45 protein-coding genes and 1 tRNA gene (2 of these 46 cut by a window edge) are annotated in these 57671 nt (G+C 70.6%); 34 read left to right on the top strand and 12 right to left on the bottom strand.

Going from position 1 to position 57671, the window contains the following annotated elements; all coding sequences use genetic code 11:
- Together ACFZBD_RS12075 and ACFZBD_RS12070 are read left to right on the top strand one after the other, a co-directional pair.
- Positions 1–263, top strand: the end of a protein-coding gene (locus ACFZBD_RS12075) for a diiron oxygenase (RefSeq protein WP_391139242.1). 847 nt of this gene lie to the left of the window's left edge; only the last 263 of its 1110 coding nucleotides appear in the window; its start codon lies beyond the left edge, outside the window; it ends in the stop codon at positions 261–263.
- 56 nt (positions 264–319) lie between these two features.
- Positions 320–1198, top strand: a complete 879-nt coding sequence (locus tag ACFZBD_RS12070; RefSeq protein ID WP_391139241.1) for a hypothetical protein — start codon at positions 320–322, stop codon at positions 1196–1198.
- Positions 1199–1313: 115 nt separating this feature from the next.
- Here ACFZBD_RS12070 and ACFZBD_RS12065 read toward each other — a convergent pair whose 3' ends face one another.
- A complete protein-coding gene (locus tag ACFZBD_RS12065; RefSeq protein ID WP_391139240.1) occupies positions 1314–4466 on the bottom strand; it encodes an FG-GAP-like repeat-containing protein in 3153 nt (1050 codons plus the stop codon).
- Positions 4467–5075: 609 nt separating this feature from the next.
- On the opposite strand from ACFZBD_RS12065, the gene ACFZBD_RS12060 reads away from it, so the two are divergent.
- Positions 5076–12638: a ricin-type beta-trefoil lectin domain protein gene (locus tag ACFZBD_RS12060; RefSeq protein WP_391139669.1), complete on the top strand. Its 7563-nt coding sequence runs from the start codon at positions 5076–5078 to the stop codon at positions 12636–12638.
- Positions 12639–12647: 9 nt separating this feature from the next.
- Positions 12648–13166, top strand: a complete 519-nt coding sequence (locus ACFZBD_RS12055; protein ID WP_391139239.1) for a hypothetical protein — start codon at positions 12648–12650, stop codon at positions 13164–13166.
- 79 nt (positions 13167–13245) lie between these two features.
- On the opposite strand, the gene ACFZBD_RS12050 is transcribed toward ACFZBD_RS12055, so the two are convergent.
- The 5 genes from ACFZBD_RS12050 to ACFZBD_RS12030 all read right to left on the bottom strand — a co-directional run bounded on the left by ACFZBD_RS12050 (position 13246) and on the right by ACFZBD_RS12030 (position 20936).
- The gene (locus ACFZBD_RS12050) at positions 13246–14748 is read right to left on the bottom strand and encodes a penicillin-binding transpeptidase domain-containing protein (protein ID WP_391139238.1); all 1503 of its coding nucleotides are present in this window, start codon (positions 14746–14748) and stop codon (positions 13246–13248) included.
- Complete coding sequence (locus tag ACFZBD_RS12045; RefSeq protein WP_391139237.1) at positions 14745–16124, bottom strand: FtsW/RodA/SpoVE family cell cycle protein; 1380 nt, start codon at positions 16122–16124, stop codon at positions 14745–14747. The genes ACFZBD_RS12050 and ACFZBD_RS12045 overlap by 4 nt, the downstream gene beginning before the upstream one ends.
- Before the next feature lie 94 nt (positions 16125–16218).
- Entirely contained in the window at positions 16219–17583 is a 1365-nt protein-coding gene (locus tag ACFZBD_RS12040; protein WP_391139236.1) for an ATP-binding protein, read from the bottom strand.
- Complete coding sequence (locus ACFZBD_RS12035) at positions 17580–18383, bottom strand: hypothetical protein (RefSeq protein ID WP_391139235.1); 804 nt, start codon at positions 18381–18383, stop codon at positions 17580–17582. Before ACFZBD_RS12035 ends, ACFZBD_RS12040 begins: the two co-directional genes overlap by 4 nt.
- 192 nt (positions 18384–18575) lie before the next feature.
- A complete protein-coding gene (locus ACFZBD_RS12030; protein WP_391139234.1) occupies positions 18576–20936 on the bottom strand; it encodes a PBS lyase in 2361 nt (786 codons plus the stop codon).
- Between the two features lie 528 nt (positions 20937–21464).
- Here ACFZBD_RS12030 and ACFZBD_RS12025 point away from each other — a divergent pair.
- Positions 21465–22436 (top strand): ATP-dependent DNA ligase, encoded by a 972-nt coding sequence (locus ACFZBD_RS12025; protein WP_391139233.1) that lies wholly within the window; start codon positions 21465–21467, stop codon positions 22434–22436.
- Between the two features lie 40 nt (positions 22437–22476).
- Here the strand turns inward: ACFZBD_RS12025 and ligD are convergent, their stop codons facing one another.
- A complete protein-coding gene (gene ligD, locus ACFZBD_RS12020; protein ID WP_391139232.1) occupies positions 22477–23361 on the bottom strand; it encodes a non-homologous end-joining DNA ligase in 885 nt (294 codons plus the stop codon).
- A gap of 59 nt (positions 23362–23420) precedes the next feature.
- Here ligD and ACFZBD_RS12015 point away from each other — a divergent pair, with 59 nt between their 5' ends.
- Positions 23421–24506, top strand: coding sequence for a Ku protein (locus tag ACFZBD_RS12015; protein ID WP_391139231.1), 1086 nt, complete (start codon positions 23421–23423; stop codon positions 24504–24506).
- A gap of 176 nt (positions 24507–24682) precedes the next feature.
- Here the strand turns inward: ACFZBD_RS12015 and ACFZBD_RS12010 are convergent, their stop codons facing one another.
- Entirely contained in the window at positions 24683–25519 is an 837-nt protein-coding gene (locus tag ACFZBD_RS12010; protein WP_391139230.1) for a hypothetical protein, read from the bottom strand.
- A gap of 157 nt (positions 25520–25676) precedes the next feature.
- Entirely contained in the window at positions 25677–26690 is a 1014-nt protein-coding gene (locus ACFZBD_RS12005) for a DUF5954 family protein (RefSeq protein WP_391139229.1), read from the bottom strand.
- A gap of 155 nt (positions 26691–26845) precedes the next feature.
- Between ACFZBD_RS12005 and ACFZBD_RS12000 the strand changes: the two genes are divergently transcribed.
- The 3 genes from ACFZBD_RS12000 (at position 26846) to ACFZBD_RS11990 (ending at position 29809) form a co-directional block, all read left to right on the top strand.
- The gene (locus ACFZBD_RS12000; RefSeq protein WP_391139228.1) at positions 26846–27835 is read left to right on the top strand and encodes an NERD domain-containing protein; all 990 of its coding nucleotides are present in this window, start codon (positions 26846–26848) and stop codon (positions 27833–27835) included.
- Positions 27836–28020: 185 nt separating this feature from the next.
- Positions 28021–28404: a DUF6083 domain-containing protein gene (locus ACFZBD_RS11995; protein WP_391139227.1), complete on the top strand. Its 384-nt coding sequence runs from the start codon at positions 28021–28023 to the stop codon at positions 28402–28404.
- Positions 28405–28900: 496 nt separating this feature from the next.
- Entirely contained in the window at positions 28901–29809 is a 909-nt protein-coding gene (locus ACFZBD_RS11990) for a hypothetical protein (RefSeq protein WP_391139226.1), read from the top strand.
- Positions 29810–29821: 12 nt separating this feature from the next.
- On the opposite strand, the gene ACFZBD_RS11985 is transcribed toward ACFZBD_RS11990, so the two are convergent.
- The 3 genes from ACFZBD_RS11985 to ACFZBD_RS11975 all read right to left on the bottom strand — a co-directional run bounded on the left by ACFZBD_RS11985 (position 29822) and on the right by ACFZBD_RS11975 (position 31761).
- Positions 29822–30073, bottom strand: coding sequence for a hypothetical protein (locus ACFZBD_RS11985; RefSeq protein ID WP_391139225.1), 252 nt, complete (start codon positions 30071–30073; stop codon positions 29822–29824).
- Positions 30074–30216: 143 nt separating this feature from the next.
- Positions 30217–31128, bottom strand: coding sequence for a hypothetical protein (locus ACFZBD_RS11980; protein ID WP_391139224.1), 912 nt, complete (start codon positions 31126–31128; stop codon positions 30217–30219).
- A gap of 561 nt (positions 31129–31689) precedes the next feature.
- Positions 31690–31761 (bottom strand) — tRNA-Arg (locus ACFZBD_RS11975).
- Positions 31762–31872: 111 nt separating this feature from the next.
- Here ACFZBD_RS11975 and ACFZBD_RS11970 point away from each other — a divergent pair.
- The 25 genes from ACFZBD_RS11970 to ACFZBD_RS11850 all read left to right on the top strand — a co-directional run.
- Positions 31873–32427, top strand: a complete 555-nt coding sequence (locus ACFZBD_RS11970; RefSeq protein WP_391139223.1) for a response regulator — start codon at positions 31873–31875, stop codon at positions 32425–32427.
- Between the two features lie 195 nt (positions 32428–32622).
- Entirely contained in the window at positions 32623–33756 is a 1134-nt protein-coding gene (nrtL, locus tag ACFZBD_RS11965) for an ArgS-related anticodon-binding protein NrtL (protein WP_391139222.1), read from the top strand.
- An 11-nt stretch (positions 33757–33767) separates the two neighbouring features.
- Positions 33768–35159 carry a diaminopimelate decarboxylase gene (gene lysA, locus ACFZBD_RS11960; protein WP_391139221.1) on the top strand — a complete coding sequence of 464 codons (1392 nt, stop codon included), beginning with the start codon at positions 33768–33770 and terminating at the stop codon, positions 35157–35159.
- A gap of 107 nt (positions 35160–35266) precedes the next feature.
- Positions 35267–36565 carry a homoserine dehydrogenase gene (locus tag ACFZBD_RS11955; protein ID WP_391139668.1) on the top strand — a complete coding sequence of 433 codons (1299 nt, stop codon included), beginning with the start codon at positions 35267–35269 and terminating at the stop codon, positions 36563–36565.
- A 6-nt stretch (positions 36566–36571) separates the two neighbouring features.
- Positions 36572–37642, top strand: coding sequence for a threonine synthase (gene thrC / locus ACFZBD_RS11950; RefSeq protein WP_391139220.1), 1071 nt, complete (start codon positions 36572–36574; stop codon positions 37640–37642).
- Between the two features lie 315 nt (positions 37643–37957).
- Complete coding sequence (gene thrB / locus ACFZBD_RS11945; RefSeq protein WP_391139219.1) at positions 37958–38875, top strand: homoserine kinase; 918 nt, start codon at positions 37958–37960, stop codon at positions 38873–38875.
- Between the two features lie 419 nt (positions 38876–39294).
- Positions 39295–41382 carry a transcription termination factor Rho gene (gene rho, locus ACFZBD_RS11940; protein WP_391139218.1) on the top strand — a complete coding sequence of 696 codons (2088 nt, stop codon included), beginning with the start codon at positions 39295–39297 and terminating at the stop codon, positions 41380–41382.
- A 264-nt stretch (positions 41383–41646) separates the two neighbouring features.
- Positions 41647–42768, top strand: a complete 1122-nt coding sequence (locus ACFZBD_RS11935) for an LCP family protein (RefSeq protein WP_391139217.1) — start codon at positions 41647–41649, stop codon at positions 42766–42768.
- Positions 42769–42934: 166 nt separating this feature from the next.
- Positions 42935–43153 (top strand): 50S ribosomal protein L31, encoded by a 219-nt coding sequence (gene rpmE, locus ACFZBD_RS11930; RefSeq protein ID WP_137993330.1) that lies wholly within the window; start codon positions 42935–42937, stop codon positions 43151–43153.
- Positions 43154–43259: 106 nt separating this feature from the next.
- The gene (gene prfA / locus ACFZBD_RS11925) at positions 43260–44336 is read left to right on the top strand and encodes a peptide chain release factor 1 (RefSeq protein ID WP_391139216.1); all 1077 of its coding nucleotides are present in this window, start codon (positions 43260–43262) and stop codon (positions 44334–44336) included.
- 50 nt (positions 44337–44386) lie between these two features.
- Complete coding sequence (gene prmC, locus ACFZBD_RS11920) at positions 44387–45232, top strand: peptide chain release factor N(5)-glutamine methyltransferase (RefSeq protein ID WP_391139215.1); 846 nt, start codon at positions 44387–44389, stop codon at positions 45230–45232.
- A gap of 73 nt (positions 45233–45305) precedes the next feature.
- A complete protein-coding gene (locus tag ACFZBD_RS11915) occupies positions 45306–45953 on the top strand; it encodes an L-threonylcarbamoyladenylate synthase (RefSeq protein ID WP_391139214.1) in 648 nt (215 codons plus the stop codon).
- On the top strand, positions 45950–46594 hold the full coding sequence (locus tag ACFZBD_RS11910) for a protein-tyrosine-phosphatase (protein WP_391139213.1): 645 nt from the start codon (positions 45950–45952) through the stop codon (positions 46592–46594). Before ACFZBD_RS11915 ends, ACFZBD_RS11910 begins: the two co-directional genes overlap by 4 nt.
- Before the next feature lie 121 nt (positions 46595–46715).
- A complete protein-coding gene (glyA, locus tag ACFZBD_RS11905) occupies positions 46716–47963 on the top strand; it encodes a serine hydroxymethyltransferase (RefSeq protein WP_391139212.1) in 1248 nt (415 codons plus the stop codon).
- A gap of 107 nt (positions 47964–48070) precedes the next feature.
- Positions 48071–49429 (top strand): MraY family glycosyltransferase, encoded by a 1359-nt coding sequence (locus ACFZBD_RS11900; protein ID WP_391139211.1) that lies wholly within the window; start codon positions 48071–48073, stop codon positions 49427–49429.
- A 263-nt stretch (positions 49430–49692) separates the two neighbouring features.
- Positions 49693–50130: a hypothetical protein gene (locus ACFZBD_RS11895; protein WP_391139210.1), complete on the top strand. Its 438-nt coding sequence runs from the start codon at positions 49693–49695 to the stop codon at positions 50128–50130.
- A gap of 228 nt (positions 50131–50358) precedes the next feature.
- Positions 50359–51168 (top strand): F0F1 ATP synthase subunit A, encoded by an 810-nt coding sequence (atpB, locus tag ACFZBD_RS11890; RefSeq protein ID WP_355107930.1) that lies wholly within the window; start codon positions 50359–50361, stop codon positions 51166–51168.
- Between the two features lie 91 nt (positions 51169–51259).
- Positions 51260–51517: an ATP synthase F0 subunit C gene (atpE, locus tag ACFZBD_RS11885; RefSeq protein WP_158990502.1), complete on the top strand. Its 258-nt coding sequence runs from the start codon at positions 51260–51262 to the stop codon at positions 51515–51517.
- A gap of 41 nt (positions 51518–51558) precedes the next feature.
- A complete protein-coding gene (locus tag ACFZBD_RS11880; RefSeq protein WP_355107928.1) occupies positions 51559–52101 on the top strand; it encodes a F0F1 ATP synthase subunit B in 543 nt (180 codons plus the stop codon).
- Complete coding sequence (locus tag ACFZBD_RS11875) at positions 52098–52913, top strand: F0F1 ATP synthase subunit delta (RefSeq protein ID WP_391139209.1); 816 nt, start codon at positions 52098–52100, stop codon at positions 52911–52913. The genes ACFZBD_RS11880 and ACFZBD_RS11875 overlap by 4 nt, the downstream gene beginning before the upstream one ends.
- A 132-nt stretch (positions 52914–53045) precedes the next feature.
- Positions 53046–54644: a F0F1 ATP synthase subunit alpha gene (atpA, locus tag ACFZBD_RS11870; RefSeq protein WP_391139208.1), complete on the top strand. Its 1599-nt coding sequence runs from the start codon at positions 53046–53048 to the stop codon at positions 54642–54644.
- Positions 54645–54664: 20 nt separating this feature from the next.
- On the top strand, positions 54665–55582 hold the full coding sequence (locus tag ACFZBD_RS11865; protein ID WP_391139207.1) for a F0F1 ATP synthase subunit gamma: 918 nt from the start codon (positions 54665–54667) through the stop codon (positions 55580–55582).
- Positions 55582–57024, top strand: coding sequence for a F0F1 ATP synthase subunit beta (atpD, locus tag ACFZBD_RS11860; RefSeq protein ID WP_391139206.1), 1443 nt, complete (start codon positions 55582–55584; stop codon positions 57022–57024). The genes ACFZBD_RS11865 and atpD overlap by 1 nt, the downstream gene beginning before the upstream one ends.
- Before the next feature lie 109 nt (positions 57025–57133).
- Positions 57134–57508: a F0F1 ATP synthase subunit epsilon gene (locus tag ACFZBD_RS11855; protein ID WP_391139205.1), complete on the top strand. Its 375-nt coding sequence runs from the start codon at positions 57134–57136 to the stop codon at positions 57506–57508.
- A gap of 127 nt (positions 57509–57635) precedes the next feature.
- A protein-coding gene (locus ACFZBD_RS11850) for a DUF2550 family protein (RefSeq protein WP_391139204.1) crosses the window boundary here: on the top strand, positions 57636–57671 show its 5' end (the start). Its footprint extends 411 nt past the window's final position; only the first 36 of its 447 coding nucleotides appear in the window; it begins with the start codon at positions 57636–57638; its stop codon lies off the right edge, out of view.

Here is a 57671-nt window from a genome sequence, read left to right as displayed (position 1 = left end):
GCGAGTCGCTGCGCTTCTTCCGCAAGCTCCTCTTCAGCCGGATCGTCCCGTGCGTGAAGGACATCGGCCTGTGGGGCGAACGCCTCCAGAAGGCCTACCTGGACATGGGCGTCTTCGACCTCGGCGACTCCAACCTGGACCTGCTGATGACCCAGGACGAGGAGTTCGCGGAGGCGCTGGACCGCGAGCGGTTCGCGGCGGAGGAGAAGGCACGGGTGGAGGAGGTACGCGCGGCGGTGGAGGAGGGGGCGCGGGAGGGGTGACGTCGGTGGAGGAGGGGGCGCGGGAGGGGCGACGGCGGTGACGTACCGTGCGGGGCATGAGCATGCCGCCTTCGCAGAACCCGCAGCCCCACTCTCCGTACGGGGGGCAGGTGCCGCCCCCGCAGGCGTACCCGCAGCAGGCGCCCGCGTACCCGCAGCAGCCGTCGGGAGCGTTCGGACCGCCGCAGGGTCATCCGCAGGCCGTTCCCGGGCAGGGCGTCCCGGGGCAATATCCGGGGCAGCATCCGGGGCCGGCGGGGTGGGGGCAGCCCCCGTTCGGGGCGCCGGGGCAGGGGCCGAGGAAGAAGCGGACCGGGCTGGTCGTCGGGATCGTCGTCGGCGCCGTCGTCGTGGTCGGCGGCCTGGGCTTCCTCGGGGTCAAGGTGCTCGACGGGTCCGGGGTCACCGGCTCGTTCCCCGAGGCGACGCACCGGCTCGTCGTCCCCAATACCCTGCTGAGCGGCGAGTACAAGCTCATCAGCGACGCCTCCAAGACCGAGGGCAAGGAGGTCGAGGACACCTACGACCCCACCGTCAGGGACGCCAAGGCCGCCATCGCCCAGTACGGCGGCAAGGAGAACGCGGTCCTCGTCGTCTCCGGCTTCCACGGCCGACTCAAGGACCCCGAGGGCACCCGCGCCGCCATCCTCAAGGGCGCCGTCGACAAGCAGTCCACCCTCGTCGTACCGCCGAAGGACTACACCCCGGCCGGACACGACGGTCTGACCGTCTCCTGCCAGGTCACCACCTCGAAGGACGCCACCGGGACCGCGACCCTCCCCATGTGCGCCTGGGGCGACGACAACACCGCCTCCTTCGTCGCCGTCGTCACCGCCGAGTCGGCCGTCGCCGACCCGAAGGACGTCGACCTCGCGGAGATCGCCGCGACCACGGCCGAGGTCCGCGCCGAGATGCGCAAGCCGATCGGCGGCTGACGACCCCTTCCGCTCCCTGAAACGGGGTGAGCCCCCGGCGCACGAAGCGCCGGGGGCTCACTGGTGTGTCACGGGTGTAGCTGGCGTGACTGGTGTGATTGGTGTGGGACGGGGATCAGCCGAAGGACTTGACGCCGTTCCAGTTGACCGAAAGCACCGTCTTGACGGCGGGGTTCGTGTTGGTGGTGGACGGGTGGTAGATCTTGATCGTTCCGTCCGCCGCCGTACGCGTCCAGATGTCGGGGATCCCGTCCCCGCTCACGTCCGGGATGCCGATGGCGGTGTTCACGGCCGCCTCGGTCCAGCCGGTGCCGTACTGGGTGTCGACGCCCTCGCGCGAGTTGGCCGCGACCTTCAGCGAGTTGAGGTCGACGCTGCCCGCGACGGTGCCGGGCTTGCCGTGGCGGATGTACATGACGCCGTTGTCGAGGTTGCGCCACAGCAGGTCGGGCGTGCCGTCCTTGTCGATGTCCGCGACGTTCACGATGTCGCGGCGGCCCCACGCGGAGCCCTCCATCAGCGTGGCGGTCTCGAACGTGGCGCCGCTGTAACCGGACAGCGTCCAGAATGCCGTCCCGACCCGCACGACCACGTCGGCCTTCTTGTCGCCGGTGATGTCACCGACGGCCTTCATCATGGTCCACGTCGACGGGGCCGGCGTGTTCGACGGCAGCCGGACCTTCAGACGGTCGCCGATGTTGAAGGTGCCGTAGCCGTCGCCCGGGTAGAGCCAGAACTGGCCGTCCGGGGTGACCGCGAACAGGTCGGTGGTGCCGTCGCCGGGGTAGGCGTCGCTGTGGTGGGCGATCAGGGCCGCCTTGCCGGTGGTCGCGTTGAACCAGTGACCCGGCGGGTTGAGGACGACCTTGCCGTCCGGGCCCTTGGTGTAGGAGCCGTCCATACCGCCGTACAGCTCGCCGCCCGGGCCGCCGGACATGGAGACGAGGTTGCCGTTGGCGTTGACGGTCATCAGGTCGGCGATGCCGTCGCCGCCGACGTCACCGGGGCCGTCGGCCGTGTCGCGCGGCGGCACGTAGAACGCGTAGTCGGTCCGGGCGCTGACGTTGCCCAGCGAGTCCAGCGAGAAGACGTGCAGCCAGTTCGGACCGGCGTGCGGGGGCTTCAGCGCGGTGTCGGTGAACGCGCCGTTGACCGCGGTGACGTCCTTGTAGTTCAGACCCTCGAAGCCGTAACGGAACTTCGCCGCACCGGTGGAGGTGAAGGTGATCGGACCGGTCTCACCGAACTTCACGGTCGCCCAGGTCGCGCCGTCGCTCGTGGCCTCCTTGAAGACCGGGCTGGAGACGTCCGGCTGCGGGGGCGAGGTCGGGTCGACCGTGATGCGGCACGGCTCGGTGGTGTTCGGCGGGAAGTACGTGGACACGGCACCGACCTGGTCGATGGCGTGGACGTCCCACGAGAAGGTCGTGTTGGTCTTCAGGTCCTTCAGCATCGGGTCGGCCGCGGAGATGATCCGCTGCGCGGTGCCGGAGGAGTTCGGGGTGATGTCGACCGGGGCCGGGACCGTTCCGCCCGTGGGCCAGAAACGGAACCGCAGCTTGGAGAGGTTCCCGTCGCCGTCCTTGGCGTTGGCCGAGAGCACGATGTTGGTCCGGCCGACCACCACACCGGAGCCGGGGCCCGGAGTGCAGGCGCCGCCAGGAGAGGTCGTGCCGGCGGTGGGCTCGCTCGGGGGACGGTTGTAGTCGACCTCGAGGGTGGCGGAGGTGGCGCGGAACTTGCGCCAGGTCTGGGTGTCACTCTCGCTGGTGGCGCGCATGCCGAAGGTGATGTTCGACCAGCCGTTGTCGGCGCCCTTCTGGGCGGCGGCCTTGACGTTGGCGTTGTCGAACGCCTCGTAAGCGTCCCCGCAGGAGGTGGACCAGCCGTGGGCGAAGGACTTCGACTGCAGGTGGGTGGACCAGGACGGCTGCGCGTTCCAGGTCGTGCCCGTGGAGATCGAGCCGGTCAGGTAGAACTTGAACTCACGGTCCGTGCAGGACCAGGAGTGGTTGTTCAGCACCTTGTACGACGCCCGGGTGACCGCGGCGCCCTTGATCTTCGGGTCGAAGTCCATCCGCCAGAAGGAACGGCCGAGACCGCCGGTGTCGCTCTCGTAGCCCACGCGGGCGTCGGAGGTGCCGGAGGAGAAGTTGGTGCCGTTCCAGAAGCTGCTGTTGGGGTACTTCCGGTAAGCCGTCGTCCAGGCTTCGTATCCGGCGTTCATCGTCGGGTCGACGAAGACCGGGAACTTCACGCCGGGCTTGGTGAACAGGCCGGTCGCGGCGACGTTCAGGGCCAGGCGGGCGGTGCTCGTCTTGTCCCCGTCGAGGGCGACCGGGAGCTGGGCGGAGTGGGCGCCGGGCTCGATACCGGTCAGACCGGAGAGCTTGAGCACGTCGGCCGGCGTACCGGTGGCGGTGCGCGGGGCGCTCTCGGGCGCTTCCGGGTCCTGACCGCTGGAGTCCCACGCGAAGGGAGTGGGAATCGAGGCGACTTCCTTGCCCGCCTTGTCCAGGACGAGGACGCGGCCCTTGGGGGCGTCCAGCTGGAAGGTGGCCGTCTTGGACTGGAGTCCGTACGCGACCGACTTCAGCGCCTCCTGCTTGGCCGCTTCCGGCGTCTTCACAATGAGGAGCTGGGCGACACCGCCCTCCTCACGCGCCACCAGGAGCAGGTCGACACCGGGAAGAACCTCGGAGTAGAGGGCACGCGGGCCGTCGAGGACCGGCTCGGGCAGCGCGCCCGGCCAGGTGTAGGCGACGGTGTGGCCGGCGACGTCCATCTCCGCGAGCACGGTCTGACCGGGCTGCGGGGCGCGGGCGAAGGAACGGTCCGCACGGGACGCGTCCTTGCTGCCGCTGGAGAACCGCACGGGCACGGCGGCGTTGACCGGCACGATGCCGAGCCCACGCGGTGCCTTCGCCGAGCGGACCAGCTTGTTGTCGATCGGGGCCCACTCGCCGTCGGCGTTCTTCGCGCGCTGCGGCGTGGCGTGCATCTGGGAGCGCATCTGCCCGTTGGGGAGCGCCCAGGTCTGCTGCGTGGCGGTGGTCGCCGTGTCGACGAGCACCTGCTTCCGCGTGCGCTTGGCCTCGGCGACGGCAGCGGACTCGTCACGGGGGCCGGTCGACGCCGGCTTGGCGTCGGTGGCCTTGTTGCCCTGGGCCACGGGCGGGGTCTGGGGCTGCCACCACGGAAGGAGGGCAGCGGTGAGGGCGGCCAGAATGAGGCCGAGGGTCAGTGACAGCCGTGTGCGCGTGCGCACGAAGGGGCTGAGAAATCTGGGTGGTGGCGCGGACACGGCGGTCTACTCCCGTAGGTACCAGGGCGGACAGGGGCAGCACAGACAGCCCCAACGGCAGGCCGCGGGGCATATATGTGCGCACACGATCACACGCGCGCCACAGGGAGTCCACAGGTGAAGGAGTTGCGAAAGCGTTATGTATGCCTTGGAACTACGCGGGTAGGTAGGGGTTTTGGGCAGGTTGCCCGTTTAAGCAGGTGGATAGGCCCTGTATGTAATGATCTACCCGTTGTGAGGGGTAGATCAATAACGGTGGCGTTCTGATCGGAACCGCACCGTGGGGCATCTCACTCGGCATCAGTTCCGCCCGGTGAAACCGTGTTGATATGCAACGCGGACATGACAGAGAGTTCGCACGCACGCGTCTGATGCAGGCGCGTGCTTTTGGTGTTTCCACGCCTTTCGGTGTGTGCGCACCTCTCTGTTGTCTGTATGACCCGGGTGGGAGTCGACGCGATGCGTTCTTCAGGTCCACCGTCATGGCTGGGGCGGGGACGCCTAGCCGTGACGGAGTCACAACGACGGCGCCGGCGGCTCAGCCGCACGGCGACCGTCCTTTTGTTGTCATCGATGCTGACGGTGACATCTCTCAGCTCGCAGGCGTTGGCGATCCCCGGCGACGGCATGAGCCGCGAGGAGCAGACCGCGGAGGTTGACCTCCCGGACATTCCGAAGAGCACCGAACTCGACGGTGACGAGACCGCGCAGAAGGCGCTGACCACGGCGCAGGAAGTCCCGATCACGCCGTACGTGCCGAAGAACGTCACCCCGTGGGTGGCCGACCTCGGCAAGGCGACGCTGACGGCGACGAGCGAGCCGGGCACCACGGTCCCGGTGTCGCAGAACCTGCCGGTGGCGATCGGCGTTCCCGAGGGTGGGGACCCGGCGGCACTCGCGGGCGAGTGGAGCGTCGACCTGAAGCCGGTCGAGGCGTCGCAGGACGCGGGCGTCTCCGGCATGATCATGAAGGTCACGCCTCCGGCGACGGCCGACCCGGCCGCACAGATCGCGCTGACCATCGACCCGACCGGCTTCGCCGACCTCTACGGTCCGCAGGCCGCCCAGCGTTTCGGTCTGACGCTGCTGCCGGAGTGCGTCTACTCCGACCCGACCGCGGGTGAGTGTGCCGACGACGGCACCACGACCATGGCGGGCGGCAAGGACGAGGGCGTCGGCTTCGAGCCCCTGAAGACGTCGGTGGAGGAGGTGCCCGCCAAGGAGGCTCCGACCAAGAGCACCGCGGCGAAGGGCGCCAAGACCCGCACGGTCGTCAGCGGCACGATCCCGGTCGCCAAGCTCCTGGAAGAGGGAAGCACCGGCGCTACGGCGCGCAAGGCTTCGTTCTCGGCCGCGGGAACGACGACCGGCGGCAACGCGGTCGGCATGCTCGACACCGGCTCGTCGGTGCAGGGTGACTTCACCGCTTCCCCGCTGCTGTCGTCCGGCGCTTGGTCGGCCGGTTCCTCCTCCGGTGCGTTCACGTACAACTACCAGGTGCAGGTGCCGGAGACCGCCGGCGGTCTGATGCCGAAGATCGGCCTGGGCTATTCGTCCCAGTCGGTCGACGGCCGTACGTCGGCGACGAACAACCAGGCTTCCTGGATCGGCGACGGCTGGGACTACAACGCGGGTTCCATCACCCGTACGTACGCCAACTGCCGTCAGGACTCCAAGCGGGCCGGGTCGAACAACGCGACCCACAAGACGGCGGACCAGTGCTACGGCTCGGAGAACGCCACCCTGTCGCTGGGCGGGATGACGACCGAGCTGGTGTGGGACGCGGCCAAGGGCACCTGGTTCACGGCCAACGGTGACGGTTCGAAGATCGAGCGGCTCAAGGACACGTCCAAGGACCCGCGCTCGGGCATGAAGGACGCGGACGGCGAGTACTGGGTCGTCACGACCAAGGACGGCACCCGCTACCACTTCGGCCTGAACAAGCTCCCGGGCTGGTCGGACAACGGCACCGCCGCCGACGACCCGTACACGGACTCCGTCCTTGCGGTGCCGGTGTACGGCAACCACGCGGGCGAGCCCTGCTACAAGGCCGGCGACTGGAAGAACTCCTTCTGCAACCAGGCCTGGCGCTGGAACCTCGACTACGTCGAGGACATCCACGGCAACGCCATGTCGCTGTGGTGGAAGCGCGACGTCAACTACTACGCGCGGAACTTCAACTTCAAGGCCCCGGTCGAGTACCACCGCGACGGCTACCTGACGCGGATCGACTACGGCCAGCGCAAGGACAGCATCTTCTCCGCCCCGGCTCCGGCGCGCGTGAACTTCTCCGTCGAGGAGCGCTGCTTCACCGAGGGCACGCTGACCTGCGTCGAGGACAACTTCAAGTCGAAGGACATGGGCAAGTACCGCATCTGGTACGACACCCCCGCCGACCTCCGCTGCGAAGCCGTCACCTCGACGTACAAGCAGAAGTGCTGGAACGCGGGCCCGACCTTCTGGTCCCGTAAGCGCCTGGACAAGATCACCACCTCCGCTCAGCGTCGTACCGACACGACCGCGCGTCAGGTCGTGGACGAGTACAAGCTCGAGCAGAACTTCGCCGCGCTGAAGACCGGCGTGAACACGGCCCTGTGGCTGGAGTCGATCTCCCGCACCGGCTACGCCCGCAACGGCTCCACCGACGCGAGCGTCACGCTGAACTCGGTGCGTTTCGAGTCCAACGCCGAGGACATGCCGAACCGCGTCATGCGCGGAACGAACGACCCGCGTCCGGGCTTCTCCCGCCTGCGGATCGACCGTGTCATCAACGAGTACGGCGGCGAGACCGTTGTCACCTACAAGCCGGCCGAGGGCCAGTGCGCCACCGGCACCGGCCTGCCGACGAAGACGGACACGGCGGCGCTGAAGGCGAACACCCGCCTGTGCTACCCGTCGTACTGGAACCCCGACCCCGAGGTCGAGGACATCGACTGGTTCCACAAGTACGTGGTCGAGTCGATCGAGGAGCTTCCCAACGTCTCCGGCTCGTACGGCACCAAGACGTTCTACGAGTACAAGAACGCCGGCTGGAAGCTCGCCGAGGCCGAGTTCAGCAAGAAGTCGACGCGGACGTACTCGCAGTTCGCGGGCTTCGAGCAGACCACCGTCCTGACCGGTCCCAAGCCGTCGGACACGGACAGCGGAGAAGGCTCCGCGGGTGAGAACACCCCGGGTGTCGACGCGCCCCGCACCAAGGCTGTGAGCCGCTTCTTCCGCGGCATGGGCGACACGGTGCCGGTCAAGGACGTCCACGGCAACGTGATCAAGGCGTCCGACGGCTCGACCGTCTACGACCGCGAGGCGTTCGCCGGCCGCATAGCCGAAGAGCTCTCCTACACCAACGCCACGGACGCGGACACCAACTGGCTGACCCGCAGCGTCACGATCCCCGCGGCGACGGAACTCGGCAAGCGGGACCGCGAGGACGGCCTGACCGACCTCAAGGCCTGGCGCGTCACCGAACCCGAGGAGATCGCCTACACCAAGTCGTCCGGCACGAACACGGACGACCCGCGCACGGTGCGCTCGGTGAAGACGACGACGACGTACGAGCCGACGTACGGGCTTCCGACGCTGGTGGAGTCGCTGGGCGACACGGGTAAGACCGGTGACGAGTCCTGCACCAAGCTGGACTATCTGCACCAGACCAGCATGAACCTGATCGGTTTGTCCAAGCAGGTCATGGTCTCGCCGACGACCTGCGCGAACGCCAACTGGACCGACCTCGGCTCGCTGACAGGGTCCAACCGCACGGCCTACGACGGTACGACGTACGGGACCGCGCTCGGCGCCTCGACCCGGGGTCTTGCCACCCAGGCGTGGACCCTCAACGGTGCCGGCACCGGTTTTCAGAGCACCGGCACCAAGGAGTTCGACGCCAACGGCCGGGTGGTGAAGGAGACCCCGGCGGACCAGCTGAGCCAGCCGACCCCGAAGTCCGCGACGATCAAGTACGAGGCCATCGGGCCGGCCACCGGCCAGGTCTTCAAGATCACCACGACTAACGTGCTCGGCCACACTCAGGTCAATGAGCTGGAGCCGGGCCGGTCGGTCACTGTCAAGACGACCGACGCCAACAATCACGTCAGCGAGGCCGTGTACGACCCGATGGGTCGGTTGGCCGAGGCCTGGGCTCCGGGCCGTACCCCCGGTTCGGGCGTTCCGGACTTCAAGGCCGAGTACACGATCCCTAAGCCGGAGGTCGACCCGGAGGACTCGGAACGCGAGATCCGCAGGCCCCCCTACGTCACCACGTACGCACGTGGTTACGAGGACCGGATCGAGAAGTCCGTCACGCTCTACGACGGTCTCGGTCGCGAGCGGCAGTCCCAGGAGGAGGCGGACGGCGGCGGCCGTCTGATCACCGACACGCTGTACAACGACGCCGGTGAGATCTACCAGACCAACAACGCCTACCTGAACCAGGACGACCCGCGCGGCGAGCTGTTCACCCCGCTGGCGGACACCGCCGTCCCGAACATCACCCGGTACAAGTACGACGGCCTCGGCCGCGTGCTGGAGGAGATGCCGGTCCTCAAGGTCAAGCTCCCGGGCACGACCGAGGCCGTCTCGCAGGAGGTCCCCGAGAAGGCCGTCCGCTACGAGTACGGCGAGGACTGGTCGAAGGTCATCAACCCGCAGGGCGACTCGTCCTACCGCGTCTGGACCGATGCGACGGGTCGTACTCTGCGTTCGGACACCTTCAACCCGGCGGCCCCCGGCGGCTTCACGTCGACGCGCTACGAGTACGACACGCGCGGCCGGATGTCCAAGGCGACGGCGTCGGCCGACCCGACCCACCCGTGGACCTGGACGTACAACCACAACGCCCAGGTGGAGACGGCGACCGACCCGGACTCGGGCACGACCCGAACCGCCTTCGACACCTTCGGCCGGGTCGAGACGACCACCAACGCCCGTGGCAACACGATCTGGAACGGCTACGACGAGCTGTCGCGGCCCAAGGAACTTCGGGAGAACAACGCCACCGGCAAGCTGCTTGCCTCGTTCACATACGACACCGTCGCGGGCGGCAAGGGCATGCCCGCCACCGCCACCCGCTACACCGACAGCGACGCGTACACCCAGGCGGTCAACGGCTACACGAAGGAGTACCAGCCGACCGCGACCACGCTGTCCCTGCCGCAGTCCATGGTCGACACCTGGGGTCTGAAGAAGGACTACAGGTACGACTACACCTACAACGACCGCGGCATGCTGGACGAGACCACCCTTCCCGAGGTGGGCAGGTTCGGCGCGGAGAAGCTGGTCTTCCGCTACAACAAGGACGGCAAGCCGCTCTCCATCTCCGGCAAGGACTGGTACGGCTCGGAGACGGTCTACTCCCCGTACGGCCAGGTCCTGCGCTCCACCCTCGGCGCCCAGCCCTACCGGGTCTGGACGCAGAGCTCCTACGACGAGTCCACCGGTGAGCTGGCCGAGCAGTCGGTATACCGCGAGAAGGGCGGCCCCGGCGACACCACGGCCGACAGGAGCATCGTCGGAGGCAACCTGGTCTCGAACCGGGCCTACGGCTACGACCCGTCCGGCAACGTCACCTCGATCCAGGAGAAGTCCACCGGGATCGCGGAGCGCCAGTGCTTCGTCTACGACCCGATCGGGGAGCTGAAGTCCGCCTGGACCTCCAAGGACCAGACGAGCTGCGTCAACCCCAGGAACCCGGACGGCTCGCTCAACAAGAACACGGACGGCACGCTCCGAGCCGCCGCGGGCGCCGACAACTCCGGCTACTGGCAGGAGTACGAGTACGACCTGCTCGGCAACCGCACCAAGCTGACCGAGAACGACCTCACGGGCGACACCACGAGGAACGCGGTCACCACGTACGCGTTCGGCAAGAACGCCGCCAAGGACCAGCCGCACTCGCTGACCAAGGTGACGAAGAAGTACAAGACGCCGGCCGGCGCCGAGGTAACCGCCGAGGCGACCCGGTTGTACGAGCTCACCGGTGAGACCAAGACGATCACCTCGGTCGAGAACGGCGACAAGCAGGAGCTGACCTGGACCTACGACGGCCAGGTCGACCGGATCACCGGTGCCGGCACCAGCGGCAAGACCCCGTACGTGGGTCTCGGCCAGAAGTGCCTGGACCTGAAGTCGGGCCTGGGCGCGACCGGCCAGCCGATCCAGCTCTACGCCTGCAACGCCTCGAATCCGCAGAACCTCAAGTTCACGCCCACCCCGGGCACGGCGACGGCGCCGCAGTCCGACCCCAACCGCGGCTCGCTCTCGGTGCTCGGCACCTGGTGCCTCCAGCCCGCCGCCAACACGGCCGGGTCGGCGGTCCAGGTCCAGCAGTGCGGCACCACCTCCGCGCAGCAGACCGCGCAGGAACTGAGGCGCAACGCATCCGGGCAGCTCACCCACATCGCCTCCGGTCTGTGCCTCGCGGTGCAGGGCGCGGCGAACGTGAACGCGACGCCGATCGTGCTCGCCACCTGCGACGCCGCCTCGGCGGCCCAGCAGTGGATGCCGCAGAACGACACCCGTCACATCTACGGCCCCGACGGCTCGCGCCTGCTCACCATCAAGGGCAAGCAGGCGACCCTTCACCTGGGCGAGGCCGAGGTGACCGTTCAGCAGGGCGGCGTCCTGGTCAACACCCAGCGCACCTACCCGGCTCCGGGCGGTGCGGTCATGCGCTACGCCTACGGCACCGGTGGGGAGACCCTGGTCGCCCAGACCACGGACCACCAGGGCAGTGCGTACACGGAGGTCGCCCTCCACGGCGGCCAGTCGGTGCGCATCCGGAAGCAGGACCCCTTCGGCAACGAGCGCGGCACCACCGGTGCCAACCTCCAGAACCACAAGGGATTCCTGGGCAAGACCCGGGACGACGCCTCCGGCTTCCAGCCGCTGGGCGCCCGTCTGTACGACCCGGTGGTCGGACGCTTCCTGTCCGTCGACCCGGTGCTCGACATCAACGACCCGCAGCAGTCCAACGGGTACGCGTACGCGCAGAACAACCCGGTCACGTACTCCGACCCGACCGGTCTGGCCATTTCGCTGACCGCGTCGGAGCGGGCAGCGGCTCTCGCGGGCGCCGGTCTGTCCGCGGCCCAGGTCGCGCAGGCCGAGGCGATGCAGGGCAAGTCCCTCACCTCGGTGATTCTCTCGATCGCCTGGGAGACGCTGAAGGACTTCATCGGCATCAACGACGCCATGGCCTGCTTCGGCGGTGACATGTGGTCGTGCGGCAGCATCATCCTCGACGCTATTCCGTGGACGAAGCTGGGCAAGATTCCGTCTGTTCTGAAGGCGATCAATCGCACCATCGACGCCATCCAGGCGTTCAAGAAGGCGAAGGCGGCCGCAGAAGCCGTCCTCAAGGCCGCCAAGGCCGCCGAAGCGGCAGCCTTGCAGGCCAAGAAGGCAGCCATCGAGAAGGCCAAGAAGGAGGCCGCGCAAAGAGCGAAGAAGAAGGCCGCCGAGGAAGCCAAGAGAAAGGCCGACGCAGCGGCCGCCGCGAAACGGAAGACGGGTAACCCCACCCAGAAGCAGGCCCAGGCGAAGTCCGCGCCCAAGTCGTCCTCCCACTCGGGTGCCGGCGGCAAGAGTTCCGGAGGCGGCAAGAGCTCGGCAAGCGGTGGCAAGTCCGGTGGCAAGTCCGGTGGCTCCGGTGGCAGCTCCGGCGGATCCTCCCGGTCCAACGGCGGATCCAGCGGTGGTGGCGGTTCCGGCAAGGTTCCGAGCACGCGCGGTGAGTCCAACGGCCGTGCACCGAACGTCGACATCGACCGCGCGCCGGCGAACTGGGACCTGGACCAGCGCCTCGCGGAAGTCGCGGAACGCGTACCGACGTACGCGGCGCTGGCTTCCAGCGCTGCGACGAGGACCCGGACGTTCGTCGGCGCCATCAACACCCGCACCGGCGATACCGTGCTCGCCTCTTCCGGCGGCGGATACTGCGCCGAAGGCAATGCGCTGATTGCTTTGGGAGGAAATGTCGACGAGGTCATCTTCACCAACGCGTATCAGATGGCGCGGGGCAGCGACCGCAAGTGGACGGCCTTGCTGAAGAAGGTGTGCGTAAGATGTCAGGCGGACTATCCCAGCCGCGACAACTTCGTACCCGGGATTCAGGGCGAACCCGGCGGGCCGTGGGGAGACTAGGCAGTGGCAATGAATCTCTTCGAGATCGAAATCCAGAAGCTCGATTGGGAGCGAATGGACTGTGGTTGCGGTGAGAGCGCTGTGCACCTCCCGGGCATGATCAGGGATCTGATCGGCCTCGGCGAGGAGCATGACAACGGCGCGGCTTTCCTTCCCCCAGTGCAGGACCACGTGATGACACCGGGCGAGAGTCTTGTGTCCGCGTCGCCCGCCTTCGTCTCAGTGGCATTCGCCGCACTGCTGGGTCCGCTGTCGGAACCCGCAAGGCGTGAAACGCTCGGGTCGTTGCTGCGCATCCTGGGTCCGGCTGCCGATTCCGGGAGCCCGGAAGCGGCTGACTGCGTCGCCGCGGCACGCGAGGGCCTGTGGGTGCTCTACGCGGAGGTGATGCAGGGCGAGTCGCTCGCCGGTGCCGCCTACGCGTTCGAGTCGCTCATGCTGATCGAGGAGGACTTGGAGAGGCTCCGTGCGGTGCAGGCCGCCGCCGGTGACCGCCTTCCCTGGGATCTGAAGCAGGAAGAGATCTGACGCCTGGCGTTTCCGCCACGCACAAGGGGTGAAGCCCCGGCCACAACGGCCGGGGCTTCACCCTTTTTCGGGTGCGGACTCAGGACGTGATGCCCTTCCGCGCCTCAGCGCCCCCGCCCCTCCCCTCCAGCCGCATCCCCTCCTCCAGCACCGCCCGTGCGATCGGCGCCGCGCTTCCGCCCCCGCTGATCTCCGTCCTCCGTGCCTCCGCGTCCTCCACCACCACCGCCACCGCGACCGCCGGCTGGGCCGCGTCCGGCGACTGGGCCCAGGCGATGAACCAGGCGTAGGGGGTGCCGATGTTGCCGAGGCCGTGCTGGGCCGTGCCCGTCTTGCCGCCGACCGTCGCGCCCGGGATCGAGGCGTTCGTGCCCGTGCCCTCCGTGACCGCCTTCACCATCAGGCGCTGGAGCTGGGTCGCCGTCGAGGGGCGCATCGCCTGGCGGTAGCTGCGGCGGCCCGTCGTGTCGACCGTCCGGCCGCCCGCGGTCGTCGTCCGCTCCACCAGGTACGGGTGCGCGATCTCGCCGTTGTTCGCGACCGCCGCCGCCACCATCGCCATCTGCAGCGGCGTCGCCGTCGTGTCGAACTGCCCGATCGATGACAGCGCCAGCTGGTCGTCGCTCATCGCCGGGTCGAAGTTCGACCTCGCCACCCAGGACGGGATCCGCAGCCCCGCGTCGTCGAAGCCGAAGTTCCGGGCCGCGTCCACCATCCCCTCCAGGCCCACCTTCACCCCGAGCCCCGCCATCACCGTGTTGCACGACCACTGGATCGCGTACGCCAGCGACGCGTTCCCGCACCCCTTCGCCGCGTTCGGCAGCACGTGCCGGGTCCCCGGCAGGACGAACGGGTCCGGCGTGTCCGTCGGCGCGTCCACGTCCGTCACCGCGCCCGCGTCCAGGGCCGCCGCCGCCGTCACGATCTTGAAGGTGGAGCCCGGCGGATAGGTCTGCCGGATCGCCCGGTTGAGCATCGGCTGGTTCGGCGAGGTGTTCAGCCGCGCCCACGCCTCCTTCACCGCCGGCCCCGTACCCGACAGCTCTCCCGGGTCGTACGACGGCGAGCTGACCAGCGCCAGGATCCGCCCGCTCGACGGCTCGATCGCCGCGACCGCCCCCCGCTTCCCCGCCAGCCCCCGGTACGCCGCCTCCTGCATCGAGGCGCGGATCGTCGTCACGGCGTCCCCGCCCGGCTGCCGCCCCCGGCTGATGTCGTTCCAGAACGGCAGCGGCATCAGCATCGGATCCGTGCCCGACAGGACCGCGTCCTCGGCGTGCTCCAGCAGGGTCGTGCCGTACGTCTGCGAGGCGTGACCGGTCACCGGCGCGTACAACGGCCCCTGCGTGTACGTACGTTCGTACCGCAGTTGCTCGCCGCTGTCCCGTGCGCCGGTCACCGGTCGGCCCTCGACCCGGATCGTGCCGCGCGGCTGCCCCCAGGCGGCGATCGCCGGACGGCGGTTGGCCGGGTTCTCGTCGAGTGACTCCGCCTGGAAGACCATCACCCGCGCCGCGTTGACCAGCAGCGCCACCAGCAGGACGAGGCAGAGCGCGGCCGCGCGCCGGATGTACGGGATCACTTGGCTTCCTCGGCCACCGGCGCGACGATGCCGGCCTCGACCGGCTCGGGCCGCGGGGCCCGCGCCGAGTCGCTGACCCGGATCAGCAGCGCCACCATCACCCAGTTGGTGACCACGGACGAGCCGCCCTGCGCCAGGAACGGCATCGCCATGCCGGTCAGCGGGATCAGCCCCATCACCCCGCCGGCGATCACGAACACCTGGAGCGCCACGATCGAGGCGAGACCCGTCGCCAGCAGTCGCCCGAACGGGTCGCGCAGCGCGAGCCCGGAGCGGTAGCCGCGCGCGACGAGCAGGGCGTACAGCAGGAAGAGCGCGGTCAGGCCGACGAGGCCCAGCTCCTCGCCCGCCGTCGCCAGGATGAAGTCGGACTTGGCGGCGAAGCCGATCAGCACCGAGTGCCCGCTGCCGAGCCCCGTCCCCAGCATGCCCCCGGCGGCGAACGCGAACAGGGACTGGGCCAGCTGGCTCGGCCCTTCGCCCGCCTCGATCGAGGCGAAAGGGTTCAGCCAGTCCTCGACCCGGCTGTGCACGTGCGGCTCCAGCGAACCGACCGCGAACGCCCCGACCGCCGCCAGGAGCAGCCCGACCGCGATCCAGCCGGTCCGGCCGGTCGCCACGTACAGCGTGATCACGAACAGGCCGAAGAAGAGCAGCGAGGTCCCCAGGTCCCGTTCCAGGATCAGCACGCCCACGCTCAGCACCCAGATCGCGACGATCGGCCCGAGCACCCGGCCGGTGGGCAGCTGGAGCCGCCAGATCCTGCGGCCGGTGTACGCCAGCGCGTTGCGGTTGGCCGCGAGATAGGCGGCGAAGAAGACGGCGAGCAGGATCTTGGCGAACTCGCCCGGCTGGAAGGAGAGGCCGCCGATCCGGATCCAGATCCTCGCCCCGTTCACGGCCGGGAAGAAGATCGGCAGCAGCATCAGGACGAGCGCGGTGGCCATCGACAGGTACGCGTACCGCTGGAGCACCCGGTGGTCGCGCAGCAGGACGACGACGGCGATGAACAGCGCCACCCCGAGCGTCGACCAGATCAACTGGGTCGGCGCGGCCGGGTCGCGGGGCGTCTCCAGGTCGAGCCGGTAGATCAGCACCAGCCCCAGGCCGTTGAGGAGGACCGCGATCGGCAGCATCAGGGGATCGGCGTACGGCGCGCGGAAGCGGACGGCGAGGTGGGCGACGAGCGCCAGCAGCCCGAGCCCGGCGCCGTAGCGGACGGCGTCGGGCGGCACGGCGCCGGTACCGGCGAGGCCGACTTCGGCGTAGCCGTAGACGGAGATCAGGACGGCGCAGACGAGGAGGGAGAGCTCCACGCCGCGGCGCTTCGGGACGCGTAGCCCGGGCGGGGGAGCGTCCGCCGTCGTAGCGGTCATGGTCCGCAACGTAGCAAGCTGTATGCCTTATATCCCTTATGTGTGACGGTGTGCCGCCAGTCGGACGACGGGCCCGCTCCGGAGCGTCGAGGCCCTACGGGTGGCCCATCCCATCCGTCCCGTCCGGCTCGGCCGTCCCGTCCGGCTCGGCCTTCCCGTCCGTCCCGTCCGTCCCGTCCGGGTCCCCTCCGTACTCCGGCAGGCTCAGCCGGGCCAGGGCGCCGCCGCCCGGCGCGGCCGCGAACTCCAGGCGCGCCCCGATCACCTCGGCCTGGCCGGCCGCGATCGTCAGCCCGAGGCCGTGCCCCTTGCCCCGCCCCTCGGTGCGGAAGCGCTGCGGCCCCAGGTCGAGGAGGTAGGGCGGATAGCCGTCGCCGTGGTCCCGTACGGTCACGACCGGCCCGTCGACCGTCAGGACGACCGGCGGGGCGCCGTGCCGGTGGGCGTTGGAGACGAGGTTGCCGAGCACCCGCTCCAGCCGCCGCCGGTCTGTCTCCACCGGTGCGTCGCGCTCGATCCGTACGGCGGTGTCCGTCCCCGAGGCCCGCACCACCCGCTCCGCGAGCGGTCCGAGTTCGTGTACGGCGAGGTCCACGGTCTCGTTACGGGCGTCGAGCCGCGAGATCTCCAGCAGGTCCTCGGTCAGCCCGCGCATCGCCTTCACCCGGTCCCGTACGAGCTCCGACGGCCGCCCCTCCGGCAGCAGCTCGGCGGCGGCGGACAGGCCGGTCAGCGGGGTGCGCAGCTCGTGCGCCACGTCGGCGGTGAAGCGCTGCTCGCTCTGCAGTTTGCGCTGGAGCGAGGAGGCCATGGTGTCGAGCGCCCCGGAGACGGTGGCGACCTCGTCCTGCGGGCGTGAAGGATCGTGCGTACGGGGGTCGTCGACGCGCGCGTCGAGGTCGCCGGCGCTGATCCGGCGGGCCACCTGGGCGGTCAGGTGCAGCCGCCGGGTGATCCGGGTGACCGCGAAGGCGCCCACCAGCAGGGTCGCCCCGATCGCCAGGACCGAGGACCCGACGATCGAACGGTCGAGCCCGTTGATGGTCTCCGCGCTCGCCGCGAAGTCCGTGCGCACGGCGAGGGCGCGGCCGTCGGCCGGGCCCGCCGCCCACATCGTCGGGCGACCTTCGTACGAGTCGACCATCGTGCCGCTCTGCCCTCCGAGCGCGAGGGCGCGGAGCGGGTCGGGCAGGCCCACGGGGTCGATCCCGGCGGTCCGGGGGAGCGGCTCGCCCGCCTCGTAGGCGCGGGCGGCCGTGGTGAGCCGGGCCAGCGCCCGCTCACGGGCGTCCTCCACGGTCCGGTCGGTCACCGAGACATGTACGAGGACGCCGAGGAGGGCCGCGAGCGCGCAGCACATGACCGCGATGAAGACGGCGGCCTTCCAGGTCAGGGTCGCGGTCCAGGCGGGAAGCCGGAGGCGAGGCTGCCGGGGGCGGACCCGGGGCCGGGGGCTCATGGGCGGGCCGCCTCGGGGGCGGCGGCGGACGGCGGCGGAGGCGGCGCCGGGGTGGTCCGGGACGGGATGCCCGGGGTCGGCGTGGGGTCGGCGGGGCGGGGCTCGGGGGCGGCCGACGCGGACGGAGCGCGCGGCTTCACCCGGATGATCTCGTCGCGGGTCGCCAGCATCGCGTGCTGCTGCTCGTCCCAGGTCCAGGCGGTCCGGTACTCGTACCCCGGGATGCCGGCCGAACTGACCCGCATGATCAGGTCCCGGCCCGCCAGGTCCACGCTGATCACCTGGTCGACGGTGGACATGACGCGGGTGAGGCCGCCGTCCTCGGCGAGGTAGACGCGTACGCCGACCTGCTGGTCGGGCATGCGGATGCCGACGATCAGGTCGTCCCGGCCGTCGCCGGTCAGGTCGTGGTAGTACGGCCGCATGACCGGGCACGCCTTCGGTTCCGTGCCGCACCGGGCGATGCGGCGCGCGGTCTCCTCGTACATGCCGTCAGGCCCGCTGTACGTGTCGGGGTGCGCCTTCACCTCGGCCTGGACGACGGCCACGGGGGCGACGCGGTGGACGTCGTCGTCGGGGACCTCGATGCCGGGGACGCGCTCGGTGACGGTCTCGCCGTAGTCGAGGGGCGGCGCGGTCGCGGGCGGCAGGTCGGGCCAGAGCCGGACGGGGCCGACGGCGGAGGGCGTGGGGCCGGCGCTCTCCAGCCCGCCCTCGTCGCCGCAGCCGGCGAGCCCGACGAGCGCCGCCGCGGCGGCCAGGGCCACGGCGGCGGCGCGCGGGACGCGGCGCGGTCTCACGCTCCTCCTCGGGACGATCCGTCTCGGTCTTCCCTCGACCTTATTCGTAGGGAAGTCCTTTTTGTCCACGGGGTGGGCGAGAGGAGGGAAGGGGGGTGGGGTCGGGTCCTCTTACCGGGCCGCCCGGCCGCCCGGCCGCCCGGCCGCGTCCGGCGCCCCGACGTGTCCCCTCGGCGGTCAGCCGCCCGGCCGTCAGCCGAGTCGGCCCCACTCCATCCGGTCGAGGGCCGCACGGCACAGGGTCACGAGCTTCTCGTCCTGGTGGATGTCGTGGCTGCCCGACCCGTGTTCGCGGACGTTGTGGCGGCGGCGCCTGCCCAGTTCGTCCCGGATCGCCGGTTCGGCGTCCCGCGCCGCCGGGCCCATCTCCGCGAGGCACGCGGCGATGTCCACGCGCGCGTGCGGGTTCTCCTCCCAGGCCCTGAGCAGTACCGGCAGCGTCGACTCCACGTCCCCCGTCACCCGCCACAGGGCCGCCGCGGCCGCCACCCGCACCCACAGGTCCCGGGCCTTCAGGCCAGGACGCAGCGCGGGCGCGCCGTCCGCCGCCGCCGGGCCGATCGAGCCCAGGGCGCGGGCGGCCGCGCACCACTCCGGGTCGGGGACGCCCGGCCGCAGCCATGCCTCCAGGGCGGGCAGGACGGCGACGGCGTCGCCCTCCACCGACCACAGGGCGAGCGCCGCGCTCGCCGAGACCGTGGCCGCGTCGCCGAGCAGCAGCTCCCGGATGTCGGGGACGGCCTCCCGCGCGGCCGGGCCGAAGGCGGCCAGCGCGCGCAGCGCCGCCTCCCGCACCCAGTCCCGCCGGTTCGGCGGCGCTCCGCGCAGCACCCGCAGCACTTCGGGCAGCGCCTGCGCACCCCGGATCGCCGTCAGGGCGAAGAGCAGCGGCGCGGCATGGTCGTACAGCCGGTCGTCCAGCTCGACGCGGGCGAGTCTTCGGCGCAGGGCGGGCGCGAGCGGTACGGCGGCAGGCCCCAGCGCGTCGACGGCGTAGAGCAGTTCGCGGCGGACCTCCGGCTCCGCGAGCGCCTTGGCGAGGAGCGGCACCGCCCGGGCGTCACCCGAGCGGGCCAGGGCGAGCAGCGCCCCGCAGCCCCCGGCGCGCACCCACGCGCTCGCCCCGGCCCCGGCCCCGGGGCGGGAGCCGGCCCGGGCCCCGGCCGGCGGGCCCCACCCCTCCTGGCCCCGGAGAGCGGGGGGCGTCGAGGAGACCCGTGCGGACAGGGCGGCGAGGGCGTCCGCGGCGGGGCCGGTCAGTTCGAAGAGCCGTTCCAGGAACGAGGTGGCGGCCTCGCGCAGCCTCGGGTCGGGGTCGGCGAGCTGGGCCCCGACGAGCCGCACCACCTCGTCGTACCCCCCGCGCCACATCCGTATCAGCCCCCCGCAGAGCCAGATGGCGTCCGAGCGCTGAGACCGGTCGGGGCTGCGCAGTTGGGCGAGGATCAGGGCGATCCGGTCGTCGACACGGTCGTCGAGGGCGGTGTGCAGGGTGCGCAGGAGTTCGTCGGTCCACGGCGTGGCGGCGGGGGTGTACGCCAAGGCGGCGTCGGGCGCGAGCGCGGCGCGGGACCCGGAGTCGCACCCGGGCCCGGAGCCGGATCCGCGACCGTGCCCGGATCCGGGCACGGAGGCGGGGCCCGGCCCCGGCCTCAGGAAGGCGTCCGGGTCCGCGTAGGCGCGCGGGTCCGCCTGTCCTCCCTCGCCGAAGCGGCCCGAGGAGCCGGCGGAGCCGGAGCTGAAGGAGCCGGGGGAGCCAGGGGAACCGACGGAGCCCGAGTCGGAGGGGACCGAAGGCTCCGGTGGGGCCGCACGCACCTCGTCCAGCAGCGCGGCCACCTGCTCGGCGACGTCCGCCGGGACCTCGGCGGGCGCGCAGCGGGCCAGCTGCGCCAGGGCCGCCAACCGGAGGCCGGGGGCCTGGGCCGCGCGGGTGAGCCAGCCGAGCCAGTCGACCGTCTCCGCCCGCAGCGACTCGTGCCGCCGGGCGATCCGCCCGACCGCCTCGACCAGGGCCAGCCGTACCTCCGTATCGCACTCGACCGTCAGCCGCTCCCGCAGCAGCGTCAGGACGCGCGCCGGCTCGGGATGCATCGAGGCGAGCGCGCAAGGGGCGGCGAGCCGCACCTCCGGGTCGGGGTCGCCGACGAGCGAGAGGAAGACGTCGGCCCCGGCGGCGACGGCGGCCGAGGCCATCGCGTAGTTGGCGGCCGGGATGAACTCGCCGTCCTCCGCGTCGAGCTGGTCCAGCTCGTCGAGATCCTCGTCCGCGCCGAGGTCGATGCCGCCGATGCTGGTCAGCAGCTCCACGATGCCGCCGCGGTCCTGGACGGCCGGGTCGGCGACGAGTTCGAGGAGGAAGGGGATGCAGGCGAGCGTCGAGTCGTACACATCGCCTTGGTGGTGCACGGTGCCGTACATGCCGTCGAGAGCGACCTCGCGCTCCGTGGAGTCGTCCGAGGCGAGCCCGCGCAGCAGCTCCGGAACGTCGTCCGCGGGGCCGTACGCATGCCCCAGCGAGGCCCAGTCGACCTCCTCGATCCCCGTCAGCATGCGGCCGCCGCCTTCCCCGTGAGCGCTGTACCAGGCAGCAAGTGTGCACCACGTCACCGTCAACAAGGGCCCGCTGAACGGACGCGTCCCGCGAACACGGCGCGAGGCGCTTGCTTTGCGCCACCCGGCGCACGCGCCAGGGGAGTTGACTCCGGCGGATCGGCGTGCAACCGGGCGACGGCTCGACGGCGACGCGGCGGCGACACACCGGCGACACGCCGGCGACCGGGGGCCGCCACGGCGTCGACTCGGCGGCAGGGGCCAAGCGGACGAGCCCCGGACCCGCCCCGGCCGGGGAACCGACCTCCGCACCGACCCGGAACCCGCAGGCCACGCACCGGCCCGGAACCCGCAGGCCACGCGCCGAGCCCGCGCCGCCCCCGGCCAGCCGAACCGCCCCCGAGCCGCCCCCGGACCCGCAGGCCACGCGCCTCCTCCGGCTCCGCTGCCCGCCGTCTCCGTGTGTCTCATGGCTGAATCGGCCGGGATCGGGGAGTAGCGGCGAGCCTCACGGGTGACCTCTGAGCCGTGGACCTCCCCCGTATCGCCCCGATGCTCGCCACGGCCGGCGCGCTGCCGCCCGCCCGGCAGGACACCGCATGGGCCTTCGAGACGAAACAGGATGGCCAAAGAGCGATCTTCTACCTCCCCGGGGACGGCAGGCTGGTGGTCCGTTCGCGGTCGGGCGAGGACGTCACCGCCGCCTACCCGGAGCTGGGGCCGCTCGGCCGGGCGCTGCCGACGGGGCGTACGGCGGTCCTCGACGGGGAGATCGTCATGCTCGACGAGAACGGGCACAGCGACTTCGCCCGGCTCCAGCCGCGGTTCGGTCTGGCGGCCTCTCCCGCGCGGGCGAGGCAGCTCGCCGCGCGGGACCCGGTGCACGCGGTCCTGTTCGACGTCCTGTTCCTGGACGGTCGGCTGCTGACCGGCCGGACCTGGGCGCAGCGCCGGGGGGAACTCGAAGGTCTCGCGCTGAGCGGCCCGACCTGGTCGACCCCGGGCGCCCTCATCGGCCACGGCGAGACCGCGCTGCGCGCGACCCGCGAGCACGGGCTGGAGGGCCTGGTCTGCAAGCGGATCAGCTCCCGTTACGAGCCGGGCGAACGCTCCCGCCACTGGATCAAGATCCGCAACATGCGCACCGCCGACATCGTCGTCGGGGGCTGGCTCCCCGGCGGCGGCCGGCTGACCGGCCTGCCCGGCTCGGTCCTGATGGGCCAGCGGCACGCGGGCGGGCTGCGCTATGTCGGCAGCGTGGGCACCGGCTGGAGCGAACCGGAACGCGCCGACCTGGCCCGGCTGCTGTACGCCGCCGAGATCGAGGAGTGCCCCTTCTCCGAGGTGCCACCGGTGGCCGGGGCGCACTGGGTGCTGCCACGGCTGGTGGGCGAGGTCCGCTACGCCGTCCGCACCCGGGCCGGAATGCTCCGCCAGCCCTCCTGGCTGCGCCTGCGCCCGGACCTGACACCGGAGACCTCGGCGGCGGACTTCGACTGACACTGAGCACCCCGCCCACCCCTCACCCCCGCCGTACAGGTCAGGGCAGGGCCCCGGCCCGCTCCGGTTCGAAGAGCCCCCCGAGGAGGTCCCCGTACCGCTCGATGCGTGGCGCGATGTCGTCCATGACGAGGTCGAGCCGCGCCGGGTCGTCGCACGCCTCGACCTCCTCCCAGGTCACGGGCGCGGAGACGGTCGGCCGTGCCCGGGCGCGCAGGGTGTACGGCGTGGCGGTGGTCTTGGCGGCGGCGTTCTGACTGTGGTCGACGAAGACCTTGCCGGGCCGCAGGGCGCGGTTCATCCGGTGCACGACCAGCGCGGGGTGGTCCGCCTCGGCCTGGACGGCGAGCTGCTTCGCGTACGCCGAGACCTCCTCGGAGGGCGTCGGCTCCAGGGGTACGAGGAGGTGGAGGCCCTTGGACCCGGAGGTCTTGGCGTAGGCCTCCAGGCCGTCGGCGGCGAGCCGCTCGCGCAGCCAGAGGGCGACCCGGCAGCACTCCACGACGGTGGCGGGCGGCCCCGGGTCGAGGTCGAAGACGATGCGGTCGGCGACGGCGGGGGCGTCGTTGCGCCACTGGGGCGTGTGGAACTCCACGACGAGGTTCGCCGCCCACATCAGCGAGGCGAGGTCCTGGACGACGATCTGGCGGGCGCGGGGGTCCTCGGAGCGGGGCACCGGCGCGGTGGTCACCCAGGTGGGCGTGCCGGGCGGCGGGTTCTTGGTGAAGAAGAGCTGCCCGTCCGGGCCGTCGGGATAGCGCAGGAAGGACACCGGCCGGTCCCGCAGATGGGGGAGGAGGGCGTCCGCGACGGTGGCGTAGTAGTGCAGCAGCTCGCCCTTGGTGGTGCCCGTGGCCGGGTGGAGGACCTTGTCCAGATTGCTGAGGGCCAGGCGCCGCCCCTCCACCTCCGTGATCGGCGTCATAGGATGAGAATCCCACGAATCCGGCATTTCTGTGCAAGCCCACACGGAAGGGATGAAACGTGCGATCCATTTGGAACGGCGCCATCTCCTTTGGCCTGGTCAGCATCCCGATCAAGCTGGTGAACGCCACCGAGAGCCGGTCCGTGTCCTTCCGCCAGATCCACACCGAGGACGGCGGCCGCATCCGCTACCGCAAGGTGTGCGAGCTGGACGGCGAAGAGGTCACCCAGGCCGACATCGGCAAGGCGTACGAGGACGCGGACGGGACCATGATCCCGATCACCGACGACGACCTGGCGTCCCTTCCGCTCCCGACGGCGAAGACGATCGAGATCGTCTCCTTCGTCCCGGCGAACGAGATCGACCCGCTCCAGATGGACGCCGCGTACTACCTCTCGGCGAACGGCGTACCCGCCGCCAAGCCGTACACCCTGCTGCGCGAGGCGCTGAAGCGCAGCGACAGGGTGGCGGTGGTGAAGTACGCCCTGCGGGGGCGGGAGCGGCTCGGGATGCTCCGGGTGGTGGAGGACGTGATCGCGATGCACGGCCTGCTGTGGCCGGACGAGATCCGCGCCCCGGAAGGCGTGGCCCCGGAGACGCCGGTGTCGGTGAGGGAGGCCGAACTCGACCTGGCGGACGCCCTGATGGCGACGTTGGGCGAGGTCGACATCACCACCCTGCACGACGACTACCGGGAGGCGGTCGAGGAGATGATCGCCGCGAAGGCGGAGGGCGGCGAGGCCGTGGCGCCCCCGGAGCCGGCGTCGGAGGGCGGCGGCAGGGTGATCGACCTGATGGCGGCGCTGGAGAGCAGCGTCCGCGCGGCCAAGGAGGCCCGCGGCGAGCAGCCGTCCGCGCCGGCGGCGGAGAAGCCGGCCTCGGTGACGGAGCTCAAGCCGCGGAAGAAGACGGCCGCGACGAGGAGCAGGACGACGCCGAAGGAGACGGACGCGAAGAAGTCGACCTCGAAGACGGCGGCGAAGAAGACGGCCGAGCCGGCCCGGAAGTCGACGGCGAAGAAGGCGGCGGCGAAGAAGACGACGTCGGGGTCGGGGTCTTCGAAGGCGTCGACGGCGGGGTCGAAGGCGTCGACGGCGAAGAAGTCGCAGGCGAAGAAGGCGACACCGCGCAAGCGCTCGGCGTGACGGCGGACGGGCGGGACCGCGGACCGTCGGACGGGCGTGACCGCGGGCGGCGTAACGACATGACGGTGGGCGGCGTAACGGCTCAGCGGCTCAACGACCCCTGCCGCGATACCCGGCGCCCTCCCTCCCCGAGCGCCGGCCCGCCTCCCCCCGAGCACCAGGCACCCCCGCTGCCCCTACCGGCCGGCTGCCGCCCGCGGCTCCCGCAGCAGCTCCCGCAGCGAGCTGGTCATGGCGGCGACGAACCGCTCGCGCTCGGCCTCTCCGACGAGGTCGAGCGAGAGGTACGGATTGAGGTCCTCCAGTTCGACGAGGAGGAGCTCCCCGTCCGGCGCCCGGCAGGCGTCGACGCGCTGGATCCCGTACGGCAGGTCGTTCCAGTCCACGAACCGCCGGGCGAACTCCAGGTCCGGGCCGGTCGGCTCGTACGGCCGGAGCACCCAGCGGGCCTCCGGGTCGGGTGCGTGGAGCGCGTACTGGAAGTCGCGCCCGACGAAGTAGAACGACACCTCGTACGTGAACGGGATGCGCGGCTGTACGAGCATGCCGGCCGGGTCGACGTCCGCGAGGTCCGCCCCGTCGACGAAGCGCAGGCCGACCGAGTCGGCGCCGAGGAGCGGTTTCACGACGTACTCGTCGGCCTTCGGCAGCCTCGCGAACTCCTCGCGGTACCCCGCCGTGGGAATGACCGGAAATCCCTCCCTCGACAGATGGAGGAGGTACTCCTTCCCGGCCATGTCGCCCTTGCCGGTGAGGGAGTTGAACATCCGGGTGCCGGCGGCGAGCGCGGCGGCGCGGAAGTGGTCGTACGCCTCCTGGTAGTGGAGGACGGGGCCGCTGTTGCGGACGACGACGGAGTCGAAGCGGTCGATCAGCGCGGCGGCGTCGAGGGGGTGGACGAGGGCGAGATCGAACTCCTCGCGCAGCCGGCCGGAGAGCCAGATGTCCTCGTCGCAGTAGCGGCGGCCGCGCGCCTGATAGCCCAGGTCGGTGACGTAAAGAAGCGATCCCATGCGGTCATCCTCGCACCGCGCGGAAACCCGCCGGCTGGTCCCCTCCGCGGGTCTCTCCGTACGGGAACCCGGCGGCTGGTCCCCTTTGCAGGTCTCCCCGCGCGGAAACCCCGCGGCCGGCCCCTCCTCAGGTCCCCCTCCTGGCCGTCTCCCTCGCTCACCCCTCGGTCGCGTAGTGGACGGTCCCGTCCTCGTCCATGGTCGGGTGCATCTTCATGGGCCCGTAGTCGTCGACGTCCGAGGGGCGGGGCGGCTCGGGCCCGTCGGGTCCGAAGCGGACCAGGCGCGAGATCCGGCAGATCCGGAAGATCCGGTCGTCCACCCGCGCCTCGTCGGCTCGCCCGGCCGCCCGGAACCGCTCGCCGGCGAGGCGGTAGCGCTCGCGCTTCTCGTCGTCGAACTCGTAGAGGAGGGGCCAGGTGGAGGTCATCCCGTCGTACAGCAGCCGCCGGGCGTCGTGCGGGGTCGGCATCAGACCGCCGCGGGGCCGCCACCCCTCCCCGCGCCGCTCGGCGATGCCGAAGACGACCGGCAGCAGGGCGATGTCCGCGTGCGAGGCGACGGCCCGCAGCGAGTCGTCCCGTACGGCGGCGGGAAAACGCTCCCCGGAGTACACGAACTCGCGCATCCCCAGCTTCAGGACCTCGTCCATCAGCCCCTCCTCCCGTACGGGATCCAGGACGAACCCCTCGTCCGGGGAGGCGGCCGTGTGCTTCTCCTCCCAGCCCGGGTCGACCGGCTCGGGATCGGTGGCGCGGGGCGGCTCGAGCCCGTCGTCCCCGCAGCGCGCGAACTCGTCACCCCGGACGACCCGGTACCGCTCCCCGCGGACCCGGACCTCGTCGACGGACTCCCGCTCCATGATCGCGACGGCGGCGAGGAGATCACGGCGCACGGCGGGGTCGTCGGTGTCGTCCTTGGCGCGGAACCACAGGATCGAATGCAACCCGTCCCGCGCCTCCTGCGGCGTCGCCCCCCGCATCTCCACGACCACCTCCCACCCCCGCTCCCGCTCCACCGCCACCCCGAACACCGCCCCCCGCACGGCAACCCCCGGATAGAGGGCGGAAGCCCGCGCGGCATCGGTCTCCCGCACCCAGGCGACCGGATCACCCTCCCGCTCGAGCGCGTCACGCATCCGATCGATCCGTCGCTTCCAGTCATCACTCATGCGCGCATTGTGATCCGCCCCGCCGGGTGCCCGGGCGGATTTCCCTCAACTCCCCCCGATCGGGGACGAGAAGGCGTCCGACTCCCGGGCGCTCTTGTGCGGTTCGTCCCCTGCTGCTGCGATAGCGGCGGGGATGACACAGGTCAGGGGGCGGGATGAGCGGTCTGAGAGTCAGCGAGTGGAAGCGGCCCGGGCACGATCGGCTGTACGTGAACCTGCCCGACGGCACGGCGGTCGCGTGGGCGGACCGCCGCACGGGCAGGGTGCAGGTCCTCGCGGAGGAGCACCGGCGGGCGGCCCTGGAAGCCCTCCGGCCGCACCTCGCCGCGGCGCCTCCACCGTCGTCCCCGAAGGCGCCGCCCTCCCCGGCGCCCGCTCGACCTCCGGAGCCCGCCCGACCTCCGGCGCCGACCCCGGTTCGCAGCCCGTCCGGGGTCCGGACACCTCCCGCGACGCCTCCCGCGCCCCCTCCGGCTGTTGCACGAGCGGCGCGCGGGGGGCACGTACCCCGCTTACCGGCCCTGACGACCGCCGACGACCTGGCCCTGAACCGACCCGGGGCCGCCCTCCTCTCCCTCATCGCCGCGAAGGGGCCGACCCGGCTGGAGAGGGCCTGGGCGCGACTGTGCCGGCGCCCTTCCGAGTGGGATCCGTGGTTCGCCGGGCTGGCGGGGGAGCGGCGGGTGGGCCGGGAGCTGAAGCGGCTGTCCCCGTACGGCTGGCGGGCGCTGCACGGCATCACGCTTCCGTCGGGTGCGGACATCGACCATCTGCTCGTCGGGCCGGGCGGGGTGTTCTGCATCAACACCAAGCACCACGCGGGGAAGCCGGTGTGGGTCGGGGACACGATGGCCCGGGTCGACCACGGGCCCCCCGTCCCCTACGTGGCGGCCAGCAGACGCGAAGCCGACCGCGTGCGCGCGGTGCTGGAGCGCCACTGCGGCTTTCCCGTCCCCGTACGGCCGGCTCTCGTCTTCGTCGGTGTGACCGAGCTGGTCACGGCTTCCGGCGCCCCGGGCGACGTCCACGTCTGCCGCGAACGGGAGGTCTCCGCGCTCGGGCCGCTGAGCGGGGTGCTGGACGCCCACCAGTTGGAGCGGATCCACGACGTCGCTCGCCACCGCCGGGCGTGGACACGGCACTGACGTCTCCGCCCTCCGCACGACCACGGGAACGGACACGACGCGATGTCTCGGCCGCGAGCCGACGGTCGGAAGCTGCCCCATGCACCTGCCGAGTCGACTTTCGTCCCGCCACAGCACAACGACACCATGCGCCCTGTCCGATTCGCGCTCTTCGCGCGGCGCTCCGGCTGCCGGACCCTCACGGTATGGGGGAATTCAAGGACAGGCCGCGTCGCCTGGGAGGCGGGCAGTCCCGCTGCCCGCACTGCGGTCTCCTCGCGGACCGCGTGGCGACGGCCGAACACGACTGGGTCCTGCTGGAGCCGGATGTCATGCCGCCGGCGCACAGGGTGCCGGCGGAGCACCGGTGGATCGTGCTGTCCGACGGCCGGGTGACCGTCTACGGCGTCTGCCCGCCGGTACCGGAGCAGCGCTGCCGCATCGAACACCGGCTCGCCTGCGCGGCCCGACCGCTGCCGGACCTGTGGCCGTGGCTGACCTCCCTGCGCGGCGAGAACGCGCGGCGAGCGTCCCGCCAGGCCGACCCGACGCTCCTCCCACCCCCGCAGGAGTGGCCGGACGCCGGATGACCCCGGGCAAGCCCAGGGCCGCGCGCGCCACCCGCATCACCCGTGCTTCACCCGTACGGCGTGGAGGGGCGGCTTGGCCCCGCCGACCGGCCTCGGCACTGTGCCGGCATGAACGCACAGCGCACCCCGTCCTGGAGGGCCGCCGCCCCCTGGATCCTGATGGCGGCCGGCCTGGCAGCGACCGCGGTCGAACTGGCCCTGTTCGGTGCGGAGGACGTGACGGGAGCACTGACGTACGCCGGCCGGATCAGCGGTGTCGTCTTCCTGACGGCGGCGGCCCTCGAAGTCGTCGCCCTCGGCTCCCTGCTCAACCTTCCGCAGCCCCGTCCGGCGACCTACTCGGGCGCCTTCGTCATTCTCGGCGTCCTGATCGCGCTGCTGACCAACGTCGTCCTGCTCATCCTGCACCTGGACGGCAGCTTCACCCCGTACGCGCTCTTCCTCGTCCTGCTGCCGTGGTCCTGCTGGGCTCTACCGGGCCGGGGTGTTCCGGCATGTGCCCCACGCCAAGGGGTTCGCGGCGGGCGTGGTGCTCGCGGGGATCCTGGCGGTCGCCAACTTCACCCACGCGCAGGTCTACCAGCCCTACACGGCGACGGCGATGCTCACGACCTCCGTCGACTTCGGCCCCGCCACCGCCCTCACTCCGGACGGCGCGGTCAGCGTCCCGGTGCGCCTGCGCACCCGTAACACCGGCAAGGTCGGCGTGTACGTCCTCGGCTCCCTCTACCAGGTGAGCGGACGCGAACACTCCTACGTCGACAAGCCCCGCCCTGACACGGACTGGCTCCAGGACCTCAACAGCCGCCAGAGGGACCTCATGCGCTATACGGACGTCATTCCCGGCCGCTACGAACTCCTCTCCCAGGGCCAGTTCATCGGCCGATCCGGCCCGGCGGCCATGGTGCTCGACCCGGGCGCCGACGTCGTGACGGAACGGGTCGTCCAATTCCCGAAGGAGAAGTCCTACGAAGTGCTCGCCGCCACCGCGAACATCGTCTTCCTCAGAAAGGACCGGGCGAAGCTCCTCGACGACTACGCCGCCTCCGGCGCCAGCTCCTGGACGAAGGAATTCCGCCACGGCTCCACGAGCAAGGCCCCGGAATGGGTCACCCATTCCGCCCCCGTCAACACCTTCCGCCACCAGTCCCGCATCGCCCACAGCACCGCGGTCCTGGAGAACACCCGCGCCCCGCATTACGTCACCGTCTGGTGGGCCCTGCACACCCCGACGTCGGAAATCCCCTTCGCCCCCGACCTCGTGGCCGTGGTGGGCACCAAGGAAGACCTGAACCACGCACCGACCGCGACACAACGACACCTCATGAGGGAACGCTACGGCCTCGCGTACGCCCCGAGCGGCTCCATCCACAGATCTCTCCCCGACCTCCTGAAGACGCCATGACCGGGCCCGGCGCTATGGGTGCGCTCCGACCTCCGGGTCGTACCAGTCGGGCAGTTCTTGAGTGGCACGCACCTCGAGCCGCATGAGCGCGCGCACATGGGCTTGCTGCGCCACGATGAGGTCAAGGAGCCCGATGACCTGATCGAGGCCAGCCTGCCGAGCGGGCGAGTCCGCCTGCCCTGCCAGCCTCATCAGCAGTCCATAGGCCTTGGTGAGTTGTGTGTTCACTTGGCTCTCGATCTTGAGAACAGGGTCGCTCGCCACCAGCTGCGCTTCAGCGCGCGCATCGCGCTGGACACGCCGTCCTCCCCTTTTCCCTCAGCCTCCTCTGACGCCCAGGCGGCTGACCAGGGGCTGGCCTTTTGCCTCCGCTCTCCCGCCCAGGAGGCTCGCCCTTCTCCCGCCGCTCAGCTCGGCCGGCGCTTGCGCAGGAGCGAAGTCCTCGCCTTCAGCGTTCCCGTTGCCGGCGGGGTTTGGACGACGGCGTCGTCCGCTTCCTGCTCCGCGGCGTGGCCAGCGTGGCCAGTGGAGGACTCGTGCTCCACGACGACGTCCGGGTCCACGATCCGGTGCGTCGGCTTTGACAACTCCAAACTGGAGAGATGCCTTTTCAGCCGCTTCGCCATCGGCAGGTAGGTCGCAAGAGTGAGTCCGCCGGAGATAACGGCTCCGACGACAGGAATGGCCTTCGAGACGGACCTCGCGAAGGTCTGCTTCGTCATCTCAACGCCGAGGTAGGCCGCGACCTTCTTGACGATCGGATAGATGACGCCCTGGGTGAGTGCCTTCTGCGGCAGCTTCTTCGCGACCTGTTTCGACATCAGCCCCGCGACCTTCCCCACGGCCGTGTTCGCCGATTGGGTTCCGCACATGACGCCGATGAAGAGCGTGAGAACTCCCTTGGTCGCGTCATCGATGTCGTCGCTGTCGCCGGCGAACAGATCGGGCCAGCTGTACAGGTAGGCGAGCTTCTGCGCGATACGCAGCATATGGCCGAAGTACTGCGCCATATCGGCGGGCACAGTGGCGGGCAGTGCGATGAAGCCCGGTATGCCGGCAGCCGCGGAGAGGGCGCTGGCCTTGGTGGTTTCGTAGTTGATGGAGTCGTTGGCTGCTTTGTCCAGGATCTCCTGGGGGATACCCGCCGCCGCGGGGGTCTCGTCGATCGCTTTGCGAATGTCGTCCTCGGAGCAGTATCGACCCAGGGCCTTTCGCAGGTACGCCTCCCTGTGGATGCGCACGCCCGGAAGGTTCGCCGCCGCCGCCAGCACCGCGGAGAAACGCGATTCCGGATCTTCGATCGCTTTGCTCGTGGCCATGCCGAGAACCTACAGGGCAAGGAGGGAGCCCTCAGGGGAAATCGATCGTTCCGGTCCGCGCGGGGGTGGCCGGGCCCCTGAACGTCGGGGTCGTTCGAGCTGGGGCTGCTTCGTACGTCGGTGGCTACGGTCGAGCCCGTGCCGTCGCCTCGTCTTACTCTTCGTGGCGCTCCCGATCGTCATCCTGGGACGGCTACGAGGTGGAAACCGGCTGGTGTCAGGTGGAGATCGATCCGGTCGGCGGCTCGGACGTTCTACTCAGCGGAGTCGTGGACCCCGCGCGCCTCGACGAGTTGGGCCGGATCCTCGCTGCCTTTGAGCTCGCGTGCACGCTGGAGCTGAGCGACGAGAGCCACACCTCGGTACGAGAGATCCGAGGATGATCCACCAGCACTCCAAAGACCCCTGGACTTGTCAGGGGGACTCCCTCTCGCCTGACGCTTCGCCCCACGGCCAAGGCCGCGAATAGGTCGTTAGCACTGGCACACGCCTGCGCAACGCGAAAGACCCCGTCCTCAGCGTCAAAGCTGGTGGCGGGGTCTTCGGGCACTTCCTGCGAAGTGCCCCCGGCAGGATTCGAACCTGCGCACACGGCTCCGGAGGCCGTTGCTCTATCCCCTGAGCTACGGGGGCGTCCGCCGCGTTCGGCGGCGACGGGTAGAACCCTACCAGCATCCGGGACGTGCCTGTGAACAGGTATTTCCGTCGCGTCACCGCGTCCTCGTTCCCCCGCACGGGTCGGAAGTGGGCAAAACCCGGACGCAGCCTCTGCACGCGACCTACTCTCGTCGTGTGTCAGGCGTGCCCGGCCGGGTGCTCGTTGTCGATGACAACCGCGTGATCCGGCAGTTGATCAGGGTCAACCTCGAGCTTGAGGGCTTCGAGGTCGTGACCGCGGCCGATGGTGCCGAGTGTCTGGATGTCGTGCATCAGGTATGTCCTGATGTCGTCACCCTCGACGTCGTGATGCCCCGACTGGACGGGCTGCGGACCGCCGAGCGGCTGCGGTCCGATCCGCGTACCAGTCATCTGCCCGTCGCGATCGTCAGCGCCTGCACCGACTACGACCTGGACGGTGGCGCCGCCGGCATCGACGCGTTCCTCGCCAAGCCCTTCGAGCCCACCGAACTCGTCCGGGTCGTGCGGCAGCTCATGCGCCGGGAAGGCCGGGGACAACACGAGCGCGGTGGCCGGCGCGGAGAGCGCCGTGGTGGCGGGCAGGAGGGGTCGCCGTCCGTCGACGGCAGCAGACTAGGGGCCGGACAGGCGGGGAGCGCGAGCCGCCGCTCGCCTCGATAGCGCCCCCTCCTCCCTCCGGCCCGCCCCCCTCCGACCCTCGTCGCTCCGATGCCCTGCCCTGTCTGGCCCCGCCCGGCCCCGTCTCCCCGGCCCCCTCCGCCCGCGAGACCCGGCAGACCCGAGCCCCGCCACCCCCCTGCCCGCATCGCGAAACCGGTTCGCGTTCCGACCCCCCTCCTCCCCTACGCTTGTGCCGTGACCCCCGCGGACCTCTCCCTCACCGTGCTGCACGCCGTGCGCAGCGCGGTCGACCGTGGTGTGCTGCGGGGAACCGTGCCCGAGCGGGTCAAGATCGAGCGGCCCCGGGCCGGGGGACGCGGGGACTGGGTCAGTGGGGTCGCCCTCCAGCTGGCCCGCGAAGCCGGGCTCGCGCCCCGGGACGTCGCCGAGATCCTCGCCCGCATCCTCCAAGAGCCACCCCACCCCGAGCCCCGCCCCGCCGCCGGCGACCTCCCCGCCGACCCCCCCATCCCCGCCACCCTCCGGCAGCCCCCCCACCCCCACCCCCCCTTCACCTCCGTCGACGTCACCGGCCCCGGGTTTCTCAACTTCACCCTCCGGGACGACGCCCAGCAGACCCTCGTACGCGACATCCTGCGCCTCGGCCCCCGCTACGGATGGCGCCCACCCACCGGGGAACGCGCCCAGCCCGCCTACCGCGCCGACGTACGGGCCGCCGTCACGGCCGACGCCCTGCGGCGCATCCTCGTCTCCCAGGGCTGCCTCGTCCGCACCAGCTGCGAAGACGCCGCCGACCCCGCCTGGACCCGGCTCGGGGTCCGGATCGAGGCCCAGGGCGGCCGCGGCCGGCTCGCCACCGACGTCGCACCCCTCCCCGCCCCGTACACCGCCGCCCAGCTCGCCCGGCGCCTCGGCGTCGACGCCGCCCGCTGGGGGCTCCTCGCCGCCGCCGCGCACGACGCGCCCCGGCTCGGCGACGACCTCCTGCGCCAGTCCGAGGGCAACCCCCTCTTCCGCGTCCGGTACGCCCACTCCCGTACCCGCGCCCTCCTCCGCAACGCCGGACAGCTCGGCTTCCGGAGCGCGGCCGAGGAGCACGTCGAGGACGGACGGGAACTCGCCACGCGCCTCGGCGACCACCCCCTCGTCCTCGCATCCGCCGCCCGCCTGTGCGCCCCCGACCGGGTCGCCCGGCACCTCGAGGCCACCGCCGACGCGCTGCTCGACTTCCAGCACACCGTGCTGCCCCGCGGCGACGAGAAACCCTCGGCCGCCCACCGTTCCCGGCTCGCGCTCGCCGAAGCCGCCGGGACGGTGCTCGCCGGTGGCCTCTCCCTGCTCGGCATCAGCGCCCCCGACCAGATGTGAAAGATGCAGACATGAGCCGTTCCGCCCACCCCGCCGGGCCCCGTCACGCCGACGTCTACCCCGAGGGCCACTACTCCGCCCCGCCCGCCGACCTCAACCTCCTCGACCCGAAGGTGTGGTCCAGGACCGTCGACCGGGGCGACGACGGCGTCGTGACCGTCGCCGGGCTGCCGGTGACCCGGCTCGCGCAGGAGTTCGGCACACCCGCCTACTTCCTCGACGAGTCCGACTTCCGCGCCCGCTGCCGCGCCTGGGCCGAGGCCTTCGGCGCCGACGCGGACGTCTTCTACGCCGGCAAGGCGTTCCTCTCCCGCGCCGTCGTCCGCTGGCTCACCGAGGAGGGGCTCAACCTCGACGTGTGCTCCGCCGGAGAGCTCACCACCGCCCTCGACGCCGGCATGCCCGCCGAACGCATCGCCTACCACGGCAACAACAAGTCGCCCGAGGAGATCCGCCGCGCCATCGAGGCCGGGGTCGGCCGCATCGTCCTCGACTCCTTCCAGGAGATCGTCCGCGTCGCCCACACCGCCCAGTCCCTCGGCAAGCGCCAGCGCGTCCAGATCCGCGTCACCGTCGGCGTCGAGGCTCACACCCACGAGTTCATCGCCACCGCCCACGAGGACCAGAAGTTCGGCATCGCGCTGGCCGGCGGGCAGGCCGCCGAGGCCGTGCGGCGCGCCCTCAAGCTCGACGGGCTCGAACTCATCGGGATCCACTCGCACATCGGATCCCAGATCTTCGACATGGCCGGTTTCGAGGTGTCCGCCCGCCGCGTCGTCCAGCTGCTCGCCGAAGTCCGCGACGAGCACGGCGTCGAACTGCCCGAGATCGACCTCGGCGGCGGCCTCGGCATCGCCTACACCTCCGACGACGACCCCCGCGAGCCCCACCACATCGCCAAGGCCCTGAACGAGATCGTCACCCGCGAATGCGAGTCCGCCGGGCTCCGCACCCCCCGCATCTCCGTCGAGCCCGGCCGCGCCATCGTCGGCCCCACCGCGTTCACCCTCTACGAGGTCGGCACCGTCAAGCCCCTCGAAGGGCTGCGGACGTACGTCAGCGTCGACGGCGGAATGTCCGACAACATCCGCACCGCGCTGTACGACGCCGAATACAGCGTCGCCCTGGTGTCGCGGACGAGTGACGCCGAGCCGATGCTCTCCCGCGTCGTCGGCAAGCACTGCGAGAGCGGTGACATCGTGGTCAAGGACGCGTTCCTGCCCGCCGACCTGGCGCCCGGCGACCTCATCGCCGTGCCCGCCACCGGCGCGTACTGCCGCTCCATGGCCAGCAACTACAACCACGCGCTCCGCCCGCCCGTCGTCGCCGTCCGCGACGGCGCGGCCCGGGTGATCGTCCGGCGCGAGACGGAGGAAGATCTCCTGCGTCTCGATGTCGGCTGATGAAATAGATGTCTCAGGATCCGGACGGAGGGCAGAAACCTCCGTCCGGTGAGTGAGACTGGTCCCACCGTAGAGATACGAAGAAGTACGAGAAACGAGGTCGGATGATGCGTACGCGTCCGCTGAAGGTGGCGCTGCTGGGCTGTGGTGTGGTCGGCTCAGAGGTGGCGCGCATCATGACGACGCACGCCGACGACCTCGCCGCGCGCATCGGCGCCCCGGTCGAGCTCGCCGGCGTGGCGGTCCGCCGCCCCGACAAGGTCCGCGAGGGCATCCCCGCGGAGCTGATCACCACCGATGCCACCGCCCTGGTCAAACGGGGCGACATCGACGTCGTCGTCGAGGTCATCGGCGGTGTCGAGCCGGCCCGCACCCTCATCACCACCGCCTTCGAGCACGGCGCCTCCGTCGTCTCGGCGAACAAGGCGCTCCTCGCCCAGGACGGCGCGAACCTCTACGCCTCCGCCGACCAGCACGGCCAGGACCTCTACTACGAGGCCGCCGTCGCGGGCGCCATCCCCCTGATCCGGCCGCTGCGCGAGTCCCTCGCCGGCGACAAGATCAACCGGGTGATGGGCATCGTCAACGGCACCACCAACTTCATCCTCGACCGGATGGACACCAACGGCGCCGGCTACTCCGAGGCGCTCGACGAGGCCACCGCCCTCGGGTACGCCGAAGCCGACCCGACCGCCGACGTGGAGGGCTTCGACGCCGCCGCCAAGGCCGCGATCCTCGCCGGAATCGCCTTCCACACGCGCGTGCGCCTCGACGACGTCTACCGCGAGGGCATGACCGAGGTCACCGCAGCCGACTTCGCCTCCGCCAAGCGGATGGGCTGCACCATCAAGCTGCTCGCCATCTGCGAGCGCTCCGCGGACGGCGGGTCCGTCACCGCGCGCGTGCACCCCGCGATGATCCCGCTCAGCCACCCGCTCGCCTCCGTCCGCGAGGCCTACAACGCGGTCTTCGTCGAGGCGGAGGCCGCCGGGCGGCTCATGTTCTACGGCCCCGGCGCCGGCGGCTCTCCGACCGCCTCCGCCGTGCTCGGCGACCTCGTCGCCGTCTGCCGCAACAAGCTCAACGAGGCCACGGGCCCCGGCGAGTCCGCGTACACCCAGCTGCCCGTGAGCCCCATGGGCGACGTGGTGACGCGGTACCACATCAGCCTCGACGTGGCCGACAAGCCGGGCGTTCTCGCCCAGGTCGCGACGGTCTTCGCCGAGCACGGCGTATCGATCGACACGGTACGCCAGCAAGGCCGACCCGACGGCGGCGGCGAGGCCTCCCTCGTCGTCGTCACCCACCGCGCGCCCGACGCCGCCCTCTCCGGGACCGTCGAAGCGCTGCGCAAGCTCGACACCGTGCGCGGTGTCGCCAGCATCATGCGTGTTGAAGGGGAGTAAGGACCCATGACCAGCAAGGGCACCCACCAGTGGCGCGGCATCATCGAGGAGTACCGGGACCGCCTTCCGGTCACGGACACGACGCCGGTCGTCACGCTCCGTGAGGGCGGCACGCCGCTCGTCCCCGCCCAGGTCCTCTCCGAGCGCACGGGCTGCGAGGTGCACCTCAAGGTCGAGGGCGCCAACCCCACCGGCTCCTTCAAGGACCGCGGCATGACCATGGCCATCACCCGGGCCAAGGAGGAGGGCGCGCAGGCCGTCATCTGCGCCTCCACCGGCAACACCTCCGCCTCGGCGGCGGCCTACGCCGTACGCGCCGGCATGGTGTCGGCCGTCCTCGTGCCGCAGGGCAAGATCGCGCTCGGCAAGATGGGCCAGGCCCTCGTGCACGGCGCGAAGATCCTCCAGGTCGACGGCAACTTCGACGACTGCCTCACCCTGGCCCGCTCCCTCTCCGAGAACTACCCGGTGGCGCTGGTCAATTCGGTCAACCCGGTACGTATCGAGGGCCAGAAGACCGCCGCCTTCGAGATCGTCGACATGCTCGGCGACGCCCCCGACATCCACGTCCTGCCCGTCGGGAACGCCGGCAACATCACGGCGTACTGGAAGGGGTACACCGAGTACGCCGCCGACGCGCTCTCCACGCACCGCCCGCGCATGTGGGGCTTCCAGGCCTCCGGCTCGGCGCCGCTGGTGCGCGGCGAGGTCGTCAAGGACCCGTCGACCATCGCCACCGCTATCCGCATCGGCAACCCGGCCTCCTGGGACTACGCGATCGCGGCCCGGGACGAGTCCGGCGGCTTCATCGACGAGGTGACGGACCGTGAGATCCTGCGCGCGTACCGCCTGTTGGCCTCGCAGGAGGGCGTCTTCGTGGAGCCCGCCTCCGCCGCCTCCGTCGCCGGCCTGCTGAAGGCCGCCGAGCAGGGCAAGGTCGACCCCGGCCAGCGGATCGTCTGCACCGTCACCGGCAACGGCCTGAAGGACCCCGACTGGGCGGTCGCCGGAGCGCCCCAGCCCGTCACCGTCCCGGTCGACGCGGCCGCCGCCGCCGAGCGCCTCGGCCTGGCGTAACTCCCCTCGCGGCCCGGCCCTCCGTGACACCCGGAGGGCCGGACCCGCTCAGGAACGTACATCGGCGCACAGGAAGGCTCGCGACACGCATCGTGCGCCTCCTGTGCGCCCTATGTCGCCACAGAACCTTCCTTCGATAGGCTGTACCGAACCCGCCCCGTTGCATATGCGCGGTGTCGTTGCCGTTGTCGCCTCCGCGGCAGAAACGGCCCCCGGGTCTCGCGTACTTCTCTTGAAAACCCGCGTCACCATCCCCGCCGCCACATCCCGCAGTGCAGACCCCCGCAGTCGCAAGTCAAGGAGAGTCATCGAGCGATGGCCGGTCCCGCGTTCCGCGCCGCCGCCGTACGGGTGCGCGTTCCCGCCACCAGCGCCAACCTCGGCCCGGGCTTCGACGCCTTCGGGCTGTCGCTGGGCCTGTACGACGACGTCGTCGTCCGAGTCGCCGACTCCGGGCTGCACATCGACATCGCCGGTGAGGGCGCCGACACGCTCCCGCGCGACGAGAACCACCTGCTCGTACGCTCCCTGCGCACCGCTTTCGACCTGCTCGGCGGCCAGCCGCGCGGCATCGAGGTCGTCTGCGCCAACCGCATCCCGCACGGCCGCGGCCTCGGCTCCTCCTCCGCCGCCATCTGCGCCGGCATCGTCGCCGCCCGGGCCGTGACCATAGGCGGGGACGCCCGGCTCGACGAGGCCGCCCTCCTCGAACTGGCCACCGAGATCGAGGGACATCCCGACAACGTCGCCGCCTGTCTCATCGGCGGATTCACGCTCGCCTGGACCGAGTCCGGCGCCGCGCGGGCGATCCGGATGGATCCCGCCGATTCCATCGTTCCGGTGGTTTTCGTCCCCGGGAAGCCCGTGCTCACCGAGACCGCCCGCGGCCTGCTGCCGCGCACCGTCCCGCACGTCGACGCCGCGGCCAACGCCGGGCGCGCCGCCCTCCTGGTGGAGGCGCTCACCCGCCGCCCCGAGCTGCTGCTCGCGGCCACCGAGGACCGGCTGCACCAGGAGTACCGGGCCCCCGCGATGCCCGAGAGCATCGCGCTCGTGAACCGGCTGCGGGGGGACGGCGTCCCCGCGGTCATCTCCGGCGCGGGCCCTACGGTCCTCGCGCTGGCCGAACACGGGACGGCCGACAAGGTCGCCCGACTGGCGGGCGAGGGATGGGCCGCGAACCGGCTCGACCTCGATGTGTCCGGAGCGAGCGTGCTGCCGCTCGCGCCCTGAGACCGGACGGTCCGAGGGCCTGAGCGCGCCGTACGCGCCCGGAACACGGGATTGCCGGTGAGGGAGAGGGGGAATGTTTGTTGGAGCCGGTAGTGTTAACCTCAAGTCTGCACCCGACGTCTTTGTGGCGCGGTGCTGAGTGTCCCCATCAGGGACCACCCATTCTTCCGGGAGCCTCCCCAACTGCCTGAGCAGCCTGCCTGAGCAGTTTCGAGCACGCTCCGGAACCGGCACGACACCCCTCGCTCTTCCCCGTGAGGGCCGAGCAGGGGGCCTCGGGCCGGACCCACAGCACGTTTCTCTCCGCCGTACCCGGCGGGACCACCGCCCCGGCCCGGTCCACAAGCAGGACCGTCGTCGGACAGCACAACCGGTCGCCGAGCCAGATGGCCGACGTCCGCTCCAGGGAAGGACCCTTCGTGAGCGACACCACCGATCTGATGGGCGTGACTGCCGACAACAGTGTCGACACCGCCGCGCCCGCCGCAGGTGCTGCCACTGGCACCACCGCACGGCGCCGCCGCTCCGGCACCGGCCTCGAGGGCATGGTCCTGGCCGAGCTGCAGCAGGTCGCGTCCGGCCTCGGCATCAGGGGCACCGCGCGCATGCGCAAGAGCCAGCTGATCGAGGTCATCAAGGAGGCGCAGGCCGGGGGCTCCGGCGGAGCGGGAGCCGCCGCTCCCGCCAAGGCCGCCGACACGGCCGAGACCAAGCCCAAGCGCCGCGCCACCTCCAAGGCCCGTACCGGCGACACCGCCGCCGAGGCCGCGCCGAAGGCCGACAAGGCCGAGAAGGCCGTGGCCCAGCAGCAGATCGACATCCCGGGCCAGCCCGTCGGGGGCCCCTCCCAGGCCGCAGGCTCCGGGGGAGACGACCAGCCCGCCGGCGAGCGCCGCCGCCGCCGCGCCACCGCCCCGGCCGGCAGCCCGGAGGCCGAGGCCAAGGGCGACACCGCCCAGGCCGTGAAGACCGAGGCCAAGGTCGAGACCCGTACGGACACCCGTACGGAGCCCCGCCCCGAGACCTCCTCCGACGGCAAGGCCGACGGCTCCCTCGACACGGCCGAGGGCCGTGGCCGCCGGGACCGCGGCGAGCGTGGCGACCGCCGGGACCGCGGTGACCGTGGTGACCGTCAGCGCGACCGCCGCGACCGTAGCGGCAAGGGCGACGACCAGCAGGGCGGTGGCCAGGGCGGCCAGCGCCAGCAGCGCCAGGGCGGCCAGCCGCAGAACACCGGCCCCCAGGACGACTTCGACGACGAGGGCGGCCGTCGCGGCCGTCGCGGCCGCTACCGCGACCGCCGTGGCCGCCGTGGCCGCGACGAGTTCGCCGCCGGTGAGCCGCAGGTCTCCGACGACGACGTCCTGATCCCCGTCGCGGGCATCCTCGACATCCTCGACAACTACGCGTTCATCCGGACCTCCGGCTACCTCCCCGGCCCGAACGACGTGTACGTCTCCCTCGCCCAGGTCCGCAAGAACGGCCTGCGCAAGGGTGACCACGTCACCGGTGCCGTGCGTCAGCCGAAGGAGGGGGAGCGCCGCGAGAAGTTCAACGCGCTGGTCCGCCTCGACTCCTCCAACGGCATGGCCGCCGACTCCGGCCGCGGCCGCCCGGAGTTCAACAAGCTGACCCCGCTCTACCCGCAGGACCGGCTCCGCCTGGAGACCGACCCGGGTGTGCTGACCACGCGGATCATCGACCTCGTGTCGCCGATCGGCAAGGGCCAGCGAGGCCTGATCGTGGCCCCGCCGAAGACCGGCAAGACCATGATCATGCAGGCGGTCGCCAACGCGATCACCCACAACAACCCCGAGTGCCACCTGATGGTCGTCCTGGTCGACGAGCGTCCGGAAGAGGTCACCGACATGCAGCGGTCGGTCAAGGGCGAGGTCATCTCCTCGACCTTCGACCGCCCGGCCGAGGACCACACCACCGTCGCCGAGCTGGCCATCGAGCGCGCCAAGCGTCTCGTGGAGCTGGGCCACGACGTGGTCGTCCTGCTCGACTCGATCACCCGCCTGGGCCGCGCGTACAACCTCGCCGCCCCGGCCTCCGGCCGCATCCTGTCCGGTGGTGTCGACTCGACCGCGCTCTACCCGCCGAAGCGCTTCTTCGGTGCGGCGCGGAACATCGAGGACGGCGGCTCGCTGACCATCCTGGCCACCGCGCTCGTCGACACCGGCTCGCGCATGGACGAGGTGATCTTCGAGGAGTTCAAGGGCACCGGCAACATGGAGCTCAAGCTCGACCGGAAGCTCGCCGACAAGCGCATCTTCCCGGCCGTCGACGTCGACGCCTCGGGTACGCGCAAGGAAGAGATCCTGCTCGGCGCCGACGAGCTCGCGGTCACCTGGAAGCTGCGTCGCGTGCTGCACGCGCTCGACCAGCAGCAGGCGATCGAGCTGCTGCTCGACAAGATGAAGCAGACCAAGTCGAACGGCGAGTTCCTGCTCCAGATCCAGAAGACGACCCCCGGCGCCGGCAATGGCAACGGCAACGACTAGTCGCCTCTGAGGCAGTCGCCCCGAGGTCCCGCGCACCGAGCCGACAGGCTCCCGGACGCGAGACCTCGGTCACACGGCGGCAGCGCGGCCCCCGGGCTCGCGGTGCCGCCGTGACCTGCGTAAAGACCACTGTGCCCACCGTGCCTCGTACGGTGGGCACAGTGCGTCGCGGGGCCTCGCCCGGCTTGCCCACACAGGGAGCCGTGCAACCCTTTCGGGTGTTTCGCCGTCACACAAGGTGAACCGAGGACCTGAGGAAAGCAGATGACCGAGCAGAACAAGGGCGGCCGAATACGCCCCCTCCGCCCGGGTGGCGTGGTGGGGCCCCCGAGCGGCCGCCGCCGCAAGCAGCCTCCCAAGGGCCGCCGCGCGCTGACCGTCGCCGCCTGGAGCGCGGCCGCGCTCGTCGTCGTCGGCGGCTCCGGGCTCGGCTACGTCTACGTCAAGCTCAACGGCAACCTCGAGGGCGTCGACATCAACGCCCAGCTCGGCACGGACCGCCCCAAGAACCTCGACAACGGCTCGATGGACATCCTCGTCCTCGGCTCCGACTCCCGCTCCGGCGACAACGGCGCCTACGGCAAGGACGAGGGCGGCGCCCGCTCCGACACCGCGATGGTCGTCCACGTCTACGAAGGCCACAAGAAGGCCAGCGTCGTCTCCATACCGCGCGACACCCTCGTCGAGCGCCCGAGCTGCTCCGACGCCGACGGCACCACCGTCGCCCCCGAGACCCGGGCCATGTTCAACACCGCGTACGAGGTCGGCGGCCCGGCCTGCGCCGTGAAGACCGTCGAGTCGATGTCCGGCATCCGCATGGACCACTACGTCGAGGTCGACTTCACCGGCTTCAAGAAGCTGATCGACAAGCTCGGCGGGGTGGAGATCACCACCACCGAGCCCATCGAGGACGCCAAGAGCCACCTCGACCTCGCCCCGGGCACCCACACCCTCGACGGCGAGCAGTCCCTCGGCCTGGTCCGCACCCGCAAGAGCGTCGGCGACGGCAGCGACCTCGGCCGCATCCAGCTCCAGCAGGCCTTCATGAAGGCCTTCATCGAGCAGGTGAAGGACGTCGGCGTCTTCACCGACCCGAAGAAGCTCCTGGGCATCGCCGACACCGCCACCAAGGCGATCACCCCGGACTCCGAGCTCGACTCCGTCAACGAGCTGATGAGCTTCGCCAAGGGGCTCTCCGGCCTCGGCGCGGACGACGTGCACATGATCACGATGCCGGTGGAGTACGACCCCGCCGACCCCAACCGGGTCATCCCGCTGGAGGCCCAGGGGCAGCAGGTCTGGAAGGCCCTGAAGGCGGACCGCCCGATCCCCGCCTCGGCGACCGAGAACGCGGCCACCGGCAAGGCCGACGGCATCGTGCGCTGACCCTCCCGGGAGCCGGTAGCGGCCGTCCGCCCCGGCCCGGAATAGTTTCACCACGGACCCGGTTTTGGGAGATACGGCCGGTCCTGGCAGACTGGTACGTCGGTCCCGGTTCACGCAGGTGCAATCCGCACGGCGACCCGGAGCCCTCCCGAAACTAGGAGACACCTTGAAGCGCGAGATCCACCCCGAGTACGTCGAGACCCAGGTCAGCTGCACCTGCGGCGCGTCGTTCACCACCCGTAGCACCCTCACCGACGGCACCATCCGTGCCGAGGTCTGCTCCGAGTGCCACCCGTTCTACACGGGCAAGCAGAAGATCCTCGACACCGGCGGCCGCGTCGCCCGCTTCGAGGCCCGCTTCGGCAAGGCTGCGGCCAAGAAGTAGCACGTCACTGCGCCGGTCCTTGGTCGCTCCCGCAGGGGGGACCGGACCGGCGCTTTGCCGTCCCCGCAGTCCTTCACGCCTTCACGAGTCAAAATCAGGAGCACCGATGTTCGAAGCGGTCGAGGAACTGGTCGGCGAACACGCCGATCTCGAGAAGAGGCTCGCCGACCCTTCGGTCCACTCCGACCAGGCGAACGCGCGCAAGCTCAACAAGCGTTACGCGGAGCTGACCCCGATCATCGGCACGTACAAGGCGTGGAAGAGCACGGCGGACGACATCGAGACGGCGAAGGAATTCGCCGCCGACGACCCCGACTTCGCCGCCGAGGTCAAGGAGCTGGAGAAGCAGCGCGAGCAGCTGACCGACAAGCTGCGGCTGCTGCTCGTCCCGCGCGACCCCAGCGACGACAAGGACGTCATCCTCGAGATCAAGGCCGGCGCCGGCGGCGACGAGTCCGCGCTCTTCGCCGGTGACCTGCTCCGGATGTACCTGCGCTACGCCGAGCGCGTCGGCTGGAAGACCGAGATCATCGACTCCACCGAGTCCGAGCTCGGCGGCTACAAGGACGTCCAGGTCGCCGTGAAGACCAAGGGCGGCAACGGCGCCACCGAGCCCGGCCAGGGCGTCTGGGCGCGCCTGAAGTACGAGGGCGGGGTGCACCGCGTCCAGCGCGTGCCCGCCACGGAGTCCCAGGGCCGCATCCACACCTCCGCCGCCGGTGTCCTCGTGACCCCCGAGGCCGAGGAGATCGACGTCGAGATCCACGCCAACGACCTGCGCATCGACGTCTACCGCTCGTCGGGGCCCGGCGGCCAGTCCGTCAACACCACCGACTCCGCCGTACGCATCACGCACCTGCCGACCGGCATCGTCGCCTCCTGCCAGAACGAGAAGAGCCAGCTCCAGAACAAGGAGCAGGCCATGCGCATCCTCCGGTCCCGGCTGCTCGCCGCAGCCCAGGAGAAGGCCGAGGCCGAAGCCGCCGACGCCCGCCGCAGCCAGGTCCGCACCGTCGACCGGTCCGAGAAGATCCGGACGTACAACTTCCCGGAAAACCGGATCTCGGACCACCGCGTCGGCTTCAAGGCGTACAACTTGGACCAGGTCCTCGACGGTGACCTGGACGCGATGATCCAGGCCTGCGTCGACGCCGACTCCGCCGCGAAGCTCGCGGCGGCGTAACACCGCGTAGGACGTTGTCAGCCCCACCCCCCGCACCACGGAGGACCAGCGTGAACCTGCTGCTTGCCGAGGTGGCCCAGGCCACCCAGCGGCTGGCCGACGCCGGCGTTCCCTCACCGCGTTTCGACGCGGAGGAGCTCGCCGCGTTCGTGCACGGCGTCAAGCGGGGGGAGCTGCACAACGTCAAGGACACCGACTTCGACGCCCGCTACTGGGAGACGATCGCCCGCCGCGAGGCGCGCGAACCGCTCCAGCACATCACCGGGCGGGCCTTCTTCCGCTACCTGGAACTCCAGGTCGGACCGGGCGTGTTCGTGCCCCGCCCCGAGACCGAGTCGGTCGTCGGCTGGGCCATAGACGCCGTACGGGCGATGGACGTGGTCGAACCCCTGATCGTGGACCTGTGCACCGGCTCGGGCGCCATCGCGCTCGCCATGGCGCAGGAGGTGCCGCGCTCGCGCGTGCACGCCGTGGAGCTCTCCGACGACGCGCTGGTGTGGACCCGCAAGAACGCCGAGGGCTCCCGGGTCACCGTCCACCAGGGCGACGCGCTCAGCGCGCTCCCGGACCTCGACGGCCAGGTCGACCTGGTCATCTCCAACCCGCCGTACATCCCGCTCACCGAGTGGGAGTACGTCGCGCCGGAGGCGCGCGACCACGACCCCGAGATGGCTCTGTTCTCCGGCGAGGACGGTCTCGACACCATCCGGGGGATCGAGCGCACCGCGCACCGGCTGCTGCGGCCCGGCGGCCTGGTGGTGATCGAGCACGCGGACACCCAGGGCGGACAGGTCCCGTGGATCTTCAACGAGGAGGCCGGCTGGGCGGACGCCGCCGACCACCCCGACCTGAACAACCGGCCGCGCTTCGCGACCGCCCGCAAGGCGATGCCATGACGTCCCCGCACGGGACGAGGACGGCCGCCGTCCCGGCGGACCGAGTGACCAGAAAGAGGGAGGCAGGCGAGTAATGGCTCGGCGATACGACTGCAACGAGGCGACCGACCGAGTCACCGGGCTGCGCGAGGCCGCGTCCGCCGTCCGCCGCGGCGAGCTGGTCGTGCTGCCCACCGACACCGTCTACGGCATCGGTGCGGACGCCTTCAGCTCGGAGGCCGTCGCGGACCTGCTCGCGGCCAAGGGCCGTGGCCGGAACATGCCCACGCCGGTGCTCATCGGCTCCCCGAACACCCTGCACGGCCTCGTCACGGACTTCTCCGAGCAGGCCTGGGAGCTTGTCGACGCGTTCTGGCCGGGCGCCCTGACCCTGGTCGCACGGCACCAGCCGTCGCTCCAGTGGGACCTGGGGGACACCCGGGGCACCGTCGCGATCCGCATGCCGCTGCACCCGGTCGCCATCGAGCTGCTGACCGAGGTCGGCCCGATGGCGGTGTCCTCGGCGAACCTGACGGGACACCCCTCGCCGGAGGACTGCGACGCGGCCCAGGAGATGCTCGGCGACTCCGTCTCCGTCTACCTCGACGGCGGCCCCACCCCGGGCATCGTGCCGTCCTCGATCGTCGACGTGACGGGCAGGGTGCCGCTGCTGCTGCGCGAGGGCGCGCTGTCCCCGGAGGAGCTCCGGAAGGTCGTACCCGACCTCGAGGTGGCCAATTGACCGCCCCTGAGGGGCGTGGCATAGCGGGGCACGAGAGCACTTCCTTCCGCATTCTCCACGTCAGCACCGGCAACGTCTGCCGCTCGCCGATCACCGAGCGGCTGACTCGCCATGCCCTGTGCGACCGCCTGGGCGACCCCCGGGGCGGCGGCCTGATCGTGGAGAGCGCGGGCACCTGGGGCCACGAGGGGGCCCCGATGGAGGCCAACGCGGAGCTGGTCCTCGCCGACTTCGGCGCGGACGCCACCGGCTTCGTCGGCCGTGAGCTCCTCGACGAGCACGTCATCCGCGCGGACCTGGTCCTGACGGCGACCCGGGACCACCGGGCGCAGGTCATCTCGATGGGTCACTCGGCGGGGCTGCGCACCTTCACCCTGAAGGAGTTCACCCGCCTGGTACGGGCCATAGACCCGGCCACGCTGCCGGACCCGCTCGACGACGGCATGGTGGAACGTGCGCGTGCGCTGGTGCGCGCGGCGGCGGCTCTACGCGGGTGGCTGCTGGCCCCCACCGTCGAGGCGGACGAGGTCAACGACCCGTACGGCGCCCCGATCACCTTCTTCCGCTCGATCGGCGACGAGATCAACACGGCCCTGGACCCCGTGGTCACCGCCCTGACCGGCGTCCCGGCCCGCCGCTGACCGGGACGCCGGCACCCGGCGCTTGGGCCGTCCGGCCCAGAGCGCCGGGGGACACCGGGCGGACCCGGCCGGACGCGCCTACATTGGAGCTGAAGCCCAGCCCACGCGCCTGGAGCCACAGATGCCGGTCACCGCTCCCCCCGATGAGGATCTCGACGTCCTGCGCCGGCAGGACCCGGAGATCGCCGATGTGCTGCTCGGGGAGGGTCGCCGGCAGGCCGAGGGGCTCCAGCTCGTCGCCGCCGAGAACTTCACCTCGCCCGCCGTCCTCGCCGCGCTCGGCTCCCCGCTCGCCAACAAGTACGCCGAGGGCTATCCCGGCGCCCGCCACCACGGCGGCTGCGAGTTCGCCGACGCCGCCGAGCGGATCGCCGTCGAGCGGGCCAAGGCCCTCTTCGGCGCCGAACACGCCAACGTCCAGGCGCACTCCGGCTCCTCCGCCGTCCTCGCCGCCTACGCCGCCCTGCTGCGCCCCGGTGACACCGTCCTCGCCATGGGCCTGGCCCACGGCGGGCACCTCACCCACGGCTCGCCGGCCAACTTCTCCGGGCGCTGGTTCGAGTTCGTCCCGTACGGAGTCGACGCCGAGACCGGCCTCGTCGACTACGAACAGGTCGCCGCCCTCGCCCGCCACCACCGCCCCAAGGCGATCGTCTGCGGCTCCATCTCGTACCCCCGCCACCTCGACTACGCGATCTTCCGCGCCATCGCCGACGAGGTCGGCGCCTACCTCATCGTGGACGCCGCCCACCCCATGGGCCTGGTCGCCGGGGGAGCGGCCCCCAACCCCGTCCCGTACGCCGACCTCGTCTGCGCCACCACCCACAAGGTGCTGCGCGGACCGCGTGGCGGGATGATCCTGTGCGGCGCGGAGCTCGCCGGACGCGTCGACCGGGCCGTCTTCCCCTTCACCCAGGGCGGCGCCCAGATGCACACCATCGCCGCCAAGGCCGTCGCCTTCGGCGAGGCGGCGGCGCCCGCCTTCGCCGCGTACGCCCACCGGGTCGTCGCCCACGCCCGCGTCCTCGCCGACGCCCTCGCCGCGGAGGGCTTCGCGATCACCACCGGCGGCACCGACACCCACCTGATCACCGCCGACCCCGCCCCCCTCGGTGTCGACGGTCCCACCGCCCGCACCCGGCTCGCCGCGGCCGGCGCGGTCCTTGACACCTGCGCCCTGCCGTACGGCGACGGCCGGGGCATCCGCCTCGGCACCGCCGCCGTGACCACGCAGGGGATGGGCGACGCGGAGATGAACCGGATCGCCCGGCTGTTCACCGCCGCACTGCGCGACGACCCCGAGGAGACGGCCCGGGTACGGGCGGAAGTCCGGGACCTTGCCGGGCGATTTCCCCCGTATGGACGGTGAAGAAGAGCGGACCGCAACCATCCTCCGGCCCCCGATGTCCTCAACCACATGGACAGCACGGCTAGGGTGTGGGGCTGAGATGGCCAGCGATTCCTGTGGGGCAGCCCGTGCGTGATTACCTGCTGACGCTCTGTGTCACGGCCGCGGTGACCTATCTGCTGACCGGTCCGGTGCGGAAGTTCGCCATCGCGACCGGGGCGATGCCGGAGATCCGTGCCCGCGACGTACACCGAGAACCGACTCCGCGGCTCGGTGGCATCGCCATGTTCTTCGGGCTGTGCGCGGGTCTGCTCGTCGCGGACCACCTGCAGAACCTGAACAGCGTCTTCGAGCTCTCCAACGAGCCGCGCGCGCTGCTCTCCGGTGCCGCCCTGATCTGGCTGATCGGCGTCCTCGACGACAAGTTCGAGCTGGACGCGCTGATCAAGCTGGGCGCGCAGATGATCTCCGCGGGCGTGATGGTGATCCAGGGTCTGACGATCCTGTGGCTGCCGATCCCCGGTGTCGGCACCGTCGCGCTCACCCGCGGACAGGGCACCCTCCTCACGGTCGCCCTCGTGGTGCTCACCATCAACGCCGTGAACTTCGTGGACGGCCTGGACGGGCTCGCCGCCGGCATGGTCTGCATCGCCGCCGCGGCCTTCTTCCTCTACGCGTACCGGCTCTGGTACGGCTACACCATCGAGGCGGCCGCCCCCGCGACGCTCTTCGCCGCCATCCTCATGGGCATGTGCCTGGGCTTCCTGCCGCACAACATGCATCCGGCGCGGATCTTCATGGGCGACTCCGGCTCGATGCTGATCGGCCTGATCCTGGCCGCCTCGGCGATCTCCATCACCGGTCAGGTCGACCCGGACGTGCTGCGGCTCTTCGAGGGCTCGACCCGCGAGGCCACCCACGCAGCCCTGCCGGTCTTCATCCCGCTGGTGCTGCCGCTGACCATCATCGCGATCCCGATGGCCGACCTCTTCCTGGCGATCGTGCGCCGCACCTGGAACGGGCAGTCGCCGTTCGCTGCCGACCGCGGGCACCTGCACCACCGGCTCCTGGAGGTCGGGCACTCGCACAGCAGGGCCGTCCTGATCATGTACTTCTGGTCGGCGCTGATCGCCTTCGGGACGCTGGCGTACTCGGTGCACTCGACATCGATGTGGATCGTCCTGACGGTCGTCCTGCTGAGCGCGATCGGACTGGTCCTGCTGCTGCTCCCGCGCTTCACCCCGCGCGCTCCGCGTTGGGCGGAGTCGTTCGTTCCGCCCCGCTACCGGCGCCGTCCGGTGCCGCGCATGGAGGCCGTGCCTCCGGTCCACGCCCACGCGGACGACGCCGCTTCCGCGGAGGCGGCGGGGGAGCCGTCGGGGGACCCGTCCGAACGCCTGCCGGTCCCCGCGGGAGTCAACGGCGCCACCGCCATCGGTCACCGCTCGCGCTTCACCGACCGACGGAAGGCCGGAACGCCGAGTTGACGAACGTCGCATCGGCGGTCAATACCAGACAAGTCACCCTCGCGCGCTGCACACACGCGCGCGTTAGCTCTCATGTGTGACAGTCCGCACACCTCATGAGTAAAGACCTATTCAAATAGTTTGTGATACCGTTCACGAGACCCGGCGACAGTGCCGAAGGACCGTAGTGCGACGGTCCCTTGGCCCCGAGACTCACCTCGGACCGGGCCTACGCTCGTCCCTGACGACACCATCGCCCCCACCAGCAACGCGGAGACACCGCCATGCCGTCGAACGACGCACGCATCCTTCTGTCAGCTGCCATTCCCGCTGCTGCCACCGGCGCCATCGCCGCGGTCATCAGCGGTGTGGTCGCCGGCGGCGAAGGAGTGCTCGGCGCCGTTCTCGGCTGTGCGGTCGTCATCGGTTTCATGGGCATCGGGCTGGTGGTGCTCCAACGGACCGCCAAGTCACTGCCGCACCTGTTCCAGGCCATGGGGCTGCTGCTCTACACGGCGCAGTTGCTGCTTCTCTTCATCTTGATGGCCCTGCTCAAGAACACCACGTGGTTCAACTTCAAGGCCTTCGCCTTCACCCTGCTCGCGGCGACCATCGTGTGGATCGCCGCACAGGCCCGCGCCTACATGAAGGCCAAGATCATGTACGTCGAGCCCGACTCCTCGAAGGGTGACAAGCCCGGGAGCACGGGGTCGTCGACGTGAGGGGTAGGGCCGGGATAAAGGCTCCATCGGCTTCCTGCTATCGTCCGGTGCCAACTGCGGCACTGCGGGCGCGGGCATCCGAGCCGACGCCTGTCCCAGCGCGAGGCATGATGCCGAACCGCCGCCCCCTTATCCGTAAGACCACCAGTCCAGTGCCGACCCGCGGCTGCGTGCCGCGCCGACACAACGAGGTTGCCGTACCTATGCGCCACGCTGAAGGAGCCCGCGGTGAGTGCTGACCAGACGCTTGCCTTCGACCCGGATTGCCACATCTTCAGTGGATGCGGCTTCCCGGCGCCGGGCCTGCACACGTTCATGTACGAGCCCGTCGCGACGGTGGGGGGCATCGACATCACCAAGCCGATGCTGCTCGCCCTCCTCGGCTCCATCGTGGTCGTCGGGTTCTTCTGGGCCGCCTTCAACAAGCCCAAGCTGATCCCCGGCAAGATGCAGATGGTCGGCGAGGCCGGTTACGACTTCGTCCGCCGCGGCATCGTCTACGAGATCATCGGCAAGAAGGACGGCGAGAAGTACGTCCCCTTCATGGTGTCGCTGTTCTTCTTCGTCTGGATCATGAACCTCTGGTCGATCATTCCGCTCGCCCAGTTCCCGGTCACCTCGCTGATCGCCTTCCCGGCCGGTCTCGCGCTGATCGTGTACGTCATGTGGATCTCGCTGACCTTCAAGAAGCACGGCTTCGTCGGCGGGTGGAAGAACATCGTCGGTTACGACAAGTCGCTCGGCGCGATCCTTCCCATGGTCGTCGTCCTCGAGTTCTTCTCGAACCTGATCATCCGGCCCTTCACGCACGCGGTCCGACTGTTCGCGAACATGTTCGCCGGTCACCTGCTGATCGTGATGTTCTCGCTGGCCACCTGGTACCTCATGAACGGCCTCGGCTTCGTCTACGCCGGCGCCTCGTTCGTGATGGTGCTCGTGATGACCGCCTTCGAGCTCTTCATCCAGGCCGTCCAGGCGTACGTCTTCGTCCTCCTGGCCTGCAGCTACGTCCAGGGCGCGCTCGCCGAGCACCACTGAGCCGACCAGACCAGCCGCTCCACCCCCAAAAACCATCAGTCGTCCGGTGGCCAACCCCCACCGGGTCATTGAAAGAGAAGGAAGTAACGGCATGTCCGCTGCTCTCGACATGGTCAACCTCGCCGCCAGCGCGAAGGAGAACGTCGTCGGCAACGTCGCGTCGATCGGCTACGGCCTCGCCGCGATCGGCCCCGGCGTCGGCGTCGGCATCATCTTCGGTAACGGCACGCAGGCCCTCGCCCGCCAGCCCGAGGCCGCCGGTCTGATCCGCACCAACCAGATCATGGGCTTCGCCTTCTGTGAGGCGCTCGCCCTCATCGGCATCGTCATGGGCTTCGTCTACCAGTAAGCCGGACCGACAGCCCAGATCTTTTTACGGAAGGCACTGATGTGAACGCTCTGCTTCTTGCGGCGGAGGAGCCCCAGCCTCCTCTGATCCCGCATCTCGACGAGCTCGTCATCGGCCTGATCGCCTTCGTCATCGTCTTCGGCTTCCTCGCCAAGAAGCTCCTCCCGAACATCAACAAGGTTCTGGAGCAGCGTCGCGAGGCCATCGAGGGTGGCATCGAGAAGGCCGAGTCGGCCCAGATCGAGGCCCAGAGCGTGCTGGAGCAGTACAAGGCCCAGCTCGCCGAGGCCCGCCATGAGGCCGCGCGTCTTCGCCAGGAGGCGACGGAGCAGGGCACCGCGATCATCCAGGAGATGAAGGCGGAAGGCCAGCGCCAGCGCGAGGAGATCATCGCGGCCGGCCACACCCAGATCGAGGCCGACCGGAAGGCCGCGGCGACCTCGCTGCGCCAGGACGTGGGCAAGCTCGCCACCGACCTGGCCGGCAAGCTGGTCGGCGAGTCCCTCGAGGACCACGCCCGCCAGAGCCGCACGATCGACCGCTTCCTCGATGAGCTCGAGGAGAAGGCCGAGGCCGTCCGATGAACGGAGCGAGCCGTGAGGCGCTGGCCGCCGCACGCGAGTCCCTCGACGCGCTGACCGACAACACCTCGGTCGACACGGCGAAGCTCGCCGGTGAGCTGGCGGCTGTCACCGCGCTGCTCGACCGCGAGGTGTCGCTGCGTCGGGTCCTGACCGACCCGGCGCAGGGTGGCGAGGCCAAGGCCGAGCTCGCCCGGCGACTGCTCGGCGGTCAGGTGGGCGGCGAGACCGTCGACCTGGTGTCCGGCATGGTGCGTTCCCGCTGGTCGCAGTCGCGTGACCTGGTCGACGCGGTCGAGGAGCTGGCGAACATCGCCGACCTCACCACGGCGCAGCAGGCCGGCGCGCTGGACGACGTCGAGGACGAGCTGTTCCGGTTCGGCCGGATCGTCACCTCCAGCACCGAGCTGCGCTCGGCGCTGACCGACAAGGCCGCCACGGCGACCGCCAAGGGCGAGCTGCTCCGCAGCCTGCTCGGCGGCAAGGCCAACCCGGTCACCGAGCGCCTGGTCGTCCGTCTCGTGACCCAGCCCCGTGGACGTAGCCTGGAAGCGGGACTCGAGTCCCTCTCCAAGCTCGCCGCGGCGCGCCGGGACCGGATGGTCGCCGTCGTCACCTCGGCGGTGCCGATGACCGACCAGCAGAAGCAGCGCCTCGGTGCCGTACTGGCGAAGCTCTACGGCCGTCAGATGCACCTGAACCTGGACGTGGACCCTTCGGTCCTCGGCGGGATCACGGTGCAGGTGGGTGACGAGGTCATCAACGGGACCATCGCGGAGCGCCTCGACGAGGCGACCCGGCGACTGGCCGGCTGAGTCTGCCACCAACACAACAAAGCATCACCAGCGGCCCGGTTGGGCCGTGCAGAGATTGCAGAAGATTCCTGGGGGTCGGCCCCCAGACCCCTTAAGAAACTTCGGGCCCAACAAGGAGAGCAGGGAACCCAGATGGCGGAGCTCACGATCCGGCCGGAGGAGATCCGGGACGCGCTGGAGAACTTTGTCCAGTCGTACCAGCCGGACGCGGCCTCGCGCGAGGAGGTCGGAACGGTCAGCCTGGCCGGCGACGGCATTGCCAAGGTCGAGGGTCTGCCCTCGGCCATGGCGAACGAGCTGCTGAAGTTCGAGGACGGCACCCTCGGTCTCGCCCTCAACCTCGAGGAGCGCGAGATCGGTGCGATCGTCCTCGGCGAGTTCAGCGGCATCGAGGAGGGACAGCCGGTGCAGCGCACCGGTGAGGTCCTCTCCGTCGGTGTCGGCGAGGGATACCTGGGTCGCGTCGTCGACCCGCTCGGCAACCCGATCGACGGCCTCGGCGAGATCGCGACCGAGGGCCGCCGCGCCCTCGAGCTGCAGGCCCCGGGCGTCATGGCCCGTAAGTCGGTCCACGAGCCGATGGAGACCGGCTACAAGGCCGTCGACGCCATGACCCCGGTCGGCCGCGGCCAGCGTCAGCTGATCATCGGCGACCGTCAGACCGGCAAGACCGCGCTGTGCGTCGACACGATCATCAACCAGCGTGACAACTGGCGCTCCGGCGACGTGAACAAGCAGGTCCGCTGCATCTACGTCGCCGTCGGCCAGAAGGGCTCCACCATCGCGTCCGTGCGCGGCGCGCTGGAGGAGGCCGGTGCGCTCGAGTACACGACGATCGTCGCCGCCCCGGCGTCCGACCCGGCCGGCTTCAAGTACCTGGCGCCGTACACCGGTTCCGCCATCGGCCAGCACTGGATGTACCAGGGCAAGCACGTCCTGATCGTCTTCGACGACCTGTCGAAGCAGGCCGACGCCTACCGCGCCGTGTCGCTGCTGCTGCGCCGCCCGCCGGGCCGTGAGGCCTACCCGGGTGACGTCTTCTACCTGCACTCGCGTCTGCTCGAGCGCTGCGCGAAGCTCTCGGACGAGCTGGGTGCGGGTTCGATGACCGGTCTGCCGATCGTCGAGACGAAGGCCAACGACGTCTCGGCGTTCATCCCGACCAACGTCATCTCCATCACCGACGGCCAGTGCTTCCTGGAGTCCGACCTGTTCAACGCCGGCCAGCGCCCGGCCCTGAACGTCGGTATCTCGGTCTCCCGTGTCGGTGGCTCCGCCCAGCACAAGGCGATGAAGCAGATCTCCGGTCGCCTCCGTGTGGACCTGGCCCAGTTCCGTGAGCTGGAGGCGTTCGCCGCCTTCGGTTCCGACCTGGACGCCGCGTCGAAGGCGCAGCTGGAGCGTGGTCAGCGCATGGTCGAGCTGCTCAAGCAGGCTCAGTACCAGCCGATGCCCACCGAGAACCAGGTCGTCTCCGTCTGGGCCGGCACCACCGGCAAGATGGACGACGTCCCGGTCGCCGACATCCGCCGCTTCGAGGCCGAGATGCTGGCGTACCTGCGCCAGAGCCACTCCGGTCTCATGAGCTCCATTCGTGAGGGCGGCAAGATGTCGGACGACACCCTGCAGGCCGTCGCCGACGCCATCGCGGAGTTCAAGAAGCAGTTCGAGACCTCTGACGGGAAGCTGCTGGGCGACGACGCTTCCGCTGCCGTCAACGTCTCGAAGTGACGACGGAAGGGACCTGACTCATGGGAGCGCAGCTCCGGGTCTACAAGCGTCGCATCAAATCCGTCACCGCGACGAAGAAGATCACCAAGGCGATGGAGATGATCGCCGCCTCGCGTGTCGTCAAGGCGCAGCGCAAGGTGCAGGCGTCGACCCCGTACGCGACCGAGCTGACCCGCGCGGTCACCGCGGTGGCCACGGGTGCGAACGACAAGCACTCGCTGACCACCGAGGTGGAGAACCCGACCCGTGCCGCGGTCCTGCTCCTCTCGAGCGACCGCGGTCTGGCCGGCGCGTTCAACTCCAACGCCATCAAGGCGGCGGAAGCGCTGACGAGGAAGCTGGAGGGCGAGGGCCGCGAGGTCGACATCTATGTCGTCGGTCGCCGTGGCATCGCGCACTACAACTTCCGTGAGCGCAAGCTGTCCGACTCGTGGACCGGATTCACGGACCAGCCCGAGTACGCGGATGCCAAGAAGATCGCGGCTCCGCTGATCGAGGCGATCGAGAAGGACACCGCCGAGGGCGGCGTGGACGAGCTCCACATCGTCTACACCGAGTTCGTCTCGATGATGACGCAGACGGCGGTCGAGGCCCGGCTGCTGCCCCTCAGCCTCGACGAGGTGGCGAAGGAGGCGGGCGAGTCGGACACGCTCCGCCCGCTGTACGACTTCGAGCCGTCGGCGGAGGACGTCCTCGACGCCCTTCTGCCGCGCTACGTCGAGAGCCGGATCTACAACGCGCTGCTCCAGTCGGCTGCCTCCAAGCACGCCGCCACGCGCCGCGCGATGAAGTCGGCGACCGACAACGCGGGAGACTTGATCAACAACCTCTCCCGACTTGCCAACGCGGCCCGCCAGGCCGAAATCACCCAGGAAATCAGCGAGATCGTCGGCGGCTCGGCAGCCCTGGCCGACGCGACCGCGGGGAGTGACAAGTAATGACGACCACTGTTGAGACGGCCGCCGCCACGGGCCGCGTCGCCCGGGTCATCGGCCCGGTCGTCGACGTGGAGTTCCCCGTCGACGCGATGCCGGAGATCTACAACGCGCTGCACGTCGAGGTTCCGGACCCGGCCGAGGAGGGCGCGACCAAGACGCTGACCCTCGAGGTCGCCCAGCACCTCGGTGACGGCGTCGTGCGCACCATCTCCATGCAGCCCACCGACGGTCTGGTCCGCCAGGCCCCGGTGACCGACACGGGCACGGGCATCACCGTCCCCGTCGGTGACGTCACCAAGGGTCGCGTGTTCAACACGCTGGGCCAGGTGCTCAACGCCGACGAGTCCACCGTGGCCGACGCGCCGCGCTGGACGATCCACCGCAAGGCCCCGGCCTTCGACCAGCTCGAGTCCAAGACCGAGATGTTCGAGACCGGCCTGAAGGTCGTCGACCTTCTCACCCCGTACGTCAAGGGTGGAAAGATCGGTCTGTTCGGTGGTGCCGGTGTCGGCAAGACCGTTCTGATCCAGGAAATGATCGTCCGTGTGGCCAAGCTGCACGACGGTGTCTCCGTCTTCGCCGGTGTCGGCGAGCGCACCCGTGAGGGCAACGACCTCATGGTCGAGATGGAGGAGGCCGGCGTTCTCGACAAGACCGCGCTGGTCTTCGGCCAGATGGACGAGCCCCCGGGCACCCGTCTGCGCGTCGCCCTGGCCGGTCTGACCATGGCGGAGTACTTCCGCGATGTGCAGAAGCAGGACGTGCTGTTCTTCATCGACAACATCTTCCGCTTCACGCAGGCGGGCTCCGAGGTGTCGACCCTGCTCGGCCGTATGCCCTCCGCGGTGGGTTACCAGCCGAACCTGGCCGACGAGATGGGTCTCCTCCAGGAGCGCATCACCTCGACCCGTGGTCACTCGATCACCTCGATGCAGGCGATCTACGTCCCCGCGGACGACCTGACCGACCCGGCTCCGGCCACCACCTTCGCCCACCTCGACGCGACGACGGTTCTCTCCCGTCCGATCTCCGAGAAGGGCATCTACCCGGCCGTGGACCCGCTGGACTCCACGTCCCGGATCCTGGACCCGCGCTACATCGCGCAGGAGCACTACGACGCCGCCACGCGCGTCAAGGGGATCCTGCAGAAGTACAAGGACCTCCAGGACATCATCGCGATTCTCGGTATCGACGAGCTGAGCGAGGAGGACAAGCTCGTTGTCCACCGCGCCCGCCGTGTCGAGCGTTTCCTGTCCCAGAACACCCACGCGGCGAAGCAGTTCACCGGCGTGGACGGTTCGGACGTTCCGCTCGACGAGTCGATCGCCGCGTTCAACGCGATCTGCGACGGTGAGTACGACCACTTCCCCGAGCAGGCGTTCTTCATGTGCGGTGGCCTCGAGGACCTCAAGGCCAACGCCAAGGAGCTCGGCGTCTCCTGAGCCCCGTGCTCTGTGAGGGGGGCGGGTGTGCCCGCCCCCCTCGTCACGCCCCCTAGAATTGACCCCAACACCCGGCACGACCGCCGGGTGGTGACCCGAGGAGCCACCCTTGGCTGCTGAGCTGCACGTCGAGCTGGTCGCCGCGGACCGGAGTGTCTGGTCCGGCGAGGCCACCTTGGTCATCGCGCGTACCACCTCCGGCGACATCGGCGTCATGCCCGGCCACCAGCCGCTGCTCGGTGTGCTGGAGTCGGGCCCGGTGACCATCCGCACGAGCGAGGGCAACACTGTCGTCGCCGCCGTGCACGGTGGATTCATCTCGTTCGCCGACGACAAGCTGTCTCTGCTCGCGGAGATCGCCGAGCTGGCGGACGAGATCGACGCCCAGCGCGCCGAGCGCGCGCTGGAGCGCGCCAAGTCGGATTCGGACGCCGCCGCCGAGCGTCGCGCCGATGTCCGGCTGCGCGCGGTAGCGGTCCACTGACGGACCGCCGCCGAGAGTTGTGCCCTCAGCCGCGGCACGGCTGGAATTCTCCAGACCGTGTCGCGGCTGAGGCGATGCAGATACTGGTTGTATTCGGTTACGGGACGCAGCGAGGAGGTCGGTGAAGATGTTCCTCGCTCTGCTCCTGGGCGGCCTGGTCGTC

Source organism: Streptomyces sp. NPDC008121, from assembly GCF_042957155.1.
Lineage (GTDB): Bacteria > Actinomycetota > Actinomycetes > Streptomycetales > Streptomycetaceae > Streptomyces.
The sequence above is the reverse complement of the archived record's forward strand: the minus strand, read 5'-3'. Positions and strand labels throughout refer to the sequence as shown.

Coding starts and splice junctions, on each gene's coding strand:
- ACFZBD_RS12070 (WP_391139241.1), top strand. CDS start 320: ATGAGCATGCCGCCTTCGCAGAACCCGCAGCCCCACTCTCCGTACGGG.
- ACFZBD_RS12060 (WP_391139669.1), top strand. CDS start 5,076: ATGCTGACGGTGACATCTCTCAGCTCGCAGGCGTTGGCGATCCCCGGC.
- ACFZBD_RS12055 (WP_391139239.1), top strand. CDS start 12,648: ATGAATCTCTTCGAGATCGAAATCCAGAAGCTCGATTGGGAGCGAATG.
- ACFZBD_RS12045 (WP_391139237.1), bottom strand. CDS start 16,124: ATGACCGCTACGACGGCGGACGCTCCCCCGCCCGGGCTACGCGTCCCG.
- ACFZBD_RS12040 (WP_391139236.1), bottom strand. CDS start 17,583: ATGAGCCCCCGGCCCCGGGTCCGCCCCCGGCAGCCTCGCCTCCGGCTT.
- ACFZBD_RS12030 (WP_391139234.1), bottom strand. CDS start 20,936: ATGCTGACGGGGATCGAGGAGGTCGACTGGGCCTCGCTGGGGCATGCG.
- ligD (WP_391139232.1), bottom strand. CDS start 23,361: ATGACGCCGATCACGGAGGTGGAGGGGCGGCGCCTGGCCCTCAGCAAT.
- ACFZBD_RS12010 (WP_391139230.1), bottom strand. CDS start 25,519: ATGGGATCGCTTCTTTACGTCACCGACCTGGGCTATCAGGCGCGCGGC.
- ACFZBD_RS12005 (WP_391139229.1), bottom strand. CDS start 26,690: ATGAGTGATGACTGGAAGCGACGGATCGATCGGATGCGTGACGCGCTC.
- ACFZBD_RS12000 (WP_391139228.1), top strand. CDS start 26,846: ATGAGCGGTCTGAGAGTCAGCGAGTGGAAGCGGCCCGGGCACGATCGG.
- ACFZBD_RS11995 (WP_391139227.1), top strand. CDS start 28,021: ATGGGGGAATTCAAGGACAGGCCGCGTCGCCTGGGAGGCGGGCAGTCC.
- ACFZBD_RS11980 (WP_391139224.1), bottom strand. CDS start 31,128: ATGGCCACGAGCAAAGCGATCGAAGATCCGGAATCGCGTTTCTCCGCG.
- lysA (WP_391139221.1), top strand. CDS start 33,768: ATGAGCCGTTCCGCCCACCCCGCCGGGCCCCGTCACGCCGACGTCTAC.
- ACFZBD_RS11955 (WP_391139668.1), top strand. CDS start 35,267: ATGCGTACGCGTCCGCTGAAGGTGGCGCTGCTGGGCTGTGGTGTGGTC.
- thrC (WP_391139220.1), top strand. CDS start 36,572: ATGACCAGCAAGGGCACCCACCAGTGGCGCGGCATCATCGAGGAGTAC.
- thrB (WP_391139219.1), top strand. CDS start 37,958: ATGGCCGGTCCCGCGTTCCGCGCCGCCGCCGTACGGGTGCGCGTTCCC.
- ACFZBD_RS11935 (WP_391139217.1), top strand. CDS start 41,647: ATGACCGAGCAGAACAAGGGCGGCCGAATACGCCCCCTCCGCCCGGGT.
- prfA (WP_391139216.1), top strand. CDS start 43,260: ATGTTCGAAGCGGTCGAGGAACTGGTCGGCGAACACGCCGATCTCGAG.
- ACFZBD_RS11915 (WP_391139214.1), top strand. CDS start 45,306: ATGGCTCGGCGATACGACTGCAACGAGGCGACCGACCGAGTCACCGGG.
- glyA (WP_391139212.1), top strand. CDS start 46,716: ATGCCGGTCACCGCTCCCCCCGATGAGGATCTCGACGTCCTGCGCCGG.
- ACFZBD_RS11895 (WP_391139210.1), top strand. CDS start 49,693: ATGCCGTCGAACGACGCACGCATCCTTCTGTCAGCTGCCATTCCCGCT.
- atpE (WP_158990502.1), top strand. CDS start 51,260: ATGTCCGCTGCTCTCGACATGGTCAACCTCGCCGCCAGCGCGAAGGAG.
- ACFZBD_RS11875 (WP_391139209.1), top strand. CDS start 52,098: ATGAACGGAGCGAGCCGTGAGGCGCTGGCCGCCGCACGCGAGTCCCTC.
- atpA (WP_391139208.1), top strand. CDS start 53,046: ATGGCGGAGCTCACGATCCGGCCGGAGGAGATCCGGGACGCGCTGGAG.
- ACFZBD_RS11865 (WP_391139207.1), top strand. CDS start 54,665: ATGGGAGCGCAGCTCCGGGTCTACAAGCGTCGCATCAAATCCGTCACC.
- atpD (WP_391139206.1), top strand. CDS start 55,582: ATGACGACCACTGTTGAGACGGCCGCCGCCACGGGCCGCGTCGCCCGG.